The 55,901-nt window shown below is 68.0% G+C and carries 59 protein-coding genes (1 of these 59 running past the window's edge); 4 read left to right on the forward strand and 55 right to left on the reverse strand.

Annotation, left to right across the window (positions count from 1 at the left end):
- Positions 1-142: 142 nt before the first annotated feature.
- From rplO to rpsJ, 20 genes are all read right to left on the reverse strand, one after another.
- Positions 143-835 carry a 50S ribosomal protein L15 gene (gene rplO, locus J2Y42_RS00005; protein ID WP_309853371.1) on the reverse strand — a complete coding sequence of 231 codons (693 nt, stop codon included), beginning with the start codon at positions 833-835 and terminating at the stop codon, positions 143-145.
- Positions 835-1,020: a 50S ribosomal protein L30 gene (gene rpmD / locus J2Y42_RS00010; protein ID WP_018191951.1), complete on the reverse strand. Its 186-nt coding sequence runs from the start codon at positions 1,018-1,020 to the stop codon at positions 835-837. The genes rplO and rpmD overlap by 1 nt, the downstream gene beginning before the upstream one ends.
- Positions 1,020-1,733, reverse strand: coding sequence for a 30S ribosomal protein S5 (gene rpsE / locus J2Y42_RS00015; protein WP_018191952.1), 714 nt, complete (start codon positions 1,731-1,733; stop codon positions 1,020-1,022). Before rpsE ends, rpmD begins: the two co-directional genes overlap by 1 nt.
- Complete coding sequence (rplR, locus tag J2Y42_RS00020; RefSeq protein ID WP_309853385.1) at positions 1,730-2,101, reverse strand: 50S ribosomal protein L18; 372 nt, start codon at positions 2,099-2,101, stop codon at positions 1,730-1,732. The genes rpsE and rplR overlap by 4 nt, the downstream gene beginning before the upstream one ends.
- Positions 2,102-2,103: 2 nt before the next feature.
- Positions 2,104-2,640: a 50S ribosomal protein L6 gene (gene rplF, locus J2Y42_RS00025; RefSeq protein WP_018191954.1), complete on the reverse strand. Its 537-nt coding sequence runs from the start codon at positions 2,638-2,640 to the stop codon at positions 2,104-2,106.
- A gap of 6 nt (positions 2,641-2,646) precedes the next feature.
- On the reverse strand, positions 2,647-3,045 hold the full coding sequence (gene rpsH / locus J2Y42_RS00030; RefSeq protein ID WP_309853390.1) for a 30S ribosomal protein S8: 399 nt from the start codon (positions 3,043-3,045) through the stop codon (positions 2,647-2,649).
- A 99-nt stretch (positions 3,046-3,144) separates the two neighbouring features.
- Entirely contained in the window at positions 3,145-3,732 is a 588-nt protein-coding gene (gene rplE / locus J2Y42_RS00035) for a 50S ribosomal protein L5 (RefSeq protein WP_309853395.1), read from the reverse strand.
- Entirely contained in the window at positions 3,732-4,091 is a 360-nt protein-coding gene (gene rplX, locus J2Y42_RS00040; RefSeq protein WP_018191957.1) for a 50S ribosomal protein L24, read from the reverse strand. Before rplX ends, rplE begins: the two co-directional genes overlap by 1 nt.
- 3 nt (positions 4,092-4,094) lie before the next feature.
- The gene (gene rplN, locus J2Y42_RS00045; RefSeq protein ID WP_018191958.1) at positions 4,095-4,463 is read right to left on the reverse strand and encodes a 50S ribosomal protein L14; all 369 of its coding nucleotides are present in this window, start codon (positions 4,461-4,463) and stop codon (positions 4,095-4,097) included.
- Positions 4,460-4,765 carry a 30S ribosomal protein S17 gene (rpsQ, locus tag J2Y42_RS00050; protein ID WP_309853402.1) on the reverse strand — a complete coding sequence of 102 codons (306 nt, stop codon included), beginning with the start codon at positions 4,763-4,765 and terminating at the stop codon, positions 4,460-4,462. Before rpsQ ends, rplN begins: the two co-directional genes overlap by 4 nt.
- Positions 4,765-5,094: a 50S ribosomal protein L29 gene (rpmC, locus tag J2Y42_RS00055; protein WP_089908569.1), complete on the reverse strand. Its 330-nt coding sequence runs from the start codon at positions 5,092-5,094 to the stop codon at positions 4,765-4,767. The genes rpsQ and rpmC overlap by 1 nt, the downstream gene beginning before the upstream one ends.
- Positions 5,094-5,513, reverse strand: coding sequence for a 50S ribosomal protein L16 (gene rplP, locus J2Y42_RS00060; RefSeq protein WP_018191961.1), 420 nt, complete (start codon positions 5,511-5,513; stop codon positions 5,094-5,096). The genes rpmC and rplP overlap by 1 nt, the downstream gene beginning before the upstream one ends.
- Before the next feature lie 2 nt (positions 5,514-5,515).
- A complete protein-coding gene (rpsC, locus tag J2Y42_RS00065; protein ID WP_020076940.1) occupies positions 5,516-6,283 on the reverse strand; it encodes a 30S ribosomal protein S3 in 768 nt (255 codons plus the stop codon).
- Positions 6,283-6,675, reverse strand: a complete 393-nt coding sequence (gene rplV / locus J2Y42_RS00070; protein WP_018191963.1) for a 50S ribosomal protein L22 — start codon at positions 6,673-6,675, stop codon at positions 6,283-6,285. Before rplV ends, rpsC begins: the two co-directional genes overlap by 1 nt.
- Before the next feature lie 25 nt (positions 6,676-6,700).
- Positions 6,701-6,982 (reverse strand): 30S ribosomal protein S19, encoded by a 282-nt coding sequence (gene rpsS, locus J2Y42_RS00075; protein WP_018191964.1) that lies wholly within the window; start codon positions 6,980-6,982, stop codon positions 6,701-6,703.
- Between the two features lie 12 nt (positions 6,983-6,994).
- The gene (rplB, locus tag J2Y42_RS00080; RefSeq protein ID WP_018191965.1) at positions 6,995-7,834 is read right to left on the reverse strand and encodes a 50S ribosomal protein L2; all 840 of its coding nucleotides are present in this window, start codon (positions 7,832-7,834) and stop codon (positions 6,995-6,997) included.
- Positions 7,835-7,858: 24 nt separating this feature from the next.
- Positions 7,859-8,155, reverse strand: a complete 297-nt coding sequence (gene rplW / locus J2Y42_RS00085) for a 50S ribosomal protein L23 (RefSeq protein WP_018191966.1) — start codon at positions 8,153-8,155, stop codon at positions 7,859-7,861.
- Positions 8,155-8,805 (reverse strand): 50S ribosomal protein L4, encoded by a 651-nt coding sequence (rplD, locus tag J2Y42_RS00090; protein WP_018191967.1) that lies wholly within the window; start codon positions 8,803-8,805, stop codon positions 8,155-8,157. Before rplD ends, rplW begins: the two co-directional genes overlap by 1 nt.
- A gap of 5 nt (positions 8,806-8,810) precedes the next feature.
- On the reverse strand, positions 8,811-9,470 hold the full coding sequence (gene rplC, locus J2Y42_RS00095; protein WP_020076939.1) for a 50S ribosomal protein L3: 660 nt from the start codon (positions 9,468-9,470) through the stop codon (positions 8,811-8,813).
- A 14-nt stretch (positions 9,471-9,484) separates the two neighbouring features.
- Positions 9,485-9,793: a 30S ribosomal protein S10 gene (rpsJ, locus tag J2Y42_RS00100; protein WP_018191969.1), complete on the reverse strand. Its 309-nt coding sequence runs from the start codon at positions 9,791-9,793 to the stop codon at positions 9,485-9,487.
- A gap of 451 nt (positions 9,794-10,244) precedes the next feature.
- On the opposite strand from rpsJ, the gene J2Y42_RS00105 reads away from it, so the two are divergent.
- Positions 10,245-10,397, forward strand: a complete 153-nt coding sequence (locus tag J2Y42_RS00105) for a hypothetical protein (protein WP_309853416.1) — start codon at positions 10,245-10,247, stop codon at positions 10,395-10,397.
- Positions 10,398-10,735: 338 nt separating this feature from the next.
- Here J2Y42_RS00105 and tuf read toward each other — a convergent pair whose 3' ends face one another.
- From tuf to J2Y42_RS00140, 7 genes are all read right to left on the reverse strand, one after another.
- Positions 10,736-11,929 (reverse strand): elongation factor Tu, encoded by a 1,194-nt coding sequence (gene tuf / locus J2Y42_RS00110; RefSeq protein ID WP_018191971.1) that lies wholly within the window; start codon positions 11,927-11,929, stop codon positions 10,736-10,738.
- A gap of 116 nt (positions 11,930-12,045) precedes the next feature.
- Positions 12,046-14,160, reverse strand: coding sequence for an elongation factor G (gene fusA, locus J2Y42_RS00115; RefSeq protein WP_309853420.1), 2,115 nt, complete (start codon positions 14,158-14,160; stop codon positions 12,046-12,048).
- A gap of 99 nt (positions 14,161-14,259) precedes the next feature.
- Positions 14,260-14,730 (reverse strand): 30S ribosomal protein S7, encoded by a 471-nt coding sequence (gene rpsG / locus J2Y42_RS00120; RefSeq protein WP_018191973.1) that lies wholly within the window; start codon positions 14,728-14,730, stop codon positions 14,260-14,262.
- Entirely contained in the window at positions 14,730-15,104 is a 375-nt protein-coding gene (gene rpsL / locus J2Y42_RS00125; protein ID WP_011186743.1) for a 30S ribosomal protein S12, read from the reverse strand. Before rpsL ends, rpsG begins: the two co-directional genes overlap by 1 nt.
- Positions 15,105-15,462: 358 nt before the next feature.
- On the reverse strand, positions 15,463-16,485 hold the full coding sequence (locus J2Y42_RS00130; RefSeq protein WP_309853440.1) for a hypothetical protein: 1,023 nt from the start codon (positions 16,483-16,485) through the stop codon (positions 15,463-15,465).
- A gap of 2 nt (positions 16,486-16,487) precedes the next feature.
- Positions 16,488-17,534: a hypothetical protein gene (locus J2Y42_RS00135; RefSeq protein WP_309853443.1), complete on the reverse strand. Its 1,047-nt coding sequence runs from the start codon at positions 17,532-17,534 to the stop codon at positions 16,488-16,490.
- A 118-nt stretch (positions 17,535-17,652) separates the two neighbouring features.
- Positions 17,653-17,949, reverse strand: a complete 297-nt coding sequence (locus J2Y42_RS00140) for a WXG100 family type VII secretion target (RefSeq protein ID WP_018191976.1) — start codon at positions 17,947-17,949, stop codon at positions 17,653-17,655.
- A gap of 153 nt (positions 17,950-18,102) precedes the next feature.
- Here J2Y42_RS00140 and J2Y42_RS00145 point away from each other — a divergent pair, with 153 nt between their 5' ends.
- Positions 18,103-18,885, forward strand: a complete 783-nt coding sequence (locus tag J2Y42_RS00145) for a hypothetical protein (protein WP_309853447.1) — start codon at positions 18,103-18,105, stop codon at positions 18,883-18,885.
- Here the strand turns inward: J2Y42_RS00145 and J2Y42_RS00150 are convergent.
- The 4 genes from J2Y42_RS00150 to J2Y42_RS00165 are packed head-to-tail and all read right to left on the reverse strand — an operon-like array spanning position 18,848 to position 21,743.
- The gene (locus J2Y42_RS00150; RefSeq protein WP_309853450.1) at positions 18,848-19,453 is read right to left on the reverse strand and encodes a hypothetical protein; all 606 of its coding nucleotides are present in this window, start codon (positions 19,451-19,453) and stop codon (positions 18,848-18,850) included. The two genes, J2Y42_RS00145 and J2Y42_RS00150, sit on opposite strands and share 38 nt — an antisense overlap.
- On the reverse strand, positions 19,450-20,070 hold the full coding sequence (locus J2Y42_RS00155; RefSeq protein ID WP_309853452.1) for a hypothetical protein: 621 nt from the start codon (positions 20,068-20,070) through the stop codon (positions 19,450-19,452). Before J2Y42_RS00155 ends, J2Y42_RS00150 begins: the two co-directional genes overlap by 4 nt.
- Before the next feature lie 15 nt (positions 20,071-20,085).
- Positions 20,086-21,444, reverse strand: coding sequence for a putative T7SS-secreted protein (locus J2Y42_RS00160; RefSeq protein ID WP_309853455.1), 1,359 nt, complete (start codon positions 21,442-21,444; stop codon positions 20,086-20,088).
- Positions 21,441-21,743 carry a hypothetical protein gene (locus J2Y42_RS00165; RefSeq protein ID WP_309853458.1) on the reverse strand — a complete coding sequence of 101 codons (303 nt, stop codon included), beginning with the start codon at positions 21,741-21,743 and terminating at the stop codon, positions 21,441-21,443. Before J2Y42_RS00165 ends, J2Y42_RS00160 begins: the two co-directional genes overlap by 4 nt.
- A 137-nt stretch (positions 21,744-21,880) precedes the next feature.
- On the opposite strand from J2Y42_RS00165, the gene J2Y42_RS00170 reads away from it, so the two are divergent.
- Entirely contained in the window at positions 21,881-26,395 is a 4,515-nt protein-coding gene (locus J2Y42_RS00170) for an FtsK/SpoIIIE domain-containing protein (protein ID WP_309853461.1), read from the forward strand.
- 14 nt (positions 26,396-26,409) lie between these two features.
- Here J2Y42_RS00170 and J2Y42_RS00175 read toward each other — a convergent pair whose 3' ends face one another.
- From J2Y42_RS00175 to J2Y42_RS00270, 20 genes are all read right to left on the reverse strand, one after another.
- Positions 26,410-26,904 (reverse strand): DUF6121 family protein, encoded by a 495-nt coding sequence (locus J2Y42_RS00175; RefSeq protein ID WP_309853463.1) that lies wholly within the window; start codon positions 26,902-26,904, stop codon positions 26,410-26,412.
- A gap of 22 nt (positions 26,905-26,926) precedes the next feature.
- A complete protein-coding gene (locus tag J2Y42_RS00180; RefSeq protein WP_309853466.1) occupies positions 26,927-28,066 on the reverse strand; it encodes a hypothetical protein in 1,140 nt (379 codons plus the stop codon).
- A gap of 86 nt (positions 28,067-28,152) precedes the next feature.
- Positions 28,153-28,875 carry a type 4a pilus biogenesis protein PilO gene (locus J2Y42_RS00185; RefSeq protein WP_309853469.1) on the reverse strand — a complete coding sequence of 241 codons (723 nt, stop codon included), beginning with the start codon at positions 28,873-28,875 and terminating at the stop codon, positions 28,153-28,155.
- A 3-nt stretch (positions 28,876-28,878) separates the two neighbouring features.
- A complete protein-coding gene (locus tag J2Y42_RS00190) occupies positions 28,879-29,613 on the reverse strand; it encodes a hypothetical protein (RefSeq protein WP_309853472.1) in 735 nt (244 codons plus the stop codon).
- The gene (gene pilM / locus J2Y42_RS00195) at positions 29,610-30,659 is read right to left on the reverse strand and encodes a type IV pilus assembly protein PilM (protein WP_309853474.1); all 1,050 of its coding nucleotides are present in this window, start codon (positions 30,657-30,659) and stop codon (positions 29,610-29,612) included. Before pilM ends, J2Y42_RS00190 begins: the two co-directional genes overlap by 4 nt.
- Positions 30,660-30,674: 15 nt before the next feature.
- Positions 30,675-31,523, reverse strand: coding sequence for a prepilin peptidase (locus J2Y42_RS00200; RefSeq protein WP_309853477.1), 849 nt, complete (start codon positions 31,521-31,523; stop codon positions 30,675-30,677).
- The gene (locus tag J2Y42_RS00205; RefSeq protein ID WP_309853480.1) at positions 31,520-33,202 is read right to left on the reverse strand and encodes a hypothetical protein; all 1,683 of its coding nucleotides are present in this window, start codon (positions 33,200-33,202) and stop codon (positions 31,520-31,522) included. The genes J2Y42_RS00200 and J2Y42_RS00205 overlap by 4 nt, the downstream gene beginning before the upstream one ends.
- Before the next feature lie 53 nt (positions 33,203-33,255).
- Positions 33,256-33,936, reverse strand: coding sequence for a hypothetical protein (locus J2Y42_RS00210; protein ID WP_309853484.1), 681 nt, complete (start codon positions 33,934-33,936; stop codon positions 33,256-33,258).
- Positions 33,936-35,300, reverse strand: a complete 1,365-nt coding sequence (locus tag J2Y42_RS00215; protein ID WP_309853487.1) for a type II secretion system protein — start codon at positions 35,298-35,300, stop codon at positions 33,936-33,938. The genes J2Y42_RS00210 and J2Y42_RS00215 overlap by 1 nt, the downstream gene beginning before the upstream one ends.
- An 88-nt stretch (positions 35,301-35,388) precedes the next feature.
- Positions 35,389-35,862, reverse strand: coding sequence for a prepilin-type N-terminal cleavage/methylation domain-containing protein (locus tag J2Y42_RS00220; RefSeq protein WP_309853489.1), 474 nt, complete (start codon positions 35,860-35,862; stop codon positions 35,389-35,391).
- Between the two features lie 164 nt (positions 35,863-36,026).
- Positions 36,027-37,253, reverse strand: a complete 1,227-nt coding sequence (locus J2Y42_RS00225) for a type II secretion system F family protein (protein WP_309853492.1) — start codon at positions 37,251-37,253, stop codon at positions 36,027-36,029.
- On the reverse strand, positions 37,253-38,794 hold the full coding sequence (locus J2Y42_RS00230; protein ID WP_309853495.1) for a PilT/PilU family type 4a pilus ATPase: 1,542 nt from the start codon (positions 38,792-38,794) through the stop codon (positions 37,253-37,255). Before J2Y42_RS00230 ends, J2Y42_RS00225 begins: the two co-directional genes overlap by 1 nt.
- Before the next feature lie 8 nt (positions 38,795-38,802).
- Positions 38,803-40,467, reverse strand: coding sequence for a GspE/PulE family protein (locus tag J2Y42_RS00235; protein ID WP_309853498.1), 1,665 nt, complete (start codon positions 40,465-40,467; stop codon positions 38,803-38,805).
- Between the two features lie 244 nt (positions 40,468-40,711).
- Positions 40,712-40,936, reverse strand: a complete 225-nt coding sequence (locus J2Y42_RS00240) for a hypothetical protein (protein ID WP_309853504.1) — start codon at positions 40,934-40,936, stop codon at positions 40,712-40,714.
- A gap of 82 nt (positions 40,937-41,018) precedes the next feature.
- Positions 41,019-44,894: a DNA-directed RNA polymerase subunit beta' gene (rpoC, locus tag J2Y42_RS00245; protein WP_309853507.1), complete on the reverse strand. Its 3,876-nt coding sequence runs from the start codon at positions 44,892-44,894 to the stop codon at positions 41,019-41,021.
- Between the two features lie 47 nt (positions 44,895-44,941).
- The gene (rpoB, locus tag J2Y42_RS00250; RefSeq protein WP_309853509.1) at positions 44,942-48,439 is read right to left on the reverse strand and encodes a DNA-directed RNA polymerase subunit beta; all 3,498 of its coding nucleotides are present in this window, start codon (positions 48,437-48,439) and stop codon (positions 44,942-44,944) included.
- A 440-nt stretch (positions 48,440-48,879) separates the two neighbouring features.
- Positions 48,880-49,959 carry an aldehyde reductase gene (locus J2Y42_RS00255; RefSeq protein WP_309853511.1) on the reverse strand — a complete coding sequence of 360 codons (1,080 nt, stop codon included), beginning with the start codon at positions 49,957-49,959 and terminating at the stop codon, positions 48,880-48,882.
- Positions 49,960-50,011: 52 nt separating this feature from the next.
- On the reverse strand, positions 50,012-50,680 hold the full coding sequence (locus J2Y42_RS00260; protein ID WP_309853514.1) for a response regulator transcription factor: 669 nt from the start codon (positions 50,678-50,680) through the stop codon (positions 50,012-50,014).
- A complete protein-coding gene (locus J2Y42_RS00265) occupies positions 50,677-51,825 on the reverse strand; it encodes a histidine kinase (RefSeq protein ID WP_309853517.1) in 1,149 nt (382 codons plus the stop codon). Before J2Y42_RS00265 ends, J2Y42_RS00260 begins: the two co-directional genes overlap by 4 nt.
- A 40-nt stretch (positions 51,826-51,865) precedes the next feature.
- Positions 51,866-52,381 carry a hypothetical protein gene (locus J2Y42_RS00270; RefSeq protein WP_309853520.1) on the reverse strand — a complete coding sequence of 172 codons (516 nt, stop codon included), beginning with the start codon at positions 52,379-52,381 and terminating at the stop codon, positions 51,866-51,868.
- A 152-nt stretch (positions 52,382-52,533) separates the two neighbouring features.
- Here J2Y42_RS00270 and J2Y42_RS00275 point away from each other — a divergent pair, with 152 nt between their 5' ends.
- A complete protein-coding gene (locus J2Y42_RS00275) occupies positions 52,534-53,415 on the forward strand; it encodes a fused MFS/spermidine synthase (RefSeq protein WP_309853523.1) in 882 nt (293 codons plus the stop codon).
- A gap of 14 nt (positions 53,416-53,429) precedes the next feature.
- Here J2Y42_RS00275 and J2Y42_RS00280 read toward each other — a convergent pair whose 3' ends face one another.
- The 4 genes in view from J2Y42_RS00280 to J2Y42_RS00295 are tightly spaced (each overlapping or abutting the next) and all read right to left on the reverse strand, a layout consistent with a single transcriptional unit that may run on beyond the window.
- Complete coding sequence (locus tag J2Y42_RS00280) at positions 53,430-54,335, reverse strand: biotin-dependent carboxyltransferase family protein (protein ID WP_309853526.1); 906 nt, start codon at positions 54,333-54,335, stop codon at positions 53,430-53,432.
- Positions 54,332-54,958 carry an allophanate hydrolase subunit 1 gene (locus J2Y42_RS00285; RefSeq protein WP_309853529.1) on the reverse strand — a complete coding sequence of 209 codons (627 nt, stop codon included), beginning with the start codon at positions 54,956-54,958 and terminating at the stop codon, positions 54,332-54,334. The genes J2Y42_RS00280 and J2Y42_RS00285 overlap by 4 nt, the downstream gene beginning before the upstream one ends.
- Complete coding sequence (locus tag J2Y42_RS00290; RefSeq protein WP_309853531.1) at positions 54,955-55,716, reverse strand: 5-oxoprolinase subunit PxpA; 762 nt, start codon at positions 55,714-55,716, stop codon at positions 54,955-54,957. Before J2Y42_RS00290 ends, J2Y42_RS00285 begins: the two co-directional genes overlap by 4 nt.
- Positions 55,713-55,901 carry the 3' end of a CGNR zinc finger domain-containing protein gene (locus tag J2Y42_RS00295; RefSeq protein WP_309853534.1) on the reverse strand. 468 nt of this gene lie beyond the right edge of the window, so the window shows 189 of its 657 coding nt (coding positions 469-657); its start codon lies beyond the right edge, outside the window; it ends in the stop codon at positions 55,713-55,715. Before J2Y42_RS00295 ends, J2Y42_RS00290 begins: the two co-directional genes overlap by 4 nt.

Raw genomic sequence — 55,901 nt, forward strand, 5'->3', positions numbered from 1 at the left:
CTCGCTAAACATTTCCGGCGGGCTCTGCGGGGGGGGCCCAAACCCCCCCCCACGGGCCCAAAACACCCGCGCCTCTTGTTTACCAAAGCGTCTGGGGGGGGGCGGGCCCCCCGCCCCCCCGACTCAGCTGCTCTGCGGATGACTACTTGACGGAGCCACCTGCGGCGACGATCTTCTGCTCAGCAGAGCCGGAGACCTTGTCGACCGCAACGTTCAGCTTAACCGCAATGTCCCCGTTGCCGAGAACCTTGACCTTCTCGTTCTTGCGAACGGCACCCTTGGCGACCAGGTCGGCGACGGTGACGTCACCGCCCGACGGGTACAGCTCGGCGAGCTTCTCCAGGTTCACGACCTGGTACTCGACGCGGAACGGGTTCTTGAAGCCGCGCAGCTTCGGCGCACGCATGTGCAGCGGAAGCTGGCCGCCCTGGAAGCCCGGACGCACCTGGTAGCGCGCCTTGGTTCCCTTGGTACCGCGACCGGCCGTCTTGCCCTTGGAGCCCTCACCGCGTCCGACGCGGGTCTTCTCCTTCTTGGCGCCGGCGGCGGGGCGCAGGTGGTGCACCTTCAGGACCTGCTCGCGCGGGGCGGCGACGTCCTTCTTGGCGGAGGACTTCGCGGCCGGCTTTGCGGCCACGGTGTCGTCCGTGCTGGAGGCGGCGGCCTTGTCGGCAGCGGCCGAAGCCGACGCCTTCTTGGCCGGAGCCTTCTTCGCGGTGCTGGTCTTCTCGGCGGCCGGCTTGTCGGCGGCAGCCTTCGTGCTCGCGGCCTTGGTCGCGGGCTTCTTGGCGGCCGGCTTCTCGGCGGCCTCTGTGGTGGCCTTCTCTTCAGCCATTAGTCAATCTCCTCGACCTTCACCAGGTGAGCGACGGTGTTGACGTACCCACGGTTCTGCGGGTTGTCCTCGCGGACGACGACGTCACCGATGCGCTTCAGTCCCAGACTGCGCAGCGTGTCGCGCTGGTACTGCTTCTCGCTCACTTTCGACTTGATCTGCGTGATCTTCAGACGCGCAGCCATCAGGCACCTGCCTTTGCGGTCGCGGCGGCCTCGGCCAGCGCTGCCTCGGTGCGAAGCAGGCGCGCCGGGGCGACCTGGTCGTAGTCGAGACCACGGCGAGCTGCGACGGCGCGGGGCTCCTCGAGCTGCTTCAGCGCCTCGACGGTCGCGTGCACGATGTTGATCGTGTTGGACGAACCGAGCGACTTGCTCAGGACGTCGTGGATACCGGCGCACTCCAGGACGGCGCGCACGGGGCCACCGGCGATAACACCGGTACCGGCAGCAGCCGGACGCAGGAGGACGACGCCGGCGGCGGCCTCACCCTGCACCGGGTGCGGGATGGTGTTGCCGACGCGCGGGACGCGGAAGAAGTTCTTCTTCGCCTCCTCGACGCCCTTCGAGATCGCCAGCGGCACCTCACGGGCCTTGCCGTAGCCGACGCCCACCAGGCCGTTGCCGTCGCCGACGACCACGAGAGCGGTGAAGCTGAAGCGACGACCACCCTTCACGACCTTGGAGACGCGGTTGATGGTGACGACGCGCTCCAGGAACTGGCTCTTGTCGGCGTCACGGCTGCCACGGTCGCGGTTGGGGTTGCGCTCGCGGCCACCACGGCGCGGCTCGCGCTCGCTCCGGGTGTTGTTGTCGGTGCCCGCAGCGGTCTCCACCGGCTGCGCGCTGTCCGTTACCTGATCGGCCACGGTCTGCTCCTTGTTGTTCTCGTCGCTCACAGGTTCAGTCCACCCTCTCGAGCTCCCTCGGCGACAGCGGCGACGCGGCCCGCGTACTTGCTGCCTCCACGGTCGAACACGACGGCGTCGACACCGGCGCTCTTCGCGCGCTCGGCGACGAGCTCTCCGACCTTGCGGGCCTTGGCGGTCTTGTCACCGTCGAAGGTGCGCAGGTCCGCTTCCATGGTCGACGCGGAGGCCAGCGTGTGGCCCTTCGCGTCGTCGACGACCTGCACGAAGACGTGGCGGGCCGAACGGGTCACGACCAGGCGCGGACGGACCGCGGTGCCCTCGATCTTCTTGCGAAGGCGGGTGTGACGGCGGTCGCGGGCGGCCGCCTTGCTCTTTCCTCTGGTACCCAGAGCCATGATTACTTACCAGCCTTTCCGGCCTTGCGACGAACGACCTCGCCGGCGTAGCGCACGCCCTTGCCCTTGTACGGCTCGGGCTTGCGGATCTTGCGGATGTTCGCGGCGACCTCACCGACGGCCTGCTTGTCGATCCCGGCCACGGTCAGGCGGTTGTTGCCCTCGACCGTGAACGTGATGCCAGCCGGCGGCTCGACGGTCACCGGGTGCGAGAAGCCGAGCGCGAACTCGACAGCCGAGCCCTTCTGGACGACGCGGTAACCGGTGCCGACGATCTCGAGGCCCTTGGAGTAGCCCTGGGTGACGCCGATGATCTGGTTGTTGATGAGGGTGCGGGTCAGGCCGTGCAGCGAACGCGAAGCGCGCTCGTCGTCCGGACGGGTAACCAGGACCTGGTTCTCCTCCAGCTTGACCTCGATGGGCTCGGCGACGGTGAGGCTGAGCTCACCCTTCGGGCCCTTGACGGTGACGGCCTGGCCGTCGATCTTCACATCGACACCGGTCGGGATGTCGATGGGCAGTCTTCCAATACGCGACATGGCGGATTACCACACGTAGGCGAGGACTTCCCCACCCACGCCCTTCTTCTCAGCCTGACGGTCCGTGAGCAGACCGGAGGAGGTGGACAGGATGGCGACGCCGAGCCCGCCGAGCACCTTGGGGAGCTCCGTGGACTTCGCGTAGACGCGAAGGCCGGGCTTGGACACGCGCTTGATACCGGCGATGGAACGCTCGCGGTTCGGTCCGAACTTGAGCTGCAGGGTCAGCGTCTTGCCGACGCGGGCGTCGGTGACGTCCCAGCCGGAGATGTAGCCCTCGTTGGTGAGGATCTCGGCGATGTGGGCCTTGAGCTTCGAGTGCGGCATCGACACGGTGTCGTGGTGAGCCGAGTTCGCGTTGCGCAGTCTGGTCAGCATGTCTGCGACCGGATCTGTCATGGTCATTTCGGTTTTCCTTACGGTCACCAGGTTTCGTTCAGCCGGTACACGACTGACGACCTGTGGTGGAAGCGGGCCGGCCGGACGGCCGGCCCGCAGGTGGGCCTAGTTGGCCGCGTCGTTGGAACGGAACGGGAAGCCGAGCTGCTTGAGCAGCGCGCGGCCCTCGTCGTCGTTCTTGGCGGTGGTCACCACAGTGATGTCCATGCCGCGGACGCGGTCGATGCGGTCCTGGTTGATCTCGTGGAACATCGACTGCTCCGTGAGACCGAACGTGTAGTTGCCGTTCCCGTCGAACTGCTTGTCGCTGAGGCCGCGGAAGTCGCGGATTCGCGGAAGCGCGAGCGAGAGGAGACGGTCGAGGAACTCCCACATGCGGTCGCCGCGCAGCGTGACGTGCGCACCGATCGGCTGGCCCTCGCGCAGCTTGAACTGCGCGATGGACTTGCGGGCCTTCGTGACCTGGGGCTTCTGACCGGTGATCAGCGTGAGGTCGTTGACCGCACCATCGATCACCTTGCCGTCACGAGCCGCCTCGCCGACACCCATGTTGACGACGATCTTCACCAGACCGGGCACCTGGTGCACGTTGGTGAAACCGAAGTCGCCCTGGAGCTGCTGGGAGATCTCGTTCTTGTACTTCTGCTTCAGGCGCGGCTGGATTTTGCCAGCAGCGGTTGCAGTGTCGGTCATTACAGGTCCTTACCAGACTTCTTGGCGTAACGAACGCGGACCGTCTTGGTGACGCCGTCCTTCGTGACACTCTCTTCGCGGAAGCCGACGCGGGTCGGCTTCTTGGTCTCGGGGTCGACCAGCGCCACGTTCGAGACGTGGATCGGGGCCTCGTGGGTCTCGATGCCGCCGGTCTTCGTGCCACGCTGCGTCTGGCCGACGCGCACGTGCTTGGTCACGAAGTTGACGCCCTCGACGATGACACGGTTCTGCTCGACGAGAACCTCGATGACGCGACCCTGCTTGCCACGGTCACCACCGCGGGCCTGTGAACGGCCCGAGATGACCTGGACCAGGTCGCCCTTCTTGATGTTCGCCATGGGTTACAGCACCTCCGGTGCGAGCGAGATGATCTTCATGAACTTCTTGTCGCGGAGCTCGCGGCCGACCGGTCCGAAGATGCGCGTGCCGCGGGGGTCACCGTCGTTCTTCAGGATGACAGCGGCGTTCTCGTCGAACTTGATGTAGGAGCCGTCCGGGCGGCGGGTGTTCTTGCGAACACGCACGACGACCGCCTTGACGACGTCGCCCTTCTTGACGTTCCCACCCGGGATCGCGTCCTTGACCGTGGCGACGATGACGTCGCCGAGGCCGGCGTAGCGACGGCTGGAGCCGCCGAGCACGCGGATCGCGAGGAGCTCCTTGGCGCCGGTGTTGTCGGCGACCTTGAGTCGGGATTCCTGCTGGATCACTTGGCCTTCTCCAGAATCTCAACCAGGCGCCAGCGCTTGCTGGCGCTCAGGGGACGGGTCTCGTTGATGAGAACGAGGTCGCCGATGCCGGCGGTGTTGTTCTCGTCGTGCGCCTTCACCTTGGAGGTGCGGCGGATGACCTTGCCGTACAGGGGGTGCTTCACGCGGTCCTCGACCTCGACGACGATGGTCTTGTCCATCTTGTCGCTGACGACGTAACCGCGACGGGACTTGCGGTACCCGCGGACGAGGGCCTCGTCGGCCGCCGACTCCGCGGCCGCGGCCTTGGTGGTCTCAGCCATTACTTGGCCTCCTCATTCGTGGTGTCGACCTCGGCCTCGGCGGCCGGGGCCGCCTTCTTGGCACGGGTCTTCTTCTTCTCCGCCGGCGCTGCCTCGGCCGGGGCCGGGGTAGCCCGGATCCCGAGCTCGCGCTCACGGATCACGGTGTAGATGCGAGCGATGTCACGCTTCACGGCGCGCAGGCGGCCGTGGCTCTCGAGCTGGCCGGTGGCCGACTGGAAGCGCAGGTTGAACAGCTCTTCCTTGGCCTTCTTCAGCTCGTCGACGAGACGCTCGTCTTCGAAAGTGTCGAGCTCGCTCGAGGCAAGCTCCTTGGATCCGATCGCCATTACGCGTCGCCCTCCTCGCGCTTGATGATGCGTGCCTTGAGGGGCAGCTTGTGGATTGCACGGGTCATGGCCTCACGAGCGAGCTGCTCGGAGACTCCGGAGACCTCGAAGAGGACGCGACCCGGCTTGACGTTGGCGACCCACCACTCCGGCGAACCCTTACCGGAACCCATTCGGGTCTCGGCCGGCTTCTTCGTGAGCGGACGGTCGGGGTAGATGTTGATCCACACCTTGCCGCCACGCTTGATGTGACGCGTCATGGCGATACGAGCGGACTCGATCTGACGGTTGGTCACGTAAGCGGGCGTCAGGGCCTGGATGCCGAACTCGCCGAAGGAGACCTTCGTGCCACCGGTCGCCTGGCCGCTACGGCCGGGGTGGTGCTGCTTGCGGTGCTTGACTCTGCGTGGGATCAACATGGTTATGCCTCAACTCCTGCTGCGGCCGGCGCGCCAGCGGTCTCGGGGGCGTTGCCCCGGCCACCGCGACGCGGACGGTCGTTGCGCTCGCGCGACGGCTTCTGGTTGGCCTGCTCGCGAGCCAGTTCCTTGTTCGTGATGTCGCCCTTGTAGATCCACACCTTCACACCGATGCGACCGAAGGTGGTCTTGGCCTCGTAGAAGCCGTAGTCGATGTTGGCGCGGAGCGTGTGCAGCGGCACACGACCCTCGCGGTAGAACTCGGAGCGGCTCATCTCGGCGCCGCCGAGACGGCCGGACACCTGGATACGGACACCCTTGGCACCGGCGCGCTGCGCGCCCTGCAGGCCCTTGCGCATCGCGCGGCGGAAGGCCACGCGGGCGGAGAGCTGCTCGGCGATGCCCTGCGCGACGAGCTGGGCGTCGGCCTCGGGGTTCTTCACCTCGAGGATGTTCAGCTGGATCTGCTTGCCCGTGAGCTTCTCGAGGTCGGCGCGGATGCGCTCGGCCTCGGCGCCACGACGACCGATCACGATGCCCGGACGGGCGGTGTGGATGTCGACGCGGACACGGTCACGGGTGCGCTCGATCTCGATGCGGGACACGCCCGCGCGGTCGAGCGACGTCTGAAGCAGACGGCGGATCTTGACGTCCTCGGCGAGGTAGTCGCTGTAACGCTGACCCGGCTTGGTGCTGTCGGAGAACCACCGCGACACGTGGTCGGTGGTGATCCCCAGACGGAAGCCGTACGGATTGACTTTCTGACCCATTACTTGCTCGCCTTCTTGCTGACGGGGGCGGCCTCGGCCTCGTCCGGCGTCGCGAGGACGACCGTGATGTGGCTGGTGCGCTTGTTGATGCGGAAGGCCCGGCCCTGTGCACGCGGCTGGAACCGCTTGAGGGTGGTCCCCTCGTCCACGAAGGCGCGGCTCACGTACAGGTCCTGCTCGTCCAGGTAGGTGTTGCTCTGGTCGGCCTTGACACGCGCGTTGGCGATGGCCGAGGCGACGAGCTTGTAAACAGGCTCGCTCGCGCTCTGGGGGGCGAACTTCAGGATGGCCAGGGCCTCCTGAGCCTGCTTGCCGCGGATCATGTTGACGACGCGGCGGGCCTTCATGGGGGTAACGCGGATGTGTCGCACGCGGGCGATCGACTCCACCATTTCTCTCCTCCTTACGCCACCGCGATCAGCGGCGGCGACCCTTCTTGTCGTCCTTCACGTGTCCACGGAAGGTGCGGGTCGGCGCGAACTCGCCGAGCTTGTGACCGACCATGGTCTCGGTGACGAACACCGGGATGTGCTTGCGACCGTCGTGCACGGCGATGGTGTGACCCAGCATGGCCGGGACGATCATCGAGCGGCGCGACCAGGTCTTGATCACGTTCTTGCTGTTGGCCTCGTTCGCGGCGACCACCTTGCGAAACAGGTGCTCGTCGACGAAGGGGCCCTTCTTGAGACTGCGTGGCATCTTCTCGAACTCCTACTTGCGCTTCTTGCCGGCGTTGCGACGGCGGACGATGAGCTTGTCGCTTTCCTTGTTGGGGTGGCGCGTACGGCCTTCCTTCTGACCCCACGGGCTGACCGGGTGGCGACCACCGGAGGTCTTGCCCTCACCACCACCGTGCGGGTGGTCGATCGGGTTCATCGCGACACCACGCACGGTCGGGCGAACGCCCTTCCAGCGCATGCGGCCGGCCTTGCCCCAGTTGATGTTCGACTGCTCGGCGTTGCCGACCTCGCCGACGGTGGCGCGGCAGCGCGCGTCGACGTTGCGGACCTCACCGGAGGGGAGGCGCAGCTGGGCGTAGGGGCCGTCCTTCGCGACGAGGCGGACCGAGGCACCGGCCGAACGGGCGAGCTTGGCGCCACCGCCCGGCTTCAGCTCGATCGCGTGAACGACGGTACCGGTCGGGATGTTGCGCAGCGGCAGGTTGTTGCCCGGCTTGATGTCCGCGCCGGCACCCGACTCGACGACGTCGCCCTGCTTCAGGCCGGCGGGCGCCAGGATGTAGCGCTTGGTGCCGTCCACGAAGTGCAGCAGCGCGATGCGCGCCGTGCGGTTGGGGTCGTACTCGATGTGGGCGACCTTGGCGTTGACGCCGTCCTTGTCGTTGCGACGGAAGTCGATCACGCGGTACTGGCGCTTGTGGCCACCACCGATGTGACGGGTCGTGATGCGGCCCTGGTTGTTGCGGCCACCGGTCTTCGACAGCGGACGGAGAAGGGACTTCTCCGGCGTCGAGCGGGTGATCTCGGCGAAGTCGGCGACCGAGGAGCCGCGACGACCGGGGGTCGTGGGCTTGTAGTTACGAATTGCCATGTCTGTTTTCCTCTAGTCCTTCGCTCAGCCGACGGCCGTGAAGATGTCGATGGAACCGGACTTCAGCGTGACGATGGCGCGCTTAGTGTCCTTGCGCTTGCCGGTGCCGAAGCGGGTGCGGCGGGTCTTGCCCTGACGGTTCAGGGTGTTCACCGACGCGACCTCGACCTTGAAGATCGACTCGATGGCGAGCTTGATCTCGGTCTTGTTCGAACGCGTGTCGACGAGGAAGGTGTACTTGCCCTCGTCGATCAGGCCGTAGCTCTTCTCAGAGACGACCGGGGCGATGATGACGTCGCGCGGGTCCTTGTTGACGGCCATTACGCGTTCACCTCTTCCTTGTTGCTCTTGGCGGCGATGAAGCCCTCGAGCGCCGCCTGCGAGAAGACGATGTCGTCGCTCACCAGGACGTCGTAGGCGTTCAGCTGGTCGTAGGTCAGCACGTGCACGGTCGGGACGTTGCGGACGCTCTTGAAGGCGAGCTCGTCGTCACGCTCGAGCACGACGAGGACGTGCTTCGAGGTCGCGATGCCGCTCAGCAGGTCGACGACCGCCTTGGTCGAGGGCGCGTCACCGGTGGTGAAGGCCTGGACCGCGTGGAGGCGGCTGCCGCGGGCGCGGTCCGAGAGAGCACCGAGCAGAGCAGCGGCGATCATCTTCTTCGGGGTGCGCTGGGCGTAGCTGCGCGGCGTCGGTCCGTGGACGATGCCACCACCGGTCATCTGCGGGGCGCGGATGGAACCCTGGCGGGCGCGACCGGTGCCCTTCTGCTTGAACGGCTTGCGGCCGGCGCCGGAGACCTCGCCACGACCCTTGGTCTTGTGCGTGCCCTGGCGCGCCGCGGCGAGCTGGGCGGTGACGACCTGGTGGATCAGCGGGATGTTGGTCTGAACGTCGAACAGGGCGTCGGGAAGCTCGATGGAGCCGGCCTTCTTGCCCTTGAGGTCGACGACGTCAATCGAGGTAGCCATTTACCTTAGGCCCCCTTCACTGCGTTGCGGACGAAAACGATGCGGCCACGAGCGCCGGGAACGGCGCCCTTGACCAGCAGCAGGCCCTTCTCGGCGTCGATGCCCTGCACCTTGAGGTTCAGGACGGTGACGCGCTCGCCACCCATGCGACCGGCCATGCGCATGCCCTTGAAGACACGGCTCGGGGTCGAGGAGGCGCCGATGGAGCCCGGCTTGCGGTGGTTGCGGTGCGCACCGTGCGAAGCGGAGACGCCCTGGAAGTTGTGGCGCTTCATCACACCGGCGAAGCCCTTACCCTTCGAGGTCCCGACGACGTCGACCAGCTGGCCGACCTCGAAGGTCCCGTCGACGGTGAGCTCCTGGCCGGCCGCGTACTCGGCGGCGTCGGCGGTGCGGACCTCGGTGAGGTGACGACGCGGGGTGACGCCCGCCTTGTCGAAGTGGCCGGCGGACGGCTTGTTGACCTTGCGCGGGTCGATCTGGCCGTAGGCGATCTGGACGGCGTTGTAGCCGTCGGCCTCGGGGGTGCGGACCTGGGTCACGACGTTCGGCGTGATCTCGATGACGGTCACGGGGATGAGCTTGTTGTTCTCGTCCCAGACCTGGGTCATTCCGAGCTTCTTGCCGAGGAGGCCCTTGGAAGTCTTCGTGTCAGCGTTGGACATGGTGGCACTCCCCCTTAGAGCTTGATCTCGATGTTGACGTCGGCGGGCAGGTCGAGACGCATGAGCGAGTCGACGGCCTTCGGCGTCGGGTCGATGATGTCGATCAGCCGCTTGTGCGTGCGCATCTCGAAGTGCTCGCGGCTGTCCTTGTACTTGTGGGGCGAACGGATGACGACCACCACGTTCTTCTCGGTGGGAAGCGGCACCGGGCCGACGACGGTAGCGCCGGCACGGGTCACCGTGTCGACGATCTTGCGCGCCGAGGTGTCGATGACCTCGTGGTCATACGACTTAAGCCGAATGCGGATCTTCTGTCCCGCCATGTCTGACTCTCTCTCTTGTTATGGCGTCGTACGAGACGGCTCTCTCGAGCCGTTCTTCGCATTGGACGCGGGCGACGTACGCGGTGGAACGCCACTATTCTTCTGTCAACTCGTTTCCGAACCCGTTGCAGGCACAGAGTTAGCCCCTGGTCTCGTGGGTGTTCGAATTGAGCGTGTCCTGCTGCCTGCGGCCTAACCTCACGTCGCCAAGACCGCGAATGAACACGGTGCGACGGGCTATGCACTGCCTGGCAGTGATCCGGTCGAAGCGCGCGTAGACGCGCTCGTTCCGGAATGTTGAACTAGACAAGTTTGCCAGATCGCAGCCCAACCTGCAACCCGGGCGTGTCGCGCGCGCGGGAAACCATCCGTAGCCAGAGCGGGCCGCTGTGATGCACCATGTGCGTGCACGCTCATCACCAGCCGCGCAAGTGCGGCGGAAGGAGCAGGGATGCGAGACGACGATGAGGACGGCTGGCCGGCGCATGCGCAGTCGCGGTCCGATCACGGCGACCAGGTGTACTCGTGCACGCTCATCGTGCGATTGACCTCCGGCATCGAGCTGGAGTACGACCTCGACCCTCGTCGGCTGTCGCTGCCGTAAGCGAGCTCACCGCGCTGCGCCCCGAACACAGAGGAGCGGGGCCGACCGAAGCCGACCCCGCTCGAGTGGCGCCTCGCGCCGCCACTCAGTTGATTGTCCACGACCGCTACGCGGCCCCCGAACTTCCGTTACGAGAACCCTTCAGCGATGTGGGCTGGTTTGCGAGGCTGTGGGAATCCATAGGCGCTCCTCTCGTCGAACGGAACCGTCCGGTTGAAACGGTGCGTCCATTCTGCGACCGCACCGGCCCCAGGTAAAGCGGTCGGAGCAGATCGCCAGGAACGCGAAAGAGGGCCGGACCCGAAGGCCCGACCCTCTCACGAGTGAAGTCGAAGGACTTACTTGATGATCTTCGTCACCGTACCGGCGCCCACGGTGCGGCCACCCTCACGGATGGCGAAGCCGAGGCCCTCCTCCATGGCGATCGGCTGGATCAGCTCGACCGACATGTCGGTGGTGTCGCCGGGCATGACCATCTCGGTGCCCTCGGGCAGCGAGATGACGCCGGTGACGTCGGTGGTACGGAAGTAGAACTGCGGACGGTAGTTCGTGTAGAAGGGGTTGTGACGGCCACCCTCGTCCTTCGAGAGGATGTAGGCAGTGCCCTCGAAGTTGGTGTGCGGGGTCACAGAACCCGGCTTCGCCACGACCTGGCCGCGCTCCACGTCCTCGCGCTTGGTACCGCGGAGGAGCAGACCACAGTTCTCGCCGGCCCAGGCCTCGTCGAGCTGCTTGTGGAACATCTCGATACCCGTGACCGTGGTCTTCTGCGTCGGGCGGATGCCGACGATCTCGACCTCGGAGTTGATGGCCAGGGTGCCACGCTCGGCGCGGCCCGTGACGACCGTGCCACGACCGGTGATGGTGAAGACGTCCTCGATCGGCATGAGGAACGGCTTGTCCTTGTCACGCACCGGGTCGGGGATGGAGTTGTCGACGGCGTCCATGAGGTCGAGGACCGACTGGACCCACTTCTCGTCGCCCTCGAGAGCCTTGAGGCCCGAGACGCGCACGACGGGGGCGTTGTCGCCATCGAAGTCCTGGCTGGAGAGCAGCTCGCGAACCTCGAGCTCGACGAGCTCCAGGATCTCCTCGTCGTCCACCATGTCGGACTTGTTCAGCGCGACGAGCAGGTAGGGGACGCCGACCTGCTTGGCGAGCAGAACGTGCTCACGGGTCTGAGCCATCGGGCCGTCGGTGGCGGCGACCACGAGGATCGCGCCGTCCATCTGAGCAGCACCGGTGATCATGTTCTTGATGTAGTCGGCGTGACCCGGGGCGTCAACGTGCGCGTAGTGGCGCTTCGGCGTCTCGTACTCGACGTGCGAGATGTTGATCGTGATACCACGCTGACGCTCTTCCGGAGCCGAGTCGATCGACGCGAAGTCGCGCTGAACGTTGGTCGCCGACGGGTACTTGTCAGCAAGCACCTTGGAGATCGCCGCGGTGAGCGTCGTCTTGCCGTGGTCGACGTGACCGATGGTTCCGATGTTGACGTGCGGCTTAGTCCGCTCGAACTTGGCCTTAGCCACTGTGGGTCCTCCTCAGGACTCTCGTGTAGAGGCGCCGGTCGATGGATTTCGACCGGAAGCTCTACGGGATTGGTTTCTTATGTTACGGGATGTTGCCGAAGGCTTGAGACCCGAGGTCACTCGCCCTTGCTCTTCTGAACGATCTCGTCGGCCACAGCCTTCGGGACCTCCGCGTAGCTGTCGAACTGCATCGAGTACACCGCGCGGCCCGAGGTCTTCGACCGCAGGTCACCGATGTAACCGAACATCTCCGACAGCGGGACGTTGGCACGCACCACCTTGACACCGCTGGCGTCCTCCATGGACTGGATCTGCCCGCGACGGGAGTTCAGGTCGCCGATGACGTCGCCCATGTACTCCTCCGGCGTACGGACCTCGACCGCCATGAGCGGCTCGAGGAGCACCGGGTTCGCCTTCCGAGCGGCCTCCTTGTAGGCCATCGAGCCGGCGATCTTGAACGCCATCTCCGAGGAGTCGACGTCGTGCGCTGCACCGTCGACGAGCGTCGCCTTGACGCCCACCGTCGGGAAGCCGGCGAGAACGCCGACCTGCATCGCGTCCTGGATACCGGCGTCCACCGAGGGGATGTACTCGCGCGGGACGCGACCGCCGGTGACGGCGTTCACGAACTCGTACGAGGTCTCCGGGGTGACCTCCATGGGCTCCAGGCTGATCTGCACCTTTGCGAACTGACCGGAACCACCGGTCTGCTTCTTGTGGGTGTAGTCGTACTTCTCCACCGTGCGGCGGATGGTCTCGCGGTAGGCCACCTGGGGCTTGCCGACGTTCGCCTCGACGTTGAACTCGCGCTTCATGCGGTCGACGAGGATGTCGAGGTGGAGCTCGCCCATGCCCTTGATGACGGTCTGGCCGGTCTCCTGGTTCTGCTCGGTGCGGAACGTCGGGTCCTCTTCGGCCAGCTTCTGGATCGCGGTGCCCAGCTTCTCCTGGTCGGCCTTCGTCTTCGGCTCGATGGCGACCTCGATCACCGGCTCCGGGAAGGTCATCGACTCGAGCACGACCTGGTTGTCCGGGTCGCTCAGGGTGTCACCCGTGGTGGTGTCCTTGAGGCCGATCACCGCGTAGATGTTGCCGGCGGTGACGAAGTCGACCGGGTTCTCCTTGTTGGCGTGCATCTGGAAGATCTTGCCGATGCGCTCCTTCTTGCCCTTGGTCGAGTTGATGACCTGGGCGCCGGAGTCGATGCGGCCCGAGTAGACGCGCACGTAGGTGAGGCGACCGAAGAACGGGTGCACAGCGACCTTGAAGGCCAGGGCGGAGAACGGCTCGGTGGCGTCGGCGTGGCGCAGGATGACCTGCTCCTCGTCGCGCGGGTTGTGCGCCTCGATGGCGGGCACGTCGAGCGGCGACGGCAGGTAGTCGATCACAGCGTCGAGCATCGGCTGCACACCGCGGTTCTTGAACGCCGAACCGCAGAGCACCGGGTAGATCTCGTTGTTCACGGTGAGCTTGCGGATGGCCGCCTTGATCTCCGGAACGGTGATCTCCTCGCCGCCGAAGAACTTCTCGAGCAGCACGTCGTCGCTCTCGGCGACGGTCTCGATCAGCTTCGCGCGGTACTCCTCGGCCTTGGCCTGGAGGTCGGCGGGGATCTCCTGGACCTCGTACTTGGCGCCCATGGTGACATCACCCTTGGCGTCGCCGGGCCAGACCAGCGCGCGCATCTCGATCAGGTCGACGACGCCGACGAAGTCGGACTCCGAGCCGATCGGGAGCTGCATCACCAGCGGCTTGGCGCCGAGGCGCGAGACGATGGTGTCGACGGTGAAGTAGAAGTCGGCGCCGAGCTTGTCCATCTTGTTGACGAAGCAGATGCGCGGGACGACGTACTTGTCAGCCTGACGCCACACGGTCTCCGACTGGGGCTCGACGCCCTCCTTCGCGTCGAACACGGCGACGGCGCCGTCGAGGACGCGGAGCGAACGCTCCACCTCGACGGTGAAGTCCACGTGACCGGGCGTGTCGATGATGTTGATCTGGTTCTTGTTCCAGAAACAGGTCACGGCCGCGGACGTGATGGTGATGCCGCGCTCCTTCTCCTGCTCCATCCAGTCGGTGGTCGAGGCGCCATCGTGCGTCTCGCCGATCTTGTGGTTGACGCCCGTGTAGAACAGGATGCGCTCGGTCGTAGTGGTCTTGCCGGCATCGATGTGGGCCATGATGCCGATGTTGCGGACCTTGTTCAGGTCGGTGAGCACGTCCTGTGCCACAGGGTTCCTCCGAATTGTTGAAAGTGAGGGGTGCCGTCCGGGCGCGGCACTATGAGGTATAACGCCCGGACGGCCAGATTTATTACCGCGGTGCGGTGCTTACCAGCGGTAGTGGGCGAAGGCCTTGTTCGACTCGGCCATCTTGTGGGTGTCCTCGCGACGCTTGACAGCGGCGCCGAGACCGTTGGACGCGTCCAGGATCTCGTTCTGGAGACGCTCGGTCATCGTCTTCTCGCGACGACCCTTGGCGTAGCTGGTGAGCCAGCGGAGCGCGAGCGTGTTCGCGCGGTGCGGCTTGACCTCGACCGGCACCTGGTAGGTCGAGCCACCGACACGGCGGGAGCGGACCTCGAGGGTCGGACGGATGTTGTCGAGAGCCTTCTTCAGCGTGGTGACCGCGTCCTGGCCGGACTTGGTGGCGACACCCTCGAGCGCGTCGTAGACGATGCGCTCGGCGAGGCCCTTCTTGCCGTCGAGGAGGATCTTGTTGACGAGCTGGCTTACGACCGGCGCGCCGTACACCGGGTCGGCGACGACGGGGCGCTTCGGAGCGGGACCCTTGCGAGGCATTACTTCTTCTCCATCTTCGCGCCGTAACGGCTGCGAGCCTGCTTGCGGTTCTTCACGGCCTGGGTGTCCAGGGCGCCACGAACGATCTTGTAGCGGACACCCGGGAGGTCCTTCACACGACCGCCGCGGACGAGCACCATCGAGTGCTCCTGCAGATTGTGGCCCTCACCGGGGATGTAAGCGGTGACCTCGGTCCCGTTCGACAGCTTCACACGGGCGACCTTGCGGAGCGCCGAGTTCGGCTTCTTGGGGGTGGTGGTGTACACACGCGTGCACACGCCGCGCTGCTGCGGGTTGGCCTTCAGGGCGGGAGCCTTGGTCTTGGTGACCTTCGGCGTCCGGCCCTTACGGACCAACTGCTGAATGGTTGGCACTGAACTTCTCCTTATATGGACTGCACGGTGACAGTTGTTGCTTCTTCCCCATGAGCCACCCACCGGCTTCGCGCCCGTCATCGGAACGATGGAGGCTGTCGTCGGGTGGAACGGCACTTGGGGGAATCGGACGGCAGAACCGGCCGATATGCCGTGGGGGCGGGGGTCCCGTGCGGTCTCCCTGCCCATCGGATGAGTACGTGCCAGCCCGCTCGCTCCTGGCCCGGAAACCGGGCACGAAGCAAGCGCGCGACAGAGCGCACACCCGATAAATACTATCCGTCGGGCGCCGGTCGGTCAAATGAGCACGGGCCCGGACGCCCGGTGTCCGCGCACGGCGAAACCCGTCGTCGTGCCCTCAGCCCTGGGTCGCGCCGTCGTCGTACTGCGGGGTGAAAACGGCGGTGCCGTCGGAGTCGAATGTCACGAATCCGAAGTACTCGAAGGAGAACGGATCCGTCGACGCCGTACCGGTCGAGCCGTCCGTCGGGCTCGTCACCGTGCCCGAGGCCTCGATGGTCCCCTCGTCGCTCGACACCATCCATCCGCCATGCGCCCACCCGGTGTCGACCGAGACGAAGGGGCGGTGGTCCAGCTTCCACTGGACGCCGCTCACCGTGTAGCCGTCGTCGGTCGTGTCGTCCACGACGAACGGGCAACCGGCCGGATCGGGAACGGTGGTAGCGAGGCACGCATCCAGCCACGCGTCGACCGCGGCGCGGGCGGCCGTGTCGCCATCGGACGACAGCTGAGCCGGGAACCGGATGGTCTTCGTGCGGTCGGCCGGGCTGGATGCCACGTCCGCATCCCAGATCCGGTAGGCGTCGTCGGGCGACGTGAAGCTCATCGGGTAGCTGCCGGGGAGAGCGCGCAGCGAGACGATCGTGCGCAGCGCCTGCTTCTCCGGTCGGACGCCGGCGATGGAGTAGGTCATGCCGTCCGGTGCCTGAACCTCGAACGAGACCGTGTCCGGTGCCACCTTCGCCATGCGCCAGAGCGGGACACCCGGCAGTCCGCCGGTCCGTTCGAACGCGAACGTTCGACGCTGCTCCTGGTCGCCCTGCGTAAGAACAGCCTCGACCGTGGTGCGGCCGGACCGGGTCACCGGGTGGCCGACGGTGAACGAGGTGACGCGATGCGTGGCCTTGGCATACGCCTTATCGGTCAGCAGGATGTCACCGGCCGAGCGGTGGATCCCGGCGATGCGCATCGCCTGCTCCGCCTTCCCGTGCTCCAGTGCCGTCAGGTACCGCGTGACCAGGGTGCGCGGAAGGTCCCGCGCCATGCCGATCGTGGCGACCGACATCACGGCGCCTGCCGCGGTGGCGAGCACCACGAGCGCGGCGCCCAGCCACAGCGCCGTCCGTGTCGACTTCCCCACGATCAGCCCTGCGACCCGTCGCCGCGCGCCGGCGTGAAGACGGCCCCGTCACCGGTGAAGGTGACCGTGCCCGAGTACGCGAACGGGATGTCGCCGGTCGAGACCTGTCCGGTGGCGCCGTCGGCGAGCCTGGTCACCTTCGCCGTCGCCGTGACCGAACCGCCGGAGCCGCGGACGTCCCAGCCTCCGTCGTGCCAGTCGCCGTACATGTCCACCTCGGGGCGGGTCACCAGCGCCCAGCGGAGATCGCTCAGCCGGACGCCGTTCGCGGTCTCGTCCTTCACCAGGAACGGGCAGTTCGCCGGAGCGGCGTCCTGCGTGGCGAGGCAGGCGTCCAGCCAGTCCTCGACGGCCTTCTTCGCATCCGCGTAGCCCGTCTCCGAGAGCTCGGCGGCGAACAGCGTCGGAGTGACGACGCTGCCGACCGGGTGCGAGATGGCGACACCGCTCTTCGCGGAGTAGTCGCGGCTCGACGAGCTCACCTTCACCGGGTAGCTGCCGGGGAGGGCGCGCAGCTTCGCAAAACCGTCATCGCTCGACGGCTTGGTGCCGGCGATGGTGAAGCTCAGGCCGCTGGGCCCGGGGGTCTCGACCTCGACGGTGTCCGGTGTGACGGGCGCCAGCTTCCACAGCGGAAGGAACGGCAGGCCGCCCGCGCGGACGACGCGGAAGGAGCGGTGGTACGGACGGTCGCCCTGCTCGACCGTCGCATCCACCGTCGTCACTCCCTTGCGGGTGACCGGCGCGCCGAGCGTGTACGAGGTGATGCGGTCGGTCGCGGTGGCGTAGGCCTTCTGGGACAGCAGGATGTCGCCCGAGCGCGGCGTGATCCCGCCCAGCTTCATCGCCTCGCGGGCGTGGCCGTGGACGAGTGCGTCGAGGTAGCGAGCGACCACGGTGCGGGGCATGCTCTGCGCCGCCGCGACGGTGGTGACGGAGAAGAAGGCGCCGGCGGCCGTGCACAGCACAGCGGCGGCGGCGAGGACCCACCAGAACCAGCGGACGCGGACGGTGCGCTTCGCGGGCGCGGCTTCGGACTCGGTGCTCACGTGGACTCCCCCATACCGGCCGGAAACCCATCGGCCGACAGTCAGCTTAGGGGCGGGACGCAGAAGAGCGCGGGCACCCGTTCGGGGTACCCGCGCTCTTCTGTCGTGTGGGTTCGGCTCAGCCGCCGATGCCCTTGGCGAGCTCGCTGTCGACGTTCTGCAGAGCGTCGGCCGCCTTGGTGAGGAACTGCGACATCCCGTCGAGTCCGTTCACCGCCTCGGTGGTGCCCTTGGTGAACTGCTCGTACGAGGTGTGGAAGGCGCCGGACGCCTGGTCGGTGACGAAGCCCCCGTTCACGAGCCCGTTCACCAGATTCTGCAGCTCGTGGAGCTTCGCGGTGATGTCGTCCTTGCCCGCGATGAGGCGGTTGGCGGCATCGGTCATCTCGCCGTACGTGACGTTCATGTTGGCCATGACGGTCCTTATCCCTTCGGTTCGAAAGAGGCCGTACCCCCGGGGCCGACCAGCTACGTCCACCTAACCAGGCCCGCGGAGAGGACGGAATGGGGAGCACTCCCCATGGGGCGGAGTTCACGCTCGCCGGGCCAGCGGGATAGCGTGGCAGCCATGCCGTCGTACAGCCCGATGAAGCCGAACCCGAGTTCCGCCGCTGCGCGCGGAACCGGGTCGCGTCCGGACCGCTCCTCGACGCCGCCGTCGCAGGCGGAACGGGCCATGCGCCCGCTCGGATACCTCCTGGTCGCCCTGGTGTGGACGGCGCTCGGAGCGGTCACGTTGGCGCTTCCCGCCGCCCTCCCCTTCGGACTCTGGAGCACGAACCCCGACTTCAGCTCCCGCGAGTTCGTCACGGGCGGCGACACCGTGATCACCGTGCTGTTCCTCGTGTTCGCCCTCGTCGTGCTCGTCCCCCTGCTCGGGTATGCATTCGTCGCACTCCCCCTCGGGTCGGTCTCGCTCGCCGTGCTGTCGTGGACGTACGTGGCGCGGAGCCTGCGCCCGTCGTACGCGGGCGAGCGGCTGTCGAGCACGGGATGGTCGCGTGACGTCATCGGACCGGTGACGGTCGGCAAGACGGCGCTGTCGCTGCTCCCCGTCCGGATGACGCCCTGGACGGCGTTCTGGACCGAGATCATGTTCCTCGGCTGGCGACCAGGACGCGCCGTGCTGATCGCCGGCATCCCGTACGGTCTCGCGTCGTTCCTCGTCGCCGGTTGGCTGTTCTGGCCGGTCGACCCCATCGCCGCGATCGTCTGGATCATCGTGACGGCGGCGCTCGTGGTGATCACCATCGTCTTGATCGTCCGCGAGTACCGCCGCAGGGTCAGCGGGCGGAAGGTCAGCGCACGGAAGGTCAGCGGGCCGGCTGCGCGAGAGGCGCGCGGAAGCTGATCGAGTCGATCATCGCGTCGAACAGCTCCAGGTAGAGCTCCGGCGCTGTCGCCATGGGCGCGTTGATGCGCGCGTGGATGAGACGCGAGCCGTCCGGGACGGCGAAACGGTAGTCGGCCACCAGTTCGGGAGCGGACTGCTCGTCGTACGCCGTCTGCCGGACCTGCGAGCGACGCTGTACCGGTCCGATGGAGAAGTCGAGCGCGTCGTCGTCCGGGAAGCAGCGCTGAAGGTGCGTTGCGATGTCGTCGCCCGGCGCCGGTCTGGTCGGCCACTCCTCGCGCGACAGGACGATCGAGGCGGGGAACGGCACGCCCGGGAGGATCTCCATGGAGAGCGCGAGAGCGAAAGCCGAGGTCGCATCCGCGAGGGCGACCAGGTGCTCCAGCTCGGTCTTCGCCGTGCGCCGGACGCGCGCCAGCCGGTCTGCGCGACCGACCCGCTCGATCACCAGCCGTGCGATGCGCCGGGACGCCGCCTCCTCGTCGTGCAGGGGGATCATCACCCACGTGCCCGGGAAGACGATCGTGAGCTCGTCGTCGAGCGAGGTCAGCCGTGCGTCGGTCATGCGAACTCCCCCAGGGTGACTCGCAGCGAGTCGGCGATGGCCTGCGTGTCGGTGACCATGTCGTCGAAGCCGCCGATGAATCCCGACCGGAACACCGTGTGGAACGCCTGCGCGGAACCGACCGGGAAGATCGCGAACACCACCCGCTGCTCGAGGAGGGCGTCGCCCGCGTCGTCGTCGGCGAGCGCCGTCAGGTGCGTGAAGCCGACGAGCTCGCCGACCGCGTGGGCTGTGCGCCAGGAGCGGTAGCCGAGGGTCTCGTAGCCGGGGCGGCGTTCGGCCGCATCCGCGTCGGTCGCGGCGAGGTAGCTCTCCGGGCTGTCGTCGACCTCGAGCTGGAGGAGCTCGAACGTCTGGTAGGCGTTGAGGACGCCGGCCGACGGGATCGGGATGTACACCCGCGCGCGGGTGGCGCCGCTCGGGTCCTCGGCGTGCAGCACCTGCTGGAGGGCGCGCAGCTGGGCGATCAGGCCGGGCGCCTGCTCACCCGCGTCCAGGCCGGCCGCGAACCGCTCCGGCCAGTCCCCTCGCGGGTCCTCGCTCAGCAGTTCGACGTCGTACCAGCCCTCCGGGGCCTCGAACGTGAAGTCGACGATGTCGCGCGGGCGCAGCGTCATACCGGGTCAGCCTCCTCAGCCGTTGTGGCTCTTGTAGGTCGGAACATACTTGTCCGCCTGGCCGAGCGCGAACTTCTGCAGGTCGATGCTGGGGATCTTCGGCAGATCGGTGTGGTTGCCGCCGTCGAACTTGTTGGCGATCTCATCCACCTTGCCCGGAACGTTGACCAGCTCGATGCCCTTGTTGATGAGCGCGGAGCCCTGGTGGTACGCGGTGACGACGGTCAGCGGGTTCACCTCGCGGGCGCCGACGTCGTGCGAGACGGCCCGCACGACGTTCTGGTCGATGCCGAGCAGGGTCCGCATCGCCTTCGCCTTGTCGGCGCCGTCCGTCACCAGCGCCTTGTACGCGGCGCGCTGGCCGGCCGCCGACTCTCCGGCGGCCTGCCAGATCTTGATCGGGTTGACGTCGTTGAGCGGCTTCTCGAAGAGCTTCTTGGTGGCCGACTTCATCAGGCGCTTGCCGATCTGCATCTTGAGCATGGCGTTCGGGCTGGTGCGCACGCCGCCCACCAGACGGGGAGCGCGGGCCAGCGCCTTGATGCGCGCGGCCTTGCCGAGGAACGCGAAGATGCGTCCGCCGAAGAGGCTCAGTGCGACGCCCACGGCCGCTCCGATGATGTCGAGGAAGGTGCCCTGGCCGGTCGCGAACTTCACGACCGCATCGACCAGCTTGATGATGGAGGCGACGAGCGCGACCACGACGAGGATCTGCCCGAGGATCGGAACCCAGGAGAGGAAGATCGCCAGGACCCCGGCGATGTCGCCGATGGTCTCGATCACATCCATGACCTTGTCCCAGAAGCCCGGGTTCTTCAGGCCGTTGTTGTGGTGGTCGACGACGTCGACGATCGCGTCGACGGCCTTCTCGGCGGCGCGATTCTTCTTGTCGCGGGCGTCGTACCAGGCCTGGTGCGCGGCCTGCAGGGCGGCGTTCGCATCCCGGGCGGCGTCGTCGGCCTTGTCCGCCGTCTTGCCGGCGGTCGCCGCGTCCTCCGGCTTCGCCTTCTGCGCGTCCGTGTGAGCGGTCGTGGCCGCCTTGTGCGCAGCATCCGCCGCATTCTGCTTCTGCTCGATCAGCGCGATGGCCTTGTCGGCGTCGTCCTGCGCCTCACGCAGTTCGGCGGCATACGTGATCAGGGCGTTCGCCGTCTTCGAGTAGCGGTCCTTGGCCTTGTTGATGTCTTCGGCGGTGTCCTTCGACATCTCCTGCAGCTTCGACACGGCCTGCGACTTGTAGCCGTCGAGGTCGTGGATCTTGTTGAGCTCCTTCACGGAGCGCTGGATGGCCTCGCCGATCGACTGGTAGTGCCGGGCCTTCGCCTCCAGGACGTCGGGGTCGCCGGTCAGCGGCTGGAACTCCTTGTCGCTCACTTGTGGTCCGCACCCTTCTTCTCGTCCAGCGCCTTGGCGAGGTCGCCGTCCACCTTCACGAAGTTGTCCGCCACGGCGGCGATGACCTGTTGCACGTTCTTCACGTTCTCGGTCATCTCCTTGCGCTTCTCGTTCCACTTGTGGGCGAAGTCGCGGACGTGGCTGTGCAGGTCGTCGTGCCCGGTCGCCTCGGCGACGGAGTCGCTGAAGTCGTCGGCGTTGTGGAACTCGCGCACGACGGCGTCAAGGTCATCGCGCAGCTGCACCAGCTCGTCCAGCTTGAGTACGAGATCGGACACTGTTCCTCCCCTTCCGGTGGCGACCGCCGGAGTCCTCCGGTCATCCTGCCTTCAGCAACGTACCGGTGGACCAGCGGGGAAGCGATGGGGAGCGGTCCCCATCCACGTGCGGGCGAGGAGATGGGTATGGTGCTGAAGTGCGACTGAAACTGACTCTCGCCCGCCCGTCCGGCAGCAGCGATGACATCGTCGTCACCGCCGACGCCGCCGCCAGCATCGCCGAGGTCGCCTCGACCGTCGCGCGGATCGACCCGCGGCGCACCGGACCGGTCGCCGCACCCGGCGCACTGACGCTTCGCGCCCAGCTCCCCGGCCAGGCCGATCCGCTCGTCCTGCCGCCGGATGCGCCGGTCGGCGAGGCCTGGATCGGCAGCGGCGCGACGGTCGCGCTGGCCGACGCCGGCCTCCACTACGTCTCCCCCGAACTCGGCGACGTGCCGGTCGTCGCGACGCTCCGGGTGCTCAGCGGTCCGCAGGAGGGCACGGAGTTCCCGCTGCGCGCCGGCTCGACGGTGCTCGGTCGCGACGAGTCGTGCGACATCGTGCTGCAGGATCCCCTCGTGTCGAAACGGCACGTGCGGTTCGAGGCGGGCGATGGAGTCGAGGTCGTCGACCTGGGCTCGGCGAACGGTGTCGTCGTCGACGGCGGCCTGGTGACCCGGTTCACCGTGCGGCGGTCGGAGACGCTGCTGCTCGGCGACACCGAGGTGGAGCTCGAGGTGAAGTCGGGGTCCGAGCTGCCGGCGGCTCCGCCCACCGCGGGCCCGGTGTTCTTCAACCGGTCGCCGCGCGTCGAGCGCCGGTACTCCGGTCAGGTGTTCCAGGCGCCCGAGGTGCCCGGGGAGAAGGATGATCCGCCCTTCCCGCTGCTCGCCATGATCACGCCGCTGCTGCTCGGCGGTGCGATGTTCTTCCTGACGCACAACCCGACCAGCCTGCTCTTCGTGCTGCTGTCGCCGGTGATGCTCGTCGGCAACTACATCAGCGGCCGCACCCGCGGCAAGCGGAAGCTCAAGAAGCAGATCGCGCTGTTCGAGCAGCGGCTCGAGGCGCTCTCCAGCAAGCTGGAGCAGGAACGCACGACGGAGGTCGAGCTGCGCCAGGCGGAGACGCCGACAACGGCGGACGCTCTGGCTGAAGCGGTGCGTCGCGGCCCGCTGCTCTGGACGCGGCGGCCGGAGCACTGGTCGTTCCTCAACCTGCAGCTGGGCCGCGGCACCATGCGCTCGCGCAATTCGGTGCAGGCCGTCGACCGCGGCGAGCTGATCGTCGAGTTCCAGGAGCGACTGGACGCGGTCATCGCCGACAACGCCATGGTCGAGGACGTCCCCGTGCTCGACAACCTGTACGAGTCCGGAGCGCTCGGCATCGCCGGTCCGGCGGACCTCATCGCGGGATCGGTGAACTCGGTGCTCGTCCAGCTCACCGCCCTGCACTCCCCCTCCGAGCTGGCGGTCGCCGCCCTCGTCTCCCCGCGCTGGTCGCGCGAGCTCGGCTGGCTGAAGTGGATGCCGCACACGTCCTCCCCGCACAGCCCGCTGGCCGGTGGTCACCTCGCCGACAGCGCGTCCTCTGCCGCCGGTGTGCTGAGTTCGCTCGAGGGGCTCGTGGAAGAGCGCCTCGCGGCCGCGAAGGCCGGCCCCCAGCGGCGCGGCGCCATGGAGCAGGAGAGCGCCGCCCTCGAGCGCGGCGCGGAGGTCGGGCGCTCGCAGACCAGCAACGGGACGCCGTCGCCGGTTCCCGCCGTGATCGTCGTCATCTCCGACGACGTCGCCGTCGACCGCGCCCGTCTCGTCCAGCTCGCCGAGGCGGCCGCCGACGCGGGCGTCTTCCCGGTCTGGATCTCGGACGACGTCGACCGGCTCCCGGCCGTCTGCCGCACCTTCCTGCAGCACACCGACCAGGCGCACCGTGCCCGCGCCGGTTTCGTCCGTATCGGCGAGACCGTGGAGGACGTCGTCACCGAGCCGGTCAGCGCCGCGACCGCCCTCGACTACGCCAAGCGGATGGCGCCCGTCATCGACGCCGGAGCGCTCGTCGCCGACGCCAGCGACCTGCCGCGCTCCGTGTCGCTGGTGACCCTGCTCGGACACGAGTTGGCCGAGTCGTCGAGTGCGGTGGTGGACCGCTGGCGGCAGAACGCCTCCATCCACGACCGCACCGCCGGCGCGAAACCCACACGACGCCGCCCCGGCACGCTGCGGGCGACCATCGGGTCCGCGGGCGTCGACGCCATGCACCTCGACCTGCGGACGCAGGGACCGCACGCGCTCGTGGGCGGCACCACCGGCGCCGGGAAGAGCGAATTCCTGCAGGCCTGGGTGCTCGGGATGGCGGCCGAGTACAGCCCCGACCGGGTCACCTTCCTGTTCGTGGACTACAAGGGCGGCTCCGCGTTCGCCGACTGCGTCAGCCTCCCGCACTGCGTGGGCCTCGTCACCGACCTGAGCCCGCACCTGGTGCGCCGGGCTCTCACCAGCCTCCGCGCCGAACTGCACTACCGCGAGCACCTGCTCAACCGGAAGAAGGCGAAGGACCTGCTGGAGCTGGAGAAGCGCGGCGACCCGGACAGCCCGCCCGCGCTCGTGCTCGTCATCGACGAGTTCGCCGCGTTGGTCGGTGAAGTGCCGGAGTTCGTCGACGGCGTCGTCGACATCGCCCAGCGCGGACGCTCACTCGGCATCCACCTCATCATGGCGACGCAGCGGCCGGCGGGTGTCATCAAGGACAACCTGCGCGCCAACACCAATCTCCGCATCGCTCTGCGCATGGCCGACGAGTCGGACAGCCAGGACGTCGTGGGCGTCGCCGACGCCGCACACTTCGACCCGAGCATCCCCGGCCGCGGAATGGCGAAGACCGGACCAGGCCGACTAGTGCGGTTCCAGTCGGCCTACGCCGGCGGCTGGACCACCCGCGAGCCCGAGCGGGCGGGCGTCGAGGTCGCCGAGCTCCGCTTCGGCGGCGAGGTGCGCTGGGAGGAGGAGCGGCCCGCCGAGGAGCCGGAGCGCGACCTCGGCCCCACCGACCAGCAGCGGATGGTCGCCGCGATCGTGCGCGCGCAGTCGGCCGCGCACATCCCGGCTCCCCGCCGTCCGTGGCTCGACGAGCTCGCCGCCGCGTACGACCTCGGGCTGCTGCGGCAGCGCACCGACGCGGAACTGCTGCTCGGCGTGGCCGACATCCCCGACCGCCAGGAGCAGCGTCCCGTCTACTTCCAGCCGGATGTCGACGGCAACCTCGCCGTCTACGGCACCGGCGGCTCCGGCAAGTCCACCGTGCTGCGCACGCTCGCCTCCGCCGCCGCGATCACCCCGCGCGGCGGCCCCGTGCACGTGTACGGTCTGGACTTCGGTGCGGGCAGTCTGCGGATGCTGGAGAAGCTCCCGCACGTCGGGTCGATCATCCCCGGCGACGACCCGGATCGCATCATCCGGCTGTTCCGGATGCTGAAGGAGACGCTCGAAGACCGCGGGCCGCGCTTCGCCGAGGCGAACGCGTCCAACATCACCGAGTACCGATCGCTGACCGGGCGCCAGGAGGAGCCGCGCATCCTGCTTCTCGTCGACGGCTTCCCCAGCTTCCGCGAGGACTTCGAGATCCCGGCTGGACGGTCGCAATGGTACGACGTGTTCCGCGACCTGCTGGCCGACGGCCGGCGCCTCGGAATGCACGTGGCGCTGACCGGCGACCGTGCCGGCGCCGTCCCCACCGCGATCGGTTCGCTGGTTCAGCGCCGCGTCGTGCTGCGTCTGGCGGACGACGGGTACGGGATGCTCGACGTGCCCAGCGACATCCTCTCGCCCGCGTCCCCTCCCGGCCGCGCGATCGTCGATGGCTACGAGACGCAGATCGCCGTGCTCGGCGGTTCACGTGCCGTCGCGGACCAGTCGGAGGCGGTCCGACGTCTCGCGGAGGCGATGGAGCGTGCCGGCATCCCGGAGGCGCCCGTCGTCGGCTCGATGCCGAAGGAGCTAGACCCCGCGTCCCTGCCCGACAGCGTCGGCGGACAGCCCGTGCTCGGCATCGGCGACATCGACCTCGGACCGCTCGGCTTCGAGCCATCGGGGACGCTGCTCATCGCCGGTCCCCCGGCCAGCGGTCGCACCACGGCGCTCGCCGCGGTCGCGGATGCGGTGGCACGCTTCGACGCCGAGACGCGGCTGTACTACGTGGGAAGCGCCCGGTCTCCCCTCTCCGGGTCGGGCCTGTGGACGGACCGCGCACTCACGCCCGCGGAGGCCGCCGAGCTCGCGAAGGACCTCACCGTCGCCATCGCCGACCCCGACACGGAGGGCCGGATCGCGGTGTTCGTGGAGAGCATCGGCGACTTCCTGCAGACGCCCGCCGACTCCCCTATCGTGGAGCTGATCCGCGCCATCCGGCGCAGCGATCACCTGCTCGTCGCGGAGGCGGAGTCGAGCGCGTGGGGCACGTCGTGGCCGCTGCTCGGCGAGGTGAAGAACGGCCGGCGCGGGCTGCTGCTGCAGCCAGACTCGGTCGAGGGCGACATCCTGCTGAAGACGCCGCTGCCGCGCCTGAACCGGTCCGAGTTCCCTCCGGGACGCGGTGTGTTCATCCAGAAGGGCGGCTTCACGCGGGTGCAGGTGCCGCTGGTGGATGCGTCCCTCCCGGCTCGCGCCCGCGTCTGACCCGATCGGACGGGCTACTCCTCGTCGTCGCCCTCCCACGGCCAGCGCGGACGCCCGCGCTGCCGGAAGCGCCCGACGAGCACCAGCTGGTAGAGCAGCGTCACCGCGAACGCCAGGACCGCGATCGTGATGGCGGGCCAGCGCAGGAGCTGGGCGAACGCGAACAGGAAGTAATGGAACGGGTCGTTCGGGTCGCCGGCCGCACCGGCGATCCCGCCCGCGACGATGAAGACGGCATAGCAGGCGACTGCGACGCCGAACGCGACGCCGGGTGACACCCGCTGGCGTTCGGCCGGCACACGCGTCCCGAGCACGATGAGGAACACCAGCAGCATGACCGCCGACGCCACCACCATGACGGGGCCGACCAGCGGCCCGACGTCCGGGTCGGCGACGACGTCGCTGTCGGTCGCGAGGGAGACCAGGCCGAACGCGGCGACGACCAGAGCGAGGTACAGCCCCGTCGCGAAGAAGGCGACGACGGTTGCGTAGACGCGCTCGTCACGCATGGTCGGCTGCGATTCCTCCCGGTCAGTACCCCTGCTGCGCGTAGGCGGCGACAGCCTGGTTCTGAGCGTCGGCGACCTGCTGCTCGTAGTCGGCCTGCGCCTCGGCGTTGCGCGCCTTCAGCTTGCGGCCGCGGGCGGCGAGCCACGCGCCCGTCCAGATCGAGACCTCGCGGGCGATCACGCCGGCGAGGACGGCGAGGGGGCTCACCCAGGCGCTGCGCATGAGGATGGCGAACTCCTCGGAGTTGCGCAGCCAGTACTGCGCGTCGATCAGGCCGGCGCCGATGTAGACGAAGTACACGAAGACCGCGACGAACAGCCCGCCCAGGATGTAGGCCCACCAGCGCGCCCGGTTCAGGATCTGGATGAGCACGACCATCCCGATGAAGAACGCCACGACGGGCGCCCAACCGCGGATCCCGAACGCGCGACCGCCGGTGAAGAACTCGAGCAGCGCCGGGCCGAACTCGTTGCTCGGCGTCAGCAGCGAGCCGACGATGAGCACGGCGCCCGCCCACAGCACGGCGAACGCGACCGTGCCGACGAGGGCGATGAGGATGCCGACACCGCGGTTGCTCTTCTTCTTGGGCGGCTCGGGGCGCGTGAGGTAGATCGGGGCGACCGGCTGCGGGGCGGGGGCGGCGGCGGTCGCGGCTGCTGCGCCCGGCGGGACGCTGCCATACGCGGTCGTTGCGGTGTCGCCCTGGCTCAGAGTGGCGGCTTCGGCTGCGACGATCACCGGAGTGGCCGACTCGACAGGTGAGGCGGTGTCGACCGTCGCGTCGCCCGCGGCGGTTGCACCCGGCTGCGGGCTGTTACGGGCGATGGCGGCCGCGACATCGTCATCGCTCGCGACGACAGGCTCCGGCTCGGCGATCGCGGCGGGACGCTGCGGCTCGGCCGGCGCGGCGGCCACGGGGGCCGCCTCCTGCTCGGCGTCGCCTGCGGGACGGTTGAGGTGACCACGCGCCGAAACGGGATTCGACGGCGGCTCGACGACCTGTGCCCCGGTGTCGGTGGCGGGCTCCGCGGCGGCGGACGCCGCGGGGGCGGTCGCAGCCGCGCCGGCCTGCTCGGCGGCCGCCTGCTCGGACTCCGGCCGTGCGTCGTCCGGCCCCGGCTCGTAGGTCGCGCGCTTCGGCGCGTCCGGCGTGTCGCTCATCCTGGCTCCTCCATCGGCCCGGCGGGCCCGTTGCGCCCACTGTAGCAACGGGGGCGGCCGAGACCGGGGAGGCGGGACCGGGAGCGTTACTTCCCCTCGGTCGGCACCGTCTCCGCCTTGGCGAGGGCGAACAGGTATCCGGACAGCCTGCCTTCATACGCCGGTCCCGACGTCGACGCACTGATGGAGACCCCCGTTACAAGGAACAGCCGGTCACCCGACTGCATACCCTTGACGAAGGCCTGAATCGAATTGCTGGGTCCCGAGACCGTCACCACCAGCGGGATGAGCGAAAGGTTCTCGGCAGTTACGCGGGCGTCCTGAACCGGCGGCATTCCCGGTACAGCAGTCGGACTAGGCGCGGGCGTCGGAGTCGCGGTCGGAGTCGGGGTCGGGGTCGGTGCAGGTGTGGGCGACCCGGATGGCGCGGCGGCAGCGGGCTGCGCGGCCGGTGCAGTGGGAGCGATGTAGGGCACGGCGTCGGACGGAGTGACCTTGGTCACCGTCACCCCGGCGCTCGCCGCGACCGAATTGAGCTCCTCGTAGAAAGCAGGGAGTCCCGCATCGGCCGGAATCGCCTTGGCCAGTTCCGCGAGCTGCTGTTCCGTCTGGGGAAGCTTGGCGTGCGCGGCCTGAAGAGAGCGCAGCTGGGCGGTGTATTGCGCATTCTGCTGGTCGACCTGAGCACGCTGGAGCGTCGCCTGAGCGGCCACTCCGAGCTGCGGAGCGATCGCGAGGAACCAGCCGCCGACGACGATAGCAACTGCTACGAGGACGGAGCCGATGATCCAGATCCTGTTCTTGTCCATCGGTCACTTGCCCTTTCCAGTGAAGCGCTCGTCATAGGCGGCTGAGCTGAGGTGCGCAGTCACATGCACCGTGTAGACGCCCGACGTCGGATCCTGCGTCGCGTCGTCGGTCATCACATCCACCACTCCCGGAACGGCGCTCAGCGCCGTGAGCCAGGCCGGAACCGGGTCGAGGCTCGTCGTGTCGGCGGTGAACGTGACGCTCGCGATGCGAGGTCCCTGAAGAGGCGATGTCGACTGCTCGTAGAGTGCGATCGGCGACGCAGAGTCGGCGCGCAGCCCGGTGACCGCTACACCAGGCACAGTCGCCGCCTGGAACTTGTCGAAATACGAGGACCAGTCCACCTCGGTGGCACCAGCTACTTTCTGTGCGGCCTGTGCGAGCTCGACGCGCTGCTGCGCCAGTTGAGCGTCGCGGAACGCCAACTGCTGCTGGACCAGCCGCGTCGAATCAGCTTGCGCCTGCGAAACACCCGCCTGCTCGCTGACGGCCAGAGCGGTGGCACCGCCGGCGGCGAGCACCACGAGCATGACCAGGCCCAGCACGGAGTACACAAGGACGCGGCGGACACCGCTCGCTTTGCGCTCCGCACGGATCTCAGGCGGCAGAAGATCAACCAGCGGCTCCGCCGCGACGAACGAAGTTGTCGGTCGGTCCCCGCGAGGCCGCCGCGCCGACTCACGTCGATCGGCCGTCGTGCCATCGGAGATCGCTGGGTTCTTGACTGCGAGAGTCATGCCGCCCTCCTCAGTGCCAGTCCGAGCGCTACGCTGAGTGACGGACGGTCGATGCGGAGGGCTTCGGCGGAGACCTTGCGCGTCAGGCCCACCACCCGGAACGGGTCGCCGGCGTGCACCGGAATCCGCGACATCTCCGCGAGCGCCTCAGGCAGACCCGCCAGGAGAGATCCGCCGCCGGTGAGGACGATCCCTTCCACCCGATCCTCGGGTCGAGTGTTCACGTAGTAATTGACCGTGTTGCGGAGGCTCGTGAGCAGTTCGCCGACTGTCTGGACGAGAACGTCCGACACAGCTCGTTCCTCCTGGGACTCCACCCGGCGGAGGAGGCCGAACTCGCGTTTCTGTCTCTCGGCGGTCTCCGCGTCCACCTGAAGAGTCGACTGGAGAGCCGTCGTCAGGTCCGCTCCACCGGCGGGAATGATGCGGACGAACTGCGGCACTCCGTCCTTCACGATGACGACGTTCGTGGTCGCAGCGCCGATATCCACCAGTGCATAGGTTCCGCCTAGCTGTGCCCGCGTCGCAAGCACCCGCGCGAGCGCGAAGGGGATGACATCGACGTCGGTGGCCCGTAGCCCGGCCTTCTCTGTCGCACGAACGTTGCCGAGCACGGCGTCCTTGACAGCGGCCACCAGCAGCCCGGTGAGTACGGGGCCGGTGTCGGACTGAGACTCCGCAACGGGGTAGAAGTCGAGCAGCGCGTCGCTGACCGGCAACGGGAGCATGTCCTGCACCTGGAACGGCAGCGTCTCGCGAATTCTCTCGCGCGTGGCATACGGCACGGTGAGGTCTCGAACCAGGACGCGCTGGTTACCCATGCCGAGGACGGCCGTGCGGCTCTTGAACTTTCCCTTCGTCCACAGCTGCCTCAGGCATTGGGCGACCGTGTTGGGCTCGACCACTTCGCCGCGGTCGACCGCGCCGGGCGGTAACGGCACGATCGCATATCCCGCGAACAGCGGCTTCGCCTTGTCTGGTCCTTCGATCTCGACGGCCCGCAGCGAGGTGGTTCCGATGTCCACTCCGACGATCCTGTTCACCATGGCTCCTCGCCTTCCTTACGCCAGTCCCACGAGGGACAGATAGAGATGGGCGATCGCGTCGCCCCAGAACACGCCCACCCAACAACCCGCCAGCATCCACGGCCCGAAGGGGATGCCGCTTCCGCGCCGCACCCGATTCAGGGCGAGGAGGACGATCGCGCACAGTCCCCCCAGAACGAAGGCAGCGAACGCACCGACCAGCAGGTCCTGCCAGCCCAGCCACCCCAGATAGAGGCCGATGACCGCCGCGAGTTTCACGTCCCCGAAACCCATACCCCCGGGATAGGCGAGCGCCAGTACCAAATAGAAGGCGAACAGGAGGAGCGAGCCGATCGCCGCGCGCCCGGCATCCGCCCAGAGTCCGCCGACGATCGCAGCGCTCAGGAGGAGCGCGAGGCCGGAGACCAACGTCGGGAAGACGATGATGTCCGGCAGGCGCCTGGTGTCGGCATCGATCAAAGCGAGGACGATGCTTGCCCCGGCGAAGAGCAGGAAGGCCACCGCCTGGAGCGCCGCCGGAACGGACGGTCCTCCGGGGAGGCCGCCGGCAAACGAGATCGACCACCAGCAGACGGCGGCGAAAGCAGCTCCCGTCGCAGCCTCGACCAAGGGGTACCGGACCGAGATGGGACTGCCGCAGTCGCGGCAGCGGCCGCGGAGGACGAGCCAGGAGAGCACGGGGATGTTGTCCCACGGCCGGATCGGGGATCCGCACTCGGGGCATGCGCTCGCGGGAGCCACGACCGAACGCCCCGCGGGCACGCGGTAGGCGACGACGTTGAGGAACGACCCGATCAGCAGGCCGAGTACCCCGGCTCCGGCGATGAGGAAGACGGCGACAGCCGTGGACGCCTGCTCGATCACGGGATGCTCGTTCCGTCGGGCTTGAAGGCCGTCTTGACCTCGACGACAGCGGTCGTTCCATAGGTGGTCGAGACGGGTGAGAGGAACTTGGGCGGAGCCTGGTACGCGAGCCGTGGATCGTATTGATAGTTCTTCGCGTAGCCGGTGGTGATCGATCCGCCGCTCGATTGGGCAACGGGCCCGCGGAACTTTTGAGCGATCGCGCCCAGGATGGTCAGCGTCCCCTTCTTGCCGGCCGTGTAGTTCTGCACCTGGAAGGTGTGGGCGACCGACAGGATCGCCGCGTCGATCTCGCGGCCGTTCTGCGACGAGTCGAGAAGGCTTCCGCTGGAGTTCACGGGGTTGTAGACCCAGACGGCGTTCTGGCCGACGAGCCCCAGCATGTCGTTCTGCGTGTCGACGTATTTGATGTCGCCGACGACGTAGACGTAATTGTCCGCGGCCACGCTGACCGCACCGTGCACGTTGCCCTGCACGAAGACATCGCCGTTGCGGCAGCCGTAGGACGGCGCTGAGGTGGAGATAGACGGGGCTCTCTCATTCGCGGCCGGATAACCTAGGCCGTTGCTGCTCGCGTCAGGGCAGGTGAAATTGCTCGGATAAGTTCCCGCGGCGTATCCATTCGGATCGGATGTCGACGTGGGCACCGACTGCACGAAGACGAGGTTGTTCGCGGGAACCGGGATCGTCTGTCCGGAGGGACTGCCGAGGGTGCCCGTCGAGGCGTACCCCGGCGTCCCGCAATTGGTGGTCGGATTCACTCCCGCCGCGGTGGGCGGATCGCCGACCACGTTCGTGGCTCTGGTCCAGGGGCTGCGGACCGTCATGGTCCCGTCGGCGTTGAAGGTGATGGTGGTCGGACCGGTGTAGAGACACCCGGGGCGCGCCACGGTCGACGGGATGTCCGTCCGGGTCTCCTGCTTCATCTGCGTGTTGGTCGCCGGCATGGCGACCACCGGGCTGTAGCGCGGGTAGCCCGAGAGCGCGAAATTGCCCGCAGCACACCCGCTCGGGGTGATGTAGGCGTTACCGGAACTGGGGTTGTACCCCGTCGTTACGATGCTGTTAAATGTGGCGCCGCAGATCTGCAGCGTGTCGTTCGAGTGGGCCGGGCCGTTGATGACGTCGCTCGCCGCGAACTGGATGGTCGTGCAATTCGGCCGGCTGGACACCGCCCACGCGTAGGCCGGGGTGCACGAGGTGGACGAAGTGGCGGGATCCTGGATCTCGTAGTCGGTGAAGTACAAGAAGTCGATGAACCCGGACTGCTTCAGGTCGGCCACGATGGAGCGCGTCGTCGAGCCGACCTTGCCCGTCGACCGCAGTCGCAGGGTCCCCGCGAGCGCGTACTTGGAGTTGTCGACTTCGTAACGGTACAGAGCTACCCCTCCGCTACCCGGGACAGTCGCCCACGATCCCAGGGGTCCGACGCCGAACGCGAGATTGCCGTTCGTGCCGGTGAAGCTGCTTCCCGCACTGAACAGAGAGGTCGAGTTGCCGTACTGCTGGTAGGTGTTGTCGTTGGCAAGCTTGGATTGATAGTCCTCGATCCCCGCGTACGCCGCCGACATGGCCGCGTTCCAGTCGGAATCGCTGCTCGACTTCACGGTGCCGCTGAGGGTGGTCGCGGCCATCGTCGAGACCAGCAGCAGCAGCACCATGCCGATGATCATGACCATGGGCAGAGCAAGCCCCTCGTCTGACCGCACACGGCCGCGCGCCGGTTTCATCATCACAGCTCCGCTCTCGAGAGCGGCAGGTTCGGCAGGCCGACAGTGTTCTGGAGCGTCACGTTCGAGGTGTCGCCCGCGGCGGTGGTTCCCGTGGTCAGGCTGACCTGGACGGCGGCGATGCTGCGCGGGTTGGAAGCGGCGTTGGACAGGGCGGTGTTGGACACGCCGAGATATGTGAAGAGCGGCGCAACTCCCGACGAGGCGGCGATCACGCTGCTGGCCAGGATCCGCTTGGTCGTCGCGGCCACACTCGTCGGGTCCGGAAAAGTCCAATAGCCGCCGCTCTGTGCGATTCCGGGCCAGATCTCCTCCACGAGATTGCGGCTGCCATCCACGGAGAAGCGCACCTGGATGGGCTGCTCGCTCGAGGAGGCCAGGTTCACGTACGCGTAGACGACGAGCGTCTCCGTTCCGACCGACCGGAAGGCGGAGTCCGGAAGAGCCTGCCCACGGACCGGGTTCTCCGTCGCCGCGCGAAGAACGCGAGAGATCTCATTCATGCCGTTCGACGCGGATTTGGTGTTCGTGTCCAGGGAACGGCTCATCGCGAAGTTCCGGTTGACGGAGAAGAAGACGCCCCCGACGATGGTCAGCAGGAGACTGAAGACCATCATCGCGACCAAGAGCTCTGCGAGGCTGATCCCTGCGTCGGCGTACCGGCGACGGTCGGGGGCGCGCATCAGCCGACCGTCCTGGGGTCGAGCGTAATGGTCGCCTGCGACGCTGTCAGGATCGCGCGGGTCACCGGAACCATCTGGCTCGTCGGGATCGACGTGGAAGTGCTCCCCGATGACGTCCCGGAGTAGAGCTTCCACGATCCGAACGGCAGCGCATACTTCATCGTTCCTGCGGTAGCGGGACCGAACTTGAGGTTCGGGGTGCCGGTGGCGCATCCCGGGTCTCCTGTGCCATTCACGGGCGACTGCAGGACTGCCGTCACGTAGCGACCGGCGGCCAACCCGGTGACGGAGACCACCCCGGATGCCACGTTGAGCGTGGCGGAGCCGCCGGGTGCTGCGCCGGGCCCGTTATGCAACGCCTTGCCGGTTGCGCCGTCGCCCGACGCAGGCGTCGTCCAGCTGGCCGGATCAACGTTCAGGCATGTGGGATTCGATCCAACCGGCCCCACATAAGCACCGGCGAGGGCCGAATACCCGTCTCCGAACGGGAAGAGACTGACGGAGGCCGCCGACCCGACCGTCTTGGTGTAGACACCCCCTACCGCGTTGACGAATGTCACCGCTTGGTTCGTCGCCACGGTCGCGCCGCCGTATGCCAGCGAGAACAAGCCGCTGTTGTCGTATGTGAAGGGGGCTTTGCTGACTCCGCCCTTGGTGACCGACAGGTTCTTGAACACGGGGTTCGGGTTCTGGGAGATATCGACGTAGTTCGGCGTGGACAGTGTCACGTCGTAGTTGCCAGGTGTGACCTTCAGGGCATAGGTGCACCCGTTCGAATCCGTCGCGGGCGGCTGAGCGGCGAGCGCCACTGCACCGTTCGGATTGGTGGACGACGCGGTCACCGTTGCAGTCACGCCGGGGGTCCCGGCGCCGGTAGAGGAGGTGACCGAGATGATGATCGTGCCGAGGAGCGGATCGTTGATCCGGTTGTTTGGCGCCACGATGCTGCTGGACTTCACGGGATCGATGCCGGACGTGCGGCCCGTCCAATCGACCGTGACGTTCACCCGCTTGTACTGCAACGTCCCGCCGCCGGCGCCGCACGCCACCGTGCTGTTGTTGGCAGGAACCCAGTCGGCGTCACGTGTGACAGTGAACGTGGTTCCGTTGACCACCTTGGTCCATGAGTCGTCATCGACGGAGAACACGTTGCTGATAGCCCGGTCGTAGTCGATCTCCTGTGCCGCGAGGTTGACCGCGATCTCCCGCGACCGCGACTCGCGGACGCGGACGAGCGAACTCGTCAGCGAGTAAGCGACGAGGGTGGCGATGATGCCGAAGATGAAGAGGGCAATCACGACCTCGACGAGTGTGAGGCCCTCGTCGTCGGTTTCGATCTGACGGAGGTTGCGCGGAATGATCATGGTCACCTCCTTCGGGTCGGGTGCGGAGGGCGGAACGTGAGACGGCCGGGGTGACGCCGCGAGACTGGCGTCACCCCGGCCGGAGGGATCAGTTGCCCGGGAGTGCGGTGCAGGCGCCGCTGGAAACGCCGTTCTTCGAGTCGATGTGGAACGGGTTGTTCGTGTCGCTGCTGGTGGCGCTGACGCAGAAGTTGGTGAACGTCGAGCCGGTGAAGGCTGCAGGAGCGCCGCTGGCGCCGTAGGTCGCGCTGGAGGTAGCGCCCAGGGCGCCCAGCGTGGTGCTGCCGATGGTGGTGGCCGGCGTCAGCGTGGTCGGGAAGGTGGCGGAGGGGTTGTTCGTGTACGCAGCGACCAGAGCCGTCTTCACGTTGGTCAGGTCGGACTTGACCGCGCTGTCCTTGGCGTTGTTCTGGATGCCGATATAAACCGGAATGGCGATGGCAGCCAGGATGCCGATGATGATGACCACGACGAGGAGCTCGATCAGGGTGAAGCCCTTCTCGCCCTCCTCGAGGAGGCCCTTACGACGGGCGTTGAGCTTGCCCATGAGTCGGAAGTACATTGCAGTGTTCCTTCGGTCGGGAGTTCGAGCGGCCAGTCGGTCCGTTCGTCGCTTGATGTTATTTCTCGGCGAATTCTCGGGATAATCCCGCGAAAGGGGGGAATATCGGACTTTAGATACCCCAGTCCGGGGGGATGAATCACCTGGTTGTGACCCGAAAAGGGTTATTTCACCAGAGTTCCGATCTGGAAGATGGGCATGTACAGCGCGATGACCATGCCGCCGATGACGACACCGAGGAACGCGATGAGCACCGGCTCGATCATCGCGGTCAGCTGCTCCGTCGCAGCTTCGACCTCCTGCTCGTAGAAATCCGCGATCTTGTCCAGCATCGTCTCCAGGGAGCCGGAATCCTCCCCGACCGCGATCATCTGTGTGACCATCGTCGGGAAGACCGGCTGGGCCATGAGCGGTTTCGCGATGGACTCGCCCTGGCGCACGGACTCGGCGACCTCGATCAGCGACTTCTCGATCACCCAATTACCACTGGTCTCTCCTACGATCCTGAGCGCTTGAAGGATGGGCACGCCGGCGCCGATCATGTTCGAGAGATTTCGGCTGAACCGCGCGATCGCGATCTTCTTGAGGAGTGGGCCGAAGACCGGCACTTTCAGCTTCAGCGGATCGACGCGCTGCCGGACCTCCTGCGTATGCCGATTGCGCGACCACCAGATCGCGAACACGATGAGAGCCACGATCGCGATCGGTGCGATCCACACCATCGCATGCGACAGCACCACCAGGATCTCCGTGGGGAGAGGGAGCTGCGCTCCCAGCCCGGAGAACATCTTCTCGAAGACGGGAACGATGAACAGCAGCATCGCAGCGACGGCGATGACGGACATGGCGAGCACGATGACCGGGTAGGTCATGGCCGACTTGATCGTCGACCGGAGCTTCACCTCCTTCTCGAAGTTCTCGGCGACCGACTCCATCGCGTCGTCGAGGAACCCTCCGGTCTCGCCTGCCCGCACCATGTTGATCATGAGCGGTGGAAACACCCGCTCATGCTTCTTCAAAGCATCCGAGACGGAGACGCCTGTCTCCACATCGTCCCGGACCTCCTCCATGATCGCCCCGAGTTTCTTGTTCTCGGTCTGCTCGGCGAGGATGCTGAGCGTCTTCAGCAGGGAGAGACCAGAAGCGATCATGGTGGCCATCTGCCGGCTGAGTACGGCGAGATCCTTGAGTTTGACGCCGCTCCCGAAGCCGATGTTGATCTCGCGGTTGAGCCCGGTGCCTTCCGGCGCCTCGGAAATGGAGATCGGAGAAACGCCGAGTGTCCTCAGCCGCGCGACAGCGGCCGACTGGCCCTGAGCGTCCAGCTTGCCGGTGACGATCTTGCCCTCCGCGTCGCGGCCGCGGTACGCGAAGGTGACGGCGCCGGCCACTACCTCACCCCCGCGGAGTAGGTGTCGCCGTAGTCGGGACCGCTGGAAGCGAGTGGCACACCGAGCCCGCCCGCACCGTCGACGCGCTGGATGAGCCGTCCGATGCCCTCTGTATCGTGTGCCTTCTCCATCGCCGCCGCCCGCGTGATCGTGCCGGCGTTGACGAGGTCTGCCAGATGCTGGTCCATCGTGTGCATGCCCGCGTCCTTACCAGCCTGCATCATGGAGGCGATCTGGTAGGTCTTGCCCTCACGAATCAGATTCGCGATGGCGGGCGTGATCATCAGGATCTCCGTCGCCACCGCTCGGCCGCGGCCGGAAGCCCGCTTCACCAGTGTCTGGCACACGACGCCCTGCAGCGTGCCCGCGAGTTGCGCTCGCACCTGGTCCTGCTGGTGCGGCGGGAACACGTCGATGACGCGGTCGATCGTCTGGGCCGCATCCTGAGTGTGGAGGGTTGCGAAGACCAGGTGACCGGTCTCGGCCGCGGTCAGAGCCACGGAGATCGTCTCGAGGTCTCGAAGCTCTCCGATGAGGATCACATCGGGATCCTGCCGGAGCACGTGTTTGAGGGCGTTGTTGAAGCTGTGGGTGTCGTGTCCGACCTCACGCTGGTTGACGATCGCCCGCTTGTGCTTGTGCATGAACTCGATCGGGTCTTCGACGGTCACGATGTGGTCGGCGCGAGTCGAGTTCACCAGGTCGATGAGAGCCGCAAGGGTCGTGGACTTTCCGGAGCCTGTGGGGCCGGTCACCAGCACCAACCCTCGGGGAAGCCCGGCGAAGCGTGCAATCTGCTCGGGTACCCCGAGATCGCGAAGCTGCTTGATCTCGGTCGGAATCAGTCGGAAGGCCGCACCCACCGACCCGCGCTGCTGATAGAGGTTGACGCGGAAGCGGGAGTTTGCAGAGATCGTGAATGCGAAGTCCAGCTCGAGCTCTCGCGAGAACATGTCTCGCTGACGATCTGTGAGGAGGCTGAAGAGCGCGCTCCTGGTTCGGTCGTGACTCCACGGCTCGCTCGCGCCGGCAGGAGTGAGCGCACCGTCGATCCGCACCATCGGTGGGGAGCCCGCGGTGACATGCAGATCCGAGGCACTCCGGTAGACGACCTCCCGCAAAGCCGCAACCAATTCGGCGTCCGCGTTCTCCAAGGCCGTACGCTCATCCGGCGTGAGCAGGGCCAGCTCGTCGGGCGCCGGCTCCGCAGATCCCTGAATCTGAGCGCCGACGACCTCGGGAGTGCCCTCTTGCGGCTGCGCCGCGCGTCGCCCGGCGGGCACCAATCGCACGGCTTCCACGGGCGCGTATCCGGGAGCCGCTGCCGTCGTCGTGCCGTCGAGAGGCCACACCGGGGCGGGCGCCACCGGTTCCGCCGGCACCGCATCCACCGGCGCACCCCACGTCGGCGGCGCGGCCAGCGGCACGCCCGGGCCCGGCGTCCAGCCCGCTGCGGTCGCACCTGGTGGGGTCACCGGGATCTCGTAGACCGGCTTGGCCGTCGGCGGCGGGAAGCCGCCCCAGCTGTCGTCGTTCGTCATGTGCCCTCCTAGGCGACCACTCGCAGGATTTCTTCGATGGATGTAAGGCCGAGCTTGACCTTCTCCCAGCCGTCCTCGCGCAGGGTGAGCATCCCCTGTTCACGGGCTGCGCGGCCGATCTCGGCGCTCGACGCACGCTCGACGGCGAGGCGTTCGATGTCCTCGGTCACCGCCATGACCTCGTGCACCGCGATGCGGCCGCGGTAGCCCGTGTTCGAGCAGGCAGGGCATCCGACGGGGACGAACATCGTCGGCGGCGTGCCATCCGCGGATACGGGGAACCGCATCCGCCGCAGGTCGTCGTGTGCGTACGCCCCCGGCTGCTTGCACCGGTCGCACAGGCGGCGGGCGAGGCGCTGGGCGACCACGCAGTCGAGCGCGGAGCCGACGAGGAAGGGCTCGATGTCCATCTCGGTCAGTCGCGTTACGGCGCTGGGAGCGTCGTTGGTGTGCAGGGTCGACAGCACGAGGTGGCCGGTGAGGGATGCCTCGATCGCGATCTGCGCGGTCTCGTGGTCGCGGATCTCACCCAGCAGCACCACGTCCGGGTCGGAGCGCAGGATGCTGCGCAGAGCGCTGGCGAAGGTGAGGCCCGCCTTCGGGTTCACCTGCACCTGGTTGATGCCTGGCATGCGGTACTCGACCGGGTCCTCGACGGTGATGACGTTGATCTCCGGGCGCGCGACCGCATTGAGCGTCGTGTAGAGGGTGGTCGACTTGCCGGAACCCGTCGGGCCGGTGACGAGGATCATTCCGTACGGCTTCGAGTACGACTCCCGGTAGGTCTCGAAGTTGCGCTCCAGCAGGTTCAAGTCCCCCAGCGTCATGCCGGTGTTGGTGTTGTCCAGGATTCGCATGACGACCTTTTCGCCCCACACCGTCGGCAACGTGGCGACACGGAGATCGATCTGGCGGCCGCCGTGCACGACCGACATGCGGCCGTCCTGCGGCTTGCGACGTTCCGCGATGTCGATGTCCGACATGATCTTGAGGCGCGAGATGACACCGTTCTGGATGCTCTTCGGCGCCGACTGCATGGCGTGGAGCACACCGTCGATGCGGTAACGGACCCGGACATCGTGCTCGGCCGGCTCGATGTGGATGTCGGATGCGTGGTCCTGGATCGCCTGGCTCACCAGCAGATTCACGAAGCGGACGATCGGGGCGTCGTCGTCCGACGACTCGGACACCGCCGTGTCCTCTGACGGCGCGGTCTCCTCTTCCAGGGTGGAGGTCAGGTCGCTCAGCTCGTCGTCCGCCCGGATGTACCGGTCGATCGCCGCGCGGAGGTCGGCCTCCTCGGCGACGGCAGCCGCGACGTTCAGCCGTGACGCAGCGCGCACGTCGTCGATGGCGAAGACGTTGCCCGGGTCTGCCATGGCGACGACGATCATCCCGTCGGCCGTCCCGATGGGGAGGACCGTATGGCGGCGGCAGATCGCGCCCGGGATGAGAGCGACGGCCGCGCGATCGACGGGATAGTCCGCGAGTTCGACGAACGAAAGACCGGCCTGGGCGGCGCGGGCGCGTGCCAGCTGGGCGGAGGAGATGGCGCCGCGCGCCATGAGCTCACGGACGACGGCCTCATCGGCCGTCGGCTCGGTCGCTACGCGGTCGAGGTACTCGATCGGCAGGTGGCCGTGGAGGATGAGGATCTCGGTCATGGACGCCACGGGGACCTCCTTCGGGCGCTGCCGACGCGGGTCGGGGAACGGCAGACCCCACCGGTCAGGGGCGAGAACTCCCTGGTCGGGTGGGCGTAGTCACCCTATTCAGCGGGGCGAACAGGACAACAGACCCGCGTGAGGGTGCCACACCGGTGGGGGGCACCCGCTCGCGGGTCGTGCATCCATCGTCTCCGGAGGCTGCCGCCGCACGCCAGAGCGCCGACGCACGATAATGCCGGTGAACTAGCCCTCAGCCGAGCTTCCCGCGGCGGCTCGCCAGGTACACGAGAACGCCGGCGACGACCGCGCAGCCCATCGTCGTCAGCCAGTACGGGAGGGTCGCAGCGGCGTGGCCCGAGACGGCCTGCGCGATGCCCACGACGAAGCTCACCACGGCGACGACCAGCAGCACGGCTCCGAAGCCGAGCATGGCCCGCCCGACGGTGTCCGTGTACTGCAAGAGCTGACGCCACATGCTCCCATTCTCCCAGGTCGAACGGGGCGGGAACGACGAAGGCCCCCGGCGCAGTGCGCCGGGGGCCTCGTCGTACGGGACCTTAGTTGTAGGTTCCGGGGGTGTAGTCGTCCGAGCTGAAGCTGTCGAAGTCGACGAAGCTCAGGTCGCTCTCGCTGAACGCGGAGTCGTCGGCGAAGATGCGGTTGGGGTACCGCTCCGCCTTGGCCTCCTCGGTCGCCTCCACGGAGACGTTCCGGTAGCGCGACAGACCCGTTCCGGCCGGGATGAGCTTACCGATGATGACGTTCTCCTTGAGACCGATCAGCGGGTCGGACTTGCCCTCCATGGCCGCCTGCGTCAGGACGCGGGTGGTCTCCTGGAAGGACGCGGCCGACAGCCACGACTCGGTCGCCAGCGAGGCCTTGGTGATACCCATGACCTCCTGACGGGCGGACGCCGTCTTCTTGCCCTCCTGCAGCGCAGCACGGTTGATCTCGTTGTACCGCGAACGGTCGACGAGCTCACCCGGCAGCAGGTCGGTGTCGCCGTGGTCGACGACGGTGACCTTGCGGAGCATCTGGCGGACGATGACCTCGATGTGCTTGTCGTGGATCGGCACACCCTGCGAGCGGTAGACGCCCTGCACGCCGCCCACCAGGTGCTTCTGCACCTCGCGGACGCCCTTGACCCGGAGGACCTCCTTCGGGTCGACGGTGCCGACGATCAGCTGCTGGCCGAGCTCGACGTGCTGCCCGTCCTCCACCAGGAGGGTCGAACGCTTCAGCACCGGGTAGACGTGCGGCTCGTCGCCGCTGTCCGGGGTCAGGATGACCTTCCGGGACTTGTCCGTCTCCTCGATGACGATGCGACCGGCGGCCTCGGCGATCGGCGACGCACCCTTCGGGGTACGAGCCTCGAACAGCTCCTGGACGCGCGGCAGACCCTGGGTGATGTCGTCCGCGGAGGCCGAACCACCCGTGTGGAACGTACGCATGGTGAGCTGCGTTCCGGGCTCGCCGATCGACTGGGCGGCGATGATGCCGACCGCCTCGCCGATGTCCACCAGCTTGCCGGTCGCGAGCGAACGGCCGTAGCAGGCGGCGCAGACGCCGACCGCCGACTCACAGGTCAGCACGGAGCGGACCTTGATGTCGGTGACGCCGGCGGCGACCAGCTTGTCGATGAGCACGTCGCCCACGTCGTCGCCCGCCTTCGCGACCACGGTGCCGTCCGTTCCGACCGCGTCAGCGGCCAGCGTACGGGCGAACACCGAGTTCTCGACGTTCGGGTCACGGGTGAGGGCGCCGTCCGCACCGACCGTTGCGATCGGCAGGTCGAGACCCTTGGTCGTGCCGCAGTCGTCCTCACGGATGATGACATCCTGCGAGACGTCCACCAGACGACGGGTCAGGTAGCCCGAGTCCGCCGTACGGAGAGCCGTGTCGGCCAGACCCTTACGGGCACCGTGCGTCGCGATGAAGTACTCCGCCACCGACAGTCCCTCGCGGTACGAGGAGATGATCGGACGAGGGATGATCTCACCCTTCGGGTTGTTCACCAGACCACGCATACCGGCGATGTTGCGGACCTGCAGCCAGTTACCACGGGCACCGGACGTCACCATGCGGTTGATGGTGTTGTCCGCCGGGAAGTTGGCGCGCATGGCCTCGGCCACCTCGTTGGTCGCCTCGGTCCAGATCTTCACCAGCTCCTGGCGACGCTCGAGGTCGGTCGTCAGACCCTTCTCGAACTCGGAGGTGATCTTGGCGGCCTTCTTCTCGTAGCCGGCCACGATCTGCGCCTTGTTCGGCGGGGTCAGGATGTCGCTCAGCGACACCGTGACGCCCGAGCGGGTGCCCCAGTAGAAGCCGGCGTCCTTGATCCGGTCGAGCGCCGCGGCGACCTCCACCTTCGGGTACCGCTCCGCGAGGGCGTTCACGATCGACGAGATCGTGCCCTTGTCGGCGACCTCCTCCACGTAGGGGTAGTCCGCCGGCAGCGTCTCGTTGAAGAGGGCGCGACCGAGGGTGGTCTCCACGATGGCGGTGATCGGGGTGGCCCCGGTGTCGGCCGCGTCGGACGGAACGTAGTTGTCCAGACGGATCTTCACCTTGGCGTTGAGGTGCAGCGTGCCCTGGTCCTTCGCGAGGATCGCCTCGGAGACCGAGGAGAACGCGCGACCCTCGCCCACAGCGCCCTCGCGGACGGTGGTGAGGTGGTGCAGACCGATGATCATGTCCTGCGAGGGCAGGGTGACCGGGCGGCCGTCCGACGGCTTCAGGATGTTGTTCGAGGCGAGCATCAGGATGCGGGCCTCGGCCTGAGCCTCCACCGACAGCGGCAGGTGAACCGCCATCTGGTCGCCGTCGAAGTCCGCGTTGAACGCGGCGCAGACGAGCGGGTGGAGCTGGATGGCCTTGCCCTCGACGAGCTGCGGCTCGAACGCCTGGATGCCCAGACGGTGCAGGGTGGGTGCACGGTTCAGCAGCACGGGGCGCTCGCGGATGATCTCCTCGAGCACGTCCCACACCTGCGGGCGCGAACGCTCCACCATCCGCTTCGCGGCCTTGATGTTCTGAGCGTGGCTCAGGTCGATCAGGCGCTTGATGACGAACGGCTTGAACAGCTCCAGCGCCATCTGCTTGGGCAGACCGCACTGGTGCAGCTTGAGCTGCGGACCAACGATGATGACCGAACGGCCGGAGTAGTCGACGCGCTTACCGAGCAGGTTCTGGCGGAAGCGACCCTGCTTGCCCTTCAGCATGTCGCTGAGGGACTTGAGGGCGCGGTTGCCGGTACCCGTGACGGGACGACCGCGGCGGCCGTTGTCGAACAGGGCGTCGACGGCCTCCTGCAGCATGCGCTTCTCGTTGTTCACGATGATCTCGGGAGCACCGAGGTCGAGCAGACGACGCAGGCGGTTGTTGCGGTTGATCACGCGGCGGTACAGGTCGTTCAGGTCGCTGGTGGCGAAACGGCCACCGTCGAGCTGGACCATCGGGCGCAGCTCCGGCGGGATCACCGGGACGACGTCGAGGACCATCGCGGCCGGCGAGTTGCCGGTCGCCAGGAACGACGAGACCACGCGCAGTCGCTTGATCGCGCGGATCTTCTTCTGACCCTTGCCGTTGGCGATCTGCTCGCGGAGCAGCTCGGCCTCGGCGTTCAGGTCGAACGCCTGCAGGCGACGCTTGATCGCCTCGGCGCCCATGTAGGCCTCGAAGTACAGGCCGTAGCGGTCGACGAGCTCGTTGAAGTCCGCGTCCTCGGGCTTGAGGTCGCCGACCTTGAGGGTGCGGAACGACTCCCACACGCGCTCCAGGCGGGCGATGTCCTCGTCGAAGGACTTGCGGATCTGGCCCATCTCCTTCTCCGCCGTGTCCTTGACACGACGCTTCTGGTCGGCCTTCGCGCCTTCCTCCTCGAGCGCGGCGAGGTCGGTCTCGAGGCGCTGCAGACGCTCGGCGACGCGGGCGTCGCGCTGGTCGGACAGCGTCTTGATCTCGAGGCGCAGCTCGTTCTCGAGACCGGGGAGGTCGGCGTGACGGCCGTCCTCATCCACCTCGATGACCATGTACGCGGCGAAGTAGATGACCTTCTCGAGGTCCTTCGGCGCCATGTCGAGCAGGTAGCCGAGACGGCTGGGCACACCCTTGAAGTACCAGATGTGCGTCACCGGGGCGGCGAGCTCGATGTGGCCCATGCGCTCACGACGGACGGAGGACTTGGTGACCTCCACGCCGCAGCGCTCGCAGACGATGCCCTTGAACCGGACGCGCTTGTACTTGCCGCACGAGCACTCCCAGTCGCGGGACGGTCCGAAGATCTGCTCGCCGAAGAGTCCGTCCTTCTCCGGCTTCAGGGTCCGGTAGTTGATGGTCTCCGGCTTCTTGACCTCGCCATAGCTCCAACGACGGATGTCGTCAGCGGTGGCCAGGCCGATACGCAGCTCGTCAAAAGTTGTTGCGTCGAGCAATGTTCCTTCTCTCCTATGGAAGATTCGTCAGTAGGTCTGGCTGCCGCTTAGATTTCGTCGATCGACGACGACTCGAAGCGGGAGGAGATGTTGATTCCGAGCTCCTCCGCGGCGCGGAAGGCCTCGTCGTCCGAGTCGCGCAGGCTGACCGCCTGGCCGTCGGCCGACAGGACCTCCACGTTCAGGCAGAGGGACTGCATCTCCTTGATGAGCACCTTGAAGGACTCCGGGATGCCCGGCTCCTGGATGTTCTCACCCTTGACGATGGCCTCGTAGACCTTCACGCGGCCGAGGATGTCATCCGACTTGATGGTCAGGAGCTCCTGCAGCGCGTACGCGGCACCGTAGGCCTCGAGGGCCCACACCTCCATCTCACCGAAGCGCTGACCACCGAACTGCGCCTTACCACCGAGCGGCTGCTGGGTGATCATCGAGTACGGGCCGGTCGAACGGGCGTGGATCTTGTCGTCGACCAGGTGGTGCAGCTTCAGGATGTACATGTAGCCGACCGACACAGGGTCCGGGTACGGCTCGCCGGAGCGGCCGTCGAACAGCTGCGTCTTACCGGAGGAGCCGATCAGGCGGTCGCCGTCGCGGGTCGGGAGGGTCGAGTCGAGCAGACCTGCGATCTCCTCCTCCTTCGCGCCGTCGAACACCGGGGTCGCGACCTTCGTGTTCGGCTCGGCGGAGAAGGCGGCCTCGGGGAGCTCAGCGGCCCACTTCGGCTTGCCCTTGATCTCCCAGCCGTTCTTGGCGATCCACCCGAGGTGGATCTCCAGGACCTGACCGAAGTTCATTCGACCGGGGACACCCAGCGGGTTGAGGATGACGTCGACCGGCGTCCCGTCGGCGAGGAACGGCATGTCCTCGACCGGCAGGATCTTGGAGATGACGCCCTTGTTGCCGTGACGGCCGGCGAGCTTGTCACCCGCGGTGATCTTGCGCTTCTGAGCGATGTAGACCACCACGCGCTGGTTCACGCCGGAGCCGAGCTCGTCGTCGCCGTCCTGCGAGTCGAAGACCTTGACACCGATGACGGTGCCCTCCTCGCCGTGCGGGACCTTGAGGGAGGTGTCGCGCACCTCGCGGCTCTTCTCGTTGAAGATCGCGCGGAGCAGGCGCTCCTCGGCCGACAGCTCGGTCTCGCCCTTCGGCGTGACCTTGCCGACGAGGATGTCGCCGGGGCGCACCTCGGCGCCGATGCGGATGATGCCGCGCTCGTCGAGGTCGGCCAGGAGGTCCGGGCTGACGTTCGGGAGGTCGCGGGTGATCTCCTCCTTGCCGAGCTTGGTGTCGCGGGCGTCGACCTCGTACTCCTCGATGTGGATCGAGGAGAGGGTGTCGTCCTTCACCAGGTTCTGGCTGAGGATGATCGCATCCTCGAAGTTGTGACCCTCCCACGGCATGAATGCGACGAGCAGGTTCTTGCCGAGCGCGAGCTCGCCGTTCTCGGTCGCGGGACCGTCTGCGACGACCTCGCCCTGCTCGATGCGGTCGCCCTCGTCCACGATCACGCGGTGGTTGTAGGACGTGCCCTGGTTCGAGCGGTCGAACTTGCGCAGGTAGTAGGTCTGGTACGTGCCGTCGTCCGCCTGGACGGTGACCGCGTCGGCCGAGACCTCGGTGACCACACCGGACTTCTCGGCGGTGATCACGTCACCCGCGTCGATGGCCGCGTAGCCCTCCATACCGGTTCCGACGACCGGGCTCTCCGAGCGGAGCAGCGGCACCGCCTGGCGCTGCATGTTCGCACCCATGAGGGCTCGGTTGGCGTCGTCGTGCTCGAGGAAGGGGATCAGCGACGTACCGACCGACACCATCTGGCGCGGCGAGACGTCCATGTAGCCGATCTCCTCGGCGGGGATCAGGTCGACCTCGCCGCCCTTCTGACGGGCGAGGACGCGCTCCTCCACGAAGTGGCCGTTCGCGTCGAGCGGGGCGTTCGCCTGCGCGACGACGAAGTCGTCCTCCTCCGAGGCCGTGAGGTAGTCGATCTGGTCGGTGACCCGGCCGTCGACGACCTTGCGGTACGGCGTCTCGATGAAGCCGAAGGAGTTGATCCGCGCGAACGACGCGAGCGAGCCGATCAGACCGATGTTCGGGCCTTCCGGCGTCTCGATCGGGCACATGCGGCCGTAGTGCGACGGGTGGACGTCACGGACCTCGACGCCGGCACGCTCACGGCTCAGACCACCGGGGCCGAGCGCGGAGAGGCGACGCTTGTGGGTCAGACCCGCGAGCGGGTTGTTCTGGTCCATGAACTGCGACAGCTGCGACGTTCCGAAGAACTCCTTGATCGCCGCGACGACGGGTCGCACGTTGATCAGGGTCTGCGGCGTGATCGCCTCGATGTCCTGCGTGGTCATGCGCTCGCGGACGACGCGCTCCATGCGGGAGAGACCGGTGCGGACCTGGTTCTGGATGAGCTCGCCGACGGCGCGGATACGACGGTTGCCGAAGTGGTCGATGTCGTCGATGTCGAGGCGGATGTCCGTCTCGACGCCGTTGCGGAGACCCTTGATGGTGGTCTGGCCGTCGTGCAGGGCGACCAGGTACTTGATCGTGGCGATGATGTCCTGGACGGTCAGCACCGACTCCGACAGCGGGGCCTCGAGGCCGAGCTTGCGGTTGATCTTGTAACGGCCGACCTTGGCGAGGTCGTAGCGCTTCGGGTTGAAGTAGAAGTTGTCGAGCAGCGCACGCGCGGCCTCGGCGGCGACCTGCTCGCCCGGACGCAGCTTGCGGTAGATGTCCTTGAGCGCCTCCTCCTTGGTGAGGATGGCGTCCTTCTCGAGGGTCAGCTCGATGGACTGGTACCCGGCGAACTCGGAGAGGATCTCCTCGCTGGTGAGGCCGAGGGCCTTCAGGAACACCGTGACCGACTGCTTGCGCTTGCGGTCGATGCGGACACCGACCTGGTCGCGCTTGTCGATCTCGAACTCGAGCCACGCACCGCGGCTCGGGATCACGCGTGCCGAGAAGATGTCCTTGTCGGACGTCTTGTCGGCGGTGGCCTCGAAGTACACGCCCGGGGAGCGGACGAGCTGCGAGACGACGACACGCTCGGTGCCGTTGATGATGAAGGTGCCCTTCTCGGTCATCAGCGGGAAGTCGCCCATGAAGACCGTCTGGGTCTTGATCTCACCGGTGAGGTGGTTCATGAACTCGGCCTCGACGTAGAGCGGGGCAGCGTAGGTCTTGCCCTTCTCCTTGCATTCGTCGATCGAGTACTTCTTCTCCTCGAGGAACGGGTTCGTGAACGAGAGCTGCATGGTCTCGCCGAGGTCCTCGATGGGAGAGATCTCCTCGAAGATCTCCTCGAGGCCCGTGTTGGCGGGAAGATCCTGACGGCCCTGGGCCTCGGCTTCTGCGACGCGAGCCTTCCACGCGTCGTTGCCGACCAGCCAGTCGAAGCTCTCGGTCTGCAGTGCGAGCAGATCGGGAACGGTCAGGGTGTCCGTGATCTTGGCGAAGGAGAGTCGGGATGCGGCTCGTCCGTTCTTGGGTGTCTTGTCGGTGTTGGTTGCGTTGCGCGCAGCAGCCAAGGAAATAACCTCCGGGGCCCCGTCGGGCCAGTTACTGTCGGTCGTGTATCTATCAGGACGAGAACTCCCAGTCACGTCGCGCTGCCGTATCTGACCCGAAAGAACGGGCCCAGGCACACGCGGAGAAAGTCAGAGCCGACCGCAATATGAAGGCAGAAGTTTGACTGGGAGCGCAAAGAACAACTATATGTCAATCGGACGCGCCGTGTCCAGTCTTTTCTTGACCGGAGACACGTCCTGATGTATAACGCGACCGCCGCGGTGCTATTCCCCGCGCTCCCTGTCGGAATTTCGGCCGGTCGGAGGCACATTTCGAGCCGAGGCGCCGTAGTGGGCACCGTCGGAGATTCGGACGCGATCCGGCCCGAACTCCATCCGCACCGCGGTGCGTCGGAGATTCGAACGATTCATACCTACGCTGGCGGGCGCGTCGCCGCGGGTCAGGTGCGGTGGGAGCGGTAGGTCGGGAGGGTGTCCACGGTGGCGATCACGGCCTCCTCGCGTGAGCGGGGCGCCCAGCCGAGCACGCTGATCGCCTTCTGCGCGGTGGCGCGGCGCGCCGTCCCGATGTCGGGGAGCGAGTCGCGGACGCGCCGGCTGAAGGGGGCGGCCGCCCGCAGCATCCACTCGGGCATCAGCTTGGTGCTGACCCGGCGCCCTGCCGCCTCGCCGAGGTGACCGCGGATCAGCAGCGCGACCTCCTGCGCCGACATGACCTCGCCGGCGATGGCGAGGAAACGCTGACCTGCCGCCTCCGGCCGCGTCATGGCGAGGAGGTGCAACGCGGCGACGTCGCGCACGTCGACGATGCCGAAGTGCACGTCGGGGAGGCGAGGGAGGCGCCCCTCCTTCAGCAGGCGGACGAGCTCGACCGAGGTGGAGATGTCCGGGCCGAGCACCGGCCCGAGGATGCCGACCGGGTTCACGGTCGCGAGCTCGAGGTCTCCGCCCTCCGCGGCGACGAAGGCCCACGCCGCGCGCTCGGCGATGGTCTTCGACTGCACGTACGGGCTCAGCCGGCGGCCGCTGTCGAGGTCGGTCCAGTCCTCCTCGGTGAAGGGCCGGTCGGTCGGGGGATGCCCGTAGCCGACCGCCGCGAAGGATGAGGTGAGCACGACGCGCTCGACGCCGCCGTCGCGGGCGGCGCGCAGCACGCGCAGGGCGCCGTCGCGCGCCGGGATGATCAGGTCGTCCGCGTTCTTCGGCTGGGAGGACGGGAACGGCGAGGCCACGTGCAGGACGAAGCGGCACCCCGCGACGGCATCGCCCCATCCGCCGTCCGAGGTCAGGTCGGCGATCGCGAACTCGAGCCGGTCGACCGGGTCGTCGACACCGCCAGCCGCGAGCTGCTGGCGGACGTCCGCGGCACGGGCCGGTGTGCGGATCGTGGTGCGCACCCGGTAGCCGGCGTCGAGCAGCGCGAGGATGCAGTGCGCGCCGAGGAATCCGGAGCCGCCGGTCACGAGCACCAGGTCGGCGGCGGGAGTGGATGGCGGGGTGGCCGCGTTCGGGTCGCTCACTCCCCCATCCTTCCCCCGGGCCCCGCCGTTGGGAAGCGGCACCGGCCTCCCGTCACGAGCGGACGAGCGCGATCGCCTGCGCGCGGTCGCGCACGGCGAGCTTCGCGAAGATCGCGTTGATGTGCGTCTTGACCGTCGCGACACTGACGAAGAGCGTCCGCGCGATCTCAGCGTTGCTCAGGCCGTCGCCGATCAAGGCGAGGACTTCGGCCTCGCGCCGCGTCAGGGAAGGGAAGCGGGCGAGCAGGGCGCCTGCCGCATCCACCTCGGCGACGGGAGCGGGCGCAGCGCCGGTGAGCGCGCCGATCACGCGCGCGCCGACCTCCGGCGCGAGGGTCGTCTGCCCGCTGGCGACGGCACGCACGGCCGCGGCGAGCTCGGCGCGGCCGGCGTCCTTCGTCAGGTAGCCGCGCGCTCCCGCCCGCAACGCGCCGACGATCGACTCGTCGTCGGCGTACGTGGTGAGGATGAGCACCGCGGTCTCCGGTGCGACCTCGCGCACGCGGGCGGTCGCCGCTGCGCCGTCGAGCACCGGCATCCGCAGGTCCATGAGCAGGACGTCGGGGCGCGCGGCCACGGCGAGCGCGACCGCCTCCTCGCCGTCCGCCGCCTCGCCGACCACCTCGATGTCGGGCAGCAGACCGAGCACGGTGACCAGCCCGTCGCGGATGATCGCCTGGTCGTCGGCGACGGCGACACGGATGCGCAGGTCGCCAGTCACCGCAGCATCGCCTCCGCCGTCAGGACGAACCGGCCGTCGGCCGCGACGGCCTGCACCGAGCCGCCGGCCGGGAGCGCGGCGAAGCGCTCGCGCATCCCCTCGAGCCCGTACCGGCCGCCGGATGCGGCGAGCGCCGATGCCCCGGCCCCGCCCGTGAGCGGATTGGAAACGATGAGGCGCACGCGGTCATCCTGCCAGACCAGCTCGGCCGCGACCGGCTCGCCTGGCGCATGCTTGCGGGCGTTGCTCAGCGCTTCCTGGAGGGCGCGCTGCAGCGCCTCGGCCTGCTGCGCGCTGAGCTCCACGCCGTCGCCCGTCACCCCGAGCTGCGCCCGCCCGCCGAGTGAACGGTGCGCGGCGATCAGCTCGTCCAAGGCGGCCCGCAGCACGGCGGGCGGTACCGGCGCGGCGCCGACCGCGGCGGGCTCGCGCAGGGTGGCGACGGCGCGACGGGCCTCAGCGAGCCCGTCGGCGGCCAGGCCGCGGGCGGCGACCACCCGCGAGCGGGCACCGTCGGTGTCGCCGGATTCGAGGAGGGCGTCCACCGCATCCAGCTGGATGACGAGGCCGCCGAGGCTGTGCGCCAGCACGTCGTGGAGATCGCGCGCGATGGCGATGCGCGACGCCTCCTCCTTCATCGCGACCGCGCGCTCGCGGAGGAGGACGGCCTGCTCCTCCGCCACCCGGAACTGCCGCCTGCTGAGACCGGCGAAGACGGCCAGCAGGATCCCGCCCATCATGGCGAGGAGGTTCGGGATGTCGGTGCCGGCGGGCACGGCGCCGAGAGCGACCAGGGCGATGCCGACGCCGCCGACGAGCAGTCCGAGCCACAGCGGATCCCGTGGGTCGCCGAGTACGACGAGCACGCCGATCGCCGCGGGGACGACGGTCAGCCCGTCCGTGGGCGCCGCGACGACCGCGCCTACGACCACAAGGACCACCGCGCAGACGAAAGCGGCGCGACGGAGCCCCGCCTTCGCCAGCGCGCTGCGCACCACCCACAGCACCACGGAGATCAGCCCGAGCACGAGCACCCACACCGGGCGGTGCTCGGTGTGGGTGCGGACGAGCGCGTAGCCGATGGCCGCGGCGCCCACCGCGGTCAGGGCCACGGCGAGCCAGCTGGGGCGGACGGAGACGTTCACTCGACCATCTTGCTGCTCACCGGGACCCGGGGCCGCCGTATCACGCGGCGAGGGCGGCGTGGCGGTCGAGGCGAGCAGCGAAGACCGCGGTGCGCGCGAGACGGTTCGCCGCGAAGATCAGCAGGATGATGCCGGTCGCGGCGGCCAGGTGCGAGCCGGCCTGCGCTGCGAGCACATCCACTCCGACGCGGACGGCGATGACGACCACCCAGAGCACCAGCCCGAGCACGCCGGTGCGCGACTCGTAGACGGCGACCTCGGACGGGTTCTTGCCCATGACGGGCTCGGGCAGCCGACGGAAGTGCGCGATGCCGCCGATCCACGCACCGATGGCAAGGGACAGCACCAGCTCGCCGGCGACCACCGCGATGTCGAGTGGCGTGATGGTCGTCGGCTTCACCTGCTGCATGAGCAGCACGGCGCCCACGACGGCGAGGATGCCGGGCATCCGCCACATCTTGGCGATCACCACCGGTCGCCAGGTCAGCTGCCGGTAGCCGACCCATCCGATGAGCAACAGGATGAGGAGAGCGTTGCCGAGAGTCTGAACGGTCATGATCGCCTTTCTGAGCGAGAGAACGGGCCGGAGTCTCCGGCACCACTCCAGCGTCGCGTCCCGCCGCGCCGGGCGGCACCGCCCTCGGGTGGAGGTCGGGTGGAGATCGCGGGTGGAGACCTGTGCGCATCCACCGCGACTAGGCTGCCGGTGTGTCTCCGAACCCGACCCCCCAGAACCCCTCGGTCGTCCTCTCGGAGAGCGGCTACCTGGCGACCGTGGAGCCCGACCGGTTCGTGCCCGGCGCCTACCAGCTCGTCGTCGACGGCACGCCGCAGTCGCATGTGAACCTCGACGATCCGTCGCAGCTGTTCTTCGAGTACATCCAGCGGATGGGCAATGTCATCGACCTGATCGGCGAGCCGGGCCAGCCCATCACGGCCGTGCACCTCGGGGCCGGCGCGCTGACGCTCCCGCGGTACATCGCCTATACGCGCCCCGGTTCGCGGCAGCAGGTCGTGGAGCTCGAGAGCCGTCTGGTGGACCTGGTGCGCGAGCAGCTCCCGCTCCCCCGCTACGCGCAGATCCGTATCCGCCACGGCGACGCCCGCGAGGTCGTCGGCAAGCTGCCGAACGGCTTGCGCGGCGAGGTCGATCTGCTCGTGGTGGACATCTTCAGCGGGTCGCGCACGCCCGCGCACGTCACGAGCGCCGAGTTCTACCGCTCGGCAGTCTCGCTGCTGAAGCCGGATGGCATCGTGCTCGTGAACGTCGCGGACGGGCCGCCGCTCAGCTTCGCCCGCAGCCAGGTGTCCACCCTCGGCTCCGTCGTCGAGAACGTCGCGGCGCTCGCCGAGACGCAGGTGCTGAAGGGTCGCCGGTTCGGGAACGTCGTGCTGGTCGGATCGAACTCGCCGCTCCCCCTCGAGTGGCTGCCGCGCCTGCTGGCGAGCGGGCCGCATCCCGCGAAGGCCGTGGCCGGCGAGGAGCTGCGGACGTTCGCCGCGGGCGCGCCGATCGTGACCGATGCGACCAGCGTGCCGTCGCCGCCTCCCGCGCGCAGCATCTTCCAGAGCGGCACTCGCCGCGACTGAGTCTCGCGGCGCGGTCAGGCGTGCCGGAAGGACACCGGCTGGCCGGGCCGCAGCTGGGCGAAGGCATCGAGCGAGCCGTCGGCCACGACGGCGATCACCGGGTACCCGCCGGTGACCGGATGGTCGGCGAGCAGCACGGTCGGACGGCCGTCGGGCGAGACCTGCACGGCGCCGGCGACCATCGGCTCGCTCGGGAGCTCGTGACGGATCGCCCGCTCCAGCAGCGGATCGGGATGCGGGGTGACGCCCGCCGCGTGTGCGGGCGCCCGCACGGGGTCGAGCCGCGCGCCGATGCGGTCGCTCTCGGCCGCGACGCGCCACTCGACGGAGAAGAAGGACTCCAGCGCCCGGTGGGTGAACCAGTCGGCTCGGGGGCCTGCGTGAGCGCGCACCTCGACGGCCCCGGGCGTCGGGTCGGCGACCGGGACGAAGTCCAGCAGCGGGAGGTCGGAGCCGGGATGCTCGCCGATCGGTACCAGGTCACCCGCCTGCAGGGGCGCCGGCCCGAGACCGGCGAGCGTGTCGCGGGAGCGCGACCCGAGAACCGGAAGCGCAGCCACCCCGCCGCGCACGGCCAGGTACCAGCGCAGTCCGGCCGTCGCCGCTCCGATCCGCAGCACCTGCCCAGAACGTGCTCGCACGGCCTGGTGCGCATCCACTGGGCGATCGTCGAGGAGAATCGAGCCGACGGCTCCGGTGACCGCGAACCAGGTGTCGCGCCCGAAGCGCGCCTCGAATGCGCCGAGGAGCACCTCGATTCCCGCGTCGCCCTCGTCGTTGCCGAGCAACCGGTTGCCCAGCCGCAGAGCGGTCCGGTCGAGGGCACCCGATCGGCCGACCCCGAGAGCCGCGAAACCGGGCCGCCCGAGGTCCTGGATGAGTGCGAGGGCACCGGGGCTCAGGATGCGCAGGCCGCTCATCGCACCTCCCGGAAGCGCACGACCGTCCCAGGCCGGAGCAGCGCGGGAGGATCGGCCGTCTCATCCCACAGCGTCGCGTCGGTGCGGCCGATGAGCTGCCAGCCGCCCGGACTCGGTCGTGGATACACGCCGCTGAACGTTCCTGCGAGGCCGACCGACCCCGGCGGCACCGCCGTGCGCGGCGTCGCCCGGCGCGGGACCTCCAGCGCGCCGCCCACCGGGCTGTCGCTCACCAGGTAGGCGAAGCCGGGCGCGAAGCCGCCGAAGGCGACCCGCCACGGGGTGCCGGTGTGGAACGCGACGACCTCCGCCTCGGTCCGCTCGGTGAGCCGGGCGACCTCCGCGAGGTCGTCGCCGTCGTAGCGGACGTCCAGTTCGACGACCCGCTCCTCGACAGCGCCGGCGGGCAGGGGCTGCGTGCGCTCGACCCAGCCGCGGGCTGCGCTGAGCGACAGGATGCGTGGCTCGACCATGACCGCGATGGTGCGGGCGGCGGGCACCAGCTCCACAACGCCCTCCGGCCGCGTCGCCTCGAGCCCGCGGAAGAGGGCGAGCACGGCATCCAGCCCGTCCAGCTCCACGAGCAGGGCGTGGTCGCCGTAGGGCAGGATGCGTGCGGTCATGCGAACGGCTCCACGCGCACTCCGGATGCGCCGAGCGCACCACGCACCGCGAGCGCCATCGCGACCGCACCCGGGGTGTCGCCGTGGACGCACAGCGAGTCCACCTCGACGGGGATGTCGGTGCCGTCGACGGCGACGACGCGGCCCTCGGTGACCATGCGCACGGCCCGCGCCGCGATCTCCCCGTCGTCGGAGAGCAGCGCACCCGGTTCGGTGCGCGGCACCAGCGTGCCGTCGGAGCGGTAGCCGCGGTCGACGAACGCCTCGCGGACGAACCGGACTCCGGCATCATCCGCCGCGCGTTCCACCGCGGAGCCGGCCAGTCCGAGCAGGGCGAGCGTCGGGTCGAAGGCGGCCACCGCATCCACCACAGCCCGTGCCTGAGCCGCGTCGCGCACGATACGGTTGTACAGCGCGCCGTGGGGCTTGACGTAGCGCACGGAGGTTCCGGCCACCCGGGCGACCCCCGCGAGCGCGGCGAGCTGGTACAGCACCTCGTCGCGGAGCTCGCCGGCGGGCACGTCCATCGCGCGCCGCCCGAATCCCGCCAGGTCGCGATAGGACACATGGGCGCCGACGGTCACGCCGTTCGCGGCGGCCTCGCGGCAGGTCGCGAGCATCGTGGACGGGTCGCCCGCGTGGAAGCCGCAGGCGACGTTCGCACTGGAGACCACCCGCAGCAGTGCGGCGTCGTCGCCCATCGACCAAGCGCCGAACGACTCCCCCAGGTCGCTGTTGAGGTCGACGGAACGGCTCATGCCCCTATTGTGGCGTGCGCCTTCGGCCCGCGGGCCGCACGGGCGCGATGAGCACGCACCTTCGCGCGGTTGCCGCAGCGCTGCATCGAACACCAGCGCCGGGTGCCGCTGCGCGAGGTGTCGAGGTAGACGAGCTCGCAGTCGTCGGCCGAGCACTCGCGGATGCGGCCGTCGACGTCCGGGCC

Origin of the sequence: Leifsonia sp. 1010, assembly GCF_031455295.1 — a bacterium.
Classification (GTDB): domain Bacteria; phylum Actinomycetota; class Actinomycetes; order Actinomycetales; family Microbacteriaceae; genus Leifsonia.

Excerpts from the sequence above, each read along its gene's own strand:
- J2Y42_RS00220 (WP_309853489.1), bottom strand. The coding sequence starts at position 35,862 with ATGTACTTCCGACTCATGGGCAAGCTCAACGCCCGTCGTAAGGGCCTC.
- rplF (WP_018191954.1), bottom strand. The coding sequence starts at position 2,640 with ATGTCGCGTATTGGAAGACTGCCCATCGACATCCCGACCGGTGTCGAT.
- rpsS (WP_018191964.1), bottom strand. The coding sequence starts at position 6,982 with ATGCCACGCAGTCTCAAGAAGGGCCCCTTCGTCGACGAGCACCTGTTT.
- J2Y42_RS00155 (WP_309853452.1), bottom strand. The coding sequence starts at position 20,070 with ATGACGCTGCGCCCGCGCGACATCGTCGACTTCACGTTCGAGGCCCCG.
- rplB (WP_018191965.1), bottom strand. The coding sequence starts at position 7,834 with ATGGCAATTCGTAACTACAAGCCCACGACCCCCGGTCGTCGCGGCTCC.
- J2Y42_RS00230 (WP_309853495.1), bottom strand. The coding sequence starts at position 38,794 with ATGACGAACGACGACAGCTGGGGCGGCTTCCCGCCGCCGACGGCCAAG.
- J2Y42_RS00185 (WP_309853469.1), bottom strand. The coding sequence starts at position 28,875 with ATGGACAAGAACAGGATCTGGATCATCGGCTCCGTCCTCGTAGCAGTT.
- rplD (WP_018191967.1), bottom strand. The coding sequence starts at position 8,805 with ATGGCTACCTCGATTGACGTCGTCGACCTCAAGGGCAAGAAGGCCGGC.
- J2Y42_RS00175 (WP_309853463.1), bottom strand. The coding sequence starts at position 26,904 with ATGCGTGACGAGCGCGTCTACGCAACCGTCGTCGCCTTCTTCGCGACG.
- rplC (WP_020076939.1), bottom strand. The coding sequence starts at position 9,470 with ATGTCCAACGCTGACACGAAGACTTCCAAGGGCCTCCTCGGCAAGAAG.
- rpsH (WP_309853390.1), bottom strand. The coding sequence starts at position 3,045 with ATGACCATGACAGATCCGGTCGCAGACATGCTGACCAGACTGCGCAAC.
- J2Y42_RS00205 (WP_309853480.1), bottom strand. The coding sequence starts at position 33,202 with ATGGTCATGATCATCGGCATGGTGCTGCTGCTGCTGGTCTCGACGATG.
- rplO (WP_309853371.1), bottom strand. The coding sequence starts at position 835 with ATGGCTGAAGAGAAGGCCACCACAGAGGCCGCCGAGAAGCCGGCCGCC.
- rplV (WP_018191963.1), bottom strand. The coding sequence starts at position 6,675 with ATGGTGGAGTCGATCGCCCGCGTGCGACACATCCGCGTTACCCCCATG.
- J2Y42_RS00145 (WP_309853447.1), top strand. The coding sequence starts at position 18,103 with ATGCCGTCGTACAGCCCGATGAAGCCGAACCCGAGTTCCGCCGCTGCG.
- rpmD (WP_018191951.1), bottom strand. The coding sequence starts at position 1,020 with ATGGCTGCGCGTCTGAAGATCACGCAGATCAAGTCGAAAGTGAGCGAG.
- J2Y42_RS00105 (WP_309853416.1), top strand. The coding sequence starts at position 10,245 with ATGCGAGACGACGATGAGGACGGCTGGCCGGCGCATGCGCAGTCGCGG.
- J2Y42_RS00140 (WP_018191976.1), bottom strand. The coding sequence starts at position 17,949 with ATGGCCAACATGAACGTCACGTACGGCGAGATGACCGATGCCGCCAAC.
- J2Y42_RS00210 (WP_309853484.1), bottom strand. The coding sequence starts at position 33,936 with ATGCGCGCCCCCGACCGTCGCCGGTACGCCGACGCAGGGATCAGCCTC.
- rplW (WP_018191966.1), bottom strand. The coding sequence starts at position 8,155 with ATGGCCGTCAACAAGGACCCGCGCGACGTCATCATCGCCCCGGTCGTC.
- J2Y42_RS00190 (WP_309853472.1), bottom strand. The coding sequence starts at position 29,613 with ATGACTCTCGCAGTCAAGAACCCAGCGATCTCCGATGGCACGACGGCC.
- rplE (WP_309853395.1), bottom strand. The coding sequence starts at position 3,732 with ATGACCGACACTGCAACCGCTGCTGGCAAAATCCAGCCGCGCCTGAAG.
- J2Y42_RS00180 (WP_309853466.1), bottom strand. The coding sequence starts at position 28,066 with ATGAGCGACACGCCGGACGCGCCGAAGCGCGCGACCTACGAGCCGGGG.
- rpsG (WP_018191973.1), bottom strand. The coding sequence starts at position 14,730 with ATGCCTCGCAAGGGTCCCGCTCCGAAGCGCCCCGTCGTCGCCGACCCG.
- rplP (WP_018191961.1), bottom strand. The coding sequence starts at position 5,513 with ATGTTGATCCCACGCAGAGTCAAGCACCGCAAGCAGCACCACCCCGGC.
- rpsC (WP_020076940.1), bottom strand. The coding sequence starts at position 6,283 with ATGGGTCAGAAAGTCAATCCGTACGGCTTCCGTCTGGGGATCACCACC.
- rpsJ (WP_018191969.1), bottom strand. The coding sequence starts at position 9,793 with ATGGCGGGACAGAAGATCCGCATTCGGCTTAAGTCGTATGACCACGAG.
- J2Y42_RS00240 (WP_309853504.1), bottom strand. The coding sequence starts at position 40,936 with ATGTGGCGTCAGCTCTTGCAGTACACGGACACCGTCGGGCGGGCCATG.
- J2Y42_RS00270 (WP_309853520.1), bottom strand. The coding sequence starts at position 52,381 with ATGACCGTTCAGACTCTCGGCAACGCTCTCCTCATCCTGTTGCTCATC.
- rpsQ (WP_309853402.1), bottom strand. The coding sequence starts at position 4,765 with ATGGCTGAGACCACCAAGGCCGCGGCCGCGGAGTCGGCGGCCGACGAG.
- J2Y42_RS00215 (WP_309853487.1), bottom strand. The coding sequence starts at position 35,300 with ATGATCATTCCGCGCAACCTCCGTCAGATCGAAACCGACGACGAGGGC.
- J2Y42_RS00150 (WP_309853450.1), bottom strand. The coding sequence starts at position 19,453 with ATGACCGACGCACGGCTGACCTCGCTCGACGACGAGCTCACGATCGTC.
- J2Y42_RS00290 (WP_309853531.1), bottom strand. The coding sequence starts at position 55,716 with ATGAGCCGTTCCGTCGACCTCAACAGCGACCTGGGGGAGTCGTTCGGC.
- rplR (WP_309853385.1), bottom strand. The coding sequence starts at position 2,101 with ATGGCTCTGGGTACCAGAGGAAAGAGCAAGGCGGCCGCCCGCGACCGC.
- rpmC (WP_089908569.1), bottom strand. The coding sequence starts at position 5,094 with ATGGCGATCGGATCCAAGGAGCTTGCCTCGAGCGAGCTCGACACTTTC.
- pilM (WP_309853474.1), bottom strand. The coding sequence starts at position 30,659 with ATGGTGAACAGGATCGTCGGAGTGGACATCGGAACCACCTCGCTGCGG.
- rplX (WP_018191957.1), bottom strand. The coding sequence starts at position 4,091 with ATGGCGAACATCAAGAAGGGCGACCTGGTCCAGGTCATCTCGGGCCGT.
- J2Y42_RS00285 (WP_309853529.1), bottom strand. The coding sequence starts at position 54,958 with ATGACCGCACGCATCCTGCCCTACGGCGACCACGCCCTGCTCGTGGAG.
- J2Y42_RS00280 (WP_309853526.1), bottom strand. The coding sequence starts at position 54,335 with ATGAGCGGCCTGCGCATCCTGAGCCCCGGTGCCCTCGCACTCATCCAG.